Raw genomic sequence first — 57,671 nt, forward strand, 5'->3', positions numbered from 1 at the left:
CTGCAATATCTCCAAGGCGAAGTTCGTCCTCCTCATGTCCTCGTATCAACAAATTCCGAATATCATTAATATCGGTAAAGTTTCCGTTTACTCCTACTCGGATCCGTTTTTCTCCACTATTGTAATAACCGGAATAAACCGTTTGATTCTGGTTATTAAGCGTCAGGATCACCTCGGCAGGATGCACACCCAAATTAGCCATCTTGTCCTCCAATATCCGGATATCTATACAGGACTGACGCTCTCCATAAATATCCACACTACTCACTCCGTCTATATCCAAGACGGTTCGTCTCACCAATTGTGCATAATCGATCATTTCCTGGTAACCGAAGCCCTGGGAAGTCATGGCATAAAACATTCCGTATACATCCCCGAAATCGTCCATAACCAAAGAAGGTTGTGCTCCTTTGGGAAGCTGGGATTGTACATTTGCAACTTTGCGGCGTAGGATATCCCAATTTTGCTGCAATTCATCCAATGGTACAGTACTGCTCAACTCCACTAATATTTCCGAAACGTCATCCATAGAACGGGATTCTACATGATCCAGATCGCCCATAGAACGGATAGACTCTTCCAATACGTTGGTCACTTCCAGTTCCACCTGATAAGCATTTGCTCCGGGATAAGCCGTAACAACCATTGCCTGTTTTACAGTAATGGCAGGGTCTTCCAGCTTACTCATCGTCATAAAAGAATAAATCCCTCCGACAACAAGTACCACAACGAAGAAATATACTAAAGCTTTGTTTTTTAATGCATATTCGGTAAAATTCATATCTGAAAATTGAATAGTTAAGAATCAAACGCGGAATTGTATCACAAAAGTTTACCGACATTGGAAGGCGGGACAGGAGGTAACACTCTGACCACCTGTCCTTCTTTCAGATCATTCACTCCGGCAGAAACGATTGATTCTCCGGGACGCAAATCCGATTCCACAATCACTTCCCCATCCTTCAATACCCGTTTCACTTCTACCGGCATCATCTTCACTTTGCCGTCGTTTTCGTCGAAAAGCCATACATAAGAACGGTAATCTCTCCAGAATAAAGCCGATATCGGAATAATAGCTAAATTTTCAGCAGAAGGAGTATATTGAATCGTCACACTGACACTCATGCCTGCGGCCAGATTCAATTTTTGTCTTTGTTCCCGTTTCAACCGAAACCGGGCTTTAAACAATTGGTTAAAATTGGCTTTACGGGTAATATCCAGAAACTCAAGAGGTAAAATATCCTCTGGATAGACATCGGCTACACAATAAAATTCGGCAAAATCTTCCTGACGGATGTAATCCACAGAAGGGATATCGACGCTTACCTCCAGATAATCGTTGTTAATCATAGATAACACGGGAGTTCCCTGATTCACTATTTCATAAGCATCGAAATACTTTTTCTGAATATAACCGTCAAAAGGAGCCCTCAAACGGGTGTCCTCCAGCGCATTTTTTTGTCCGTTATACAAAGCGGACACCCGTTTCAAAGCTGCCACTGCTTTATCGTATTCATTGACGGGAATACTCTTTTTCTGATACAATTGCATGATTCGTTCCGATTCGCCTTTAACTTGTATATATTCGGCTTGGGCAGCATCGTATTGAAGCTGATAATCACGGGGATCCAAACGGGCTAATAATTTCCCTTTTCTGACGTATTCTCCTTCCTGTACATAAATATCCTTAATCGGACCGGCTACCCGAAAAGCCAACTTCACATCGGAAGCCGCCTGTAATTTACCTGGATAAGTAATTTTAAACAATCCCTGATAAGCTTTCACTTCCGAAGTTTTTACCAATTGAGAGATCGTCAAAGGAGCTGTTTTTTGACGGCATGCTCCCCCTATAAATACAAGCCCTACTACTATTACAAGCCGGATAAATGTCTTTTCCATATATCATTCTATCATTTTTACAAAAGCTAAAAGAATAAAACGTTTATATATACTTATCTGAAGGCACAGTTGTTACATTTTAACGACTAAAAAAGACATTTTCAATTCTATAACATTAGTCCAATTATTAATTAAAACTTTTTCTATATTTGTAGTAGGTTATTTTTTTTAACAAGGTTAAATATGCAGCATCTCATCATTTCTTTTTACTTCATAAAAAAAAAGAAGTAGATCACTTCTTTTCACTTTTTGTACAAAAGCCGTATAGAAATACCGACACTCTGTAACAGGTGTTTACAGACATCGCATTTTTCTATCAATCGGCAACAAATATTGTATTGAATTCGTTATCCGGTGTAGATACGACTTTTAATTACTTATATATTATCAACTTGGGAAAAAAACAAAAAATGGAAAGGAAACAAATTGTAGCTGCTTATCTGCGTGTCAGTACAGATAAACAAACGATTCTGAATCAAAAAAGCGAAGTGCTTAATTTTTGTCGGAAGCAGGATATGCAAGTTACGACTTGGTGTACAGAAACCGTCAGCGGCACCAAAAAAGAAAATGAACGTCAGTTGGGAACGTTATTGAAAAGGTTGCAGCAAGGGGATATTCTGATCATCACTGAAGTGTCTCGTTTAAGTCGTAAAATGCTAAACATCATGAACATTATTCATCAGTCTATTGAAAAAGGAATTACCATCCACAGCATTAAAGAAGGATACAAATTCGACACTTCTATCAATAGCCAGGTACTTGCCTTTGCTTTCGGCCTTTGTGCAGAAATTGAACGTACATTGATTTCTCAACGCACCAGAGAAGCTTTGGCGAGAAGGCGGGCTGCTGGTATAAAATTGGGAAGACCGAAAGGAAGTATCAGTACCAGTAAATTATACGAACACATTGACGAAATTTTTCAATTCCGCGCAGAAGGACTCTCTTTTCAAAAAATTGCACGGAAATACAAAGTATCGCCAGAAACCGTCCGGTTATTTTACTTAAGAAATCTGGTAAAAAAAACCAAGAAAATACTTCCAGCTTCGGAAACCCAGCCTAATGAAGCCTCTTCTTAAAGGCAGCATGAAAAAGAGGCTATCCTAAAAAACTTTTTGTACGAACGAATGGCATTCTAAGCCTGATCAACAACATCTTTCTGTTCTTTGATCAGCCCCGGGTTCTAATAGATAAATATAAATCCGGAATTTTAGTCCAAGCCCATCAGTATTACACTGAACCGCTCCAAAAAAGGAACGCTAATCTTCAAAAAGTTAAAATTTTATCTTTAGGGATAGCCTCTTTGCAAAACTTTTAAAAAGTCGCTACTCCGTTAAACGACCTGTAGCTTTTAAGTAATGAGTTTCACTCAAATGTAATTCAGCTTTAGCATCGATCCAATCGCTCCAGGCTTTCTGCCATTGTGCCTGAGCTTCCATATAATTTGTCAGATTTTCCATACCCACCTCGTAGCGATTTTTACTGACTGTCCGATTTTCCTCCGCCTGAAGTAAAGATTTACGGGTCATTTCCACCCGGCTAACCGCATCTTCTACATTGAAACGAGCCCGGGCTGCTTCCAGTTGCATCAATTGCACCATATCTTCTTTCTTCAATTCACTTATTTCCTGTTCAGAGCGGGCCGCTTTTACTTTATTCCGCCCTTCGTTCCAATGAAACACCGGTACTTTTAAAGAAGCAATAGCCATAAAAGACGATATTCCGTCGGATGTACCATTCACCGTAATTCCATCCGTATATCCATAAGAAGCGGAAATCCCCAATTGAGGTAAGAAATCAGAACGAGTTAAATCTACTTGTTTTCTCTTCAATTCAATCTCCTTCTCCAACAGATTATATTCGGGGCGTCCTATAATACCCGGATTCCCCTCCAATACGCCCGGAGTTAAACCGTCCTGTAAAGAATCCCGGATTTGCAAATCACTGTAAAGGTCTATTCCAATTATCCGGCATAAATTCATGCCTGCCAATGTTTCCCCATGTCTGGCTTTTTGCAACATCAACTCCGCCTCATTGTATTTTACCTGTGCTTTCAATAAATCGTTGCGAAAAGCCATTCCCGTCTGATAGGCATCTGTAAGATTCTTTACTAATTCTCCCACGACCTCCTTATATTTTGAAGCAGACAACACCAATTCTTTTACTTTCAGATATTGCCAGTAAGCTTCATCAACCTCTGTAATCACCTCAGCCCGACTATATTTTATATTCAAACGGGCCATATCGACCCCCAGGGAAGCCATACGAAAAGCGGAACGAATTTTTCCTCCCATATACAAGGGCTGTTCCAGAACACCTCCTACCGTATAAGCATGATCCAATCCCAGCGATAAAGCAATATCCGGCATAAAAGCGTATTGGTTAAATACAGGCATGCCGTCCGCTCCGACAACCGGTTTACCGGTAACGGGATGGATCAGATAATTTGGTTTTAACTGCCCGGAAGCATCCGGTACAAAGGTAGGCAAATAGCCTCCGTCAATTTTAAAAGAATAATCTTTTTGCATATAGGCATACATTCCCATAGCCGAAATTTTCGGAAAGAAATTAGCCCGGTAAACTTTTTTATCATAATTTGCCTTTAGAGCTTGCTGACCGGCTATTGCCATTTTCTTACTGTTTTCCAAAGCCATACTCCTGCACTTCTGCAAATCAAGCGCTGTCTGTGCCTGCAAAAAACAAACTTGCAAAAGCAAAAATACTGTCAACAGTGTTTTCATTTTATTTATCTTAAACACATTTATTTACTATTATTCTTGTCTTTTCCCTTTTATATGGGAAAAAAGAGAAAACAATACCGGAATGAACACTAAAGTAATCACCGATCCGATCAATAATCCCGACATAATCGTAACCGCCAGAGAACCGAAAAGGTCATCTCCCAACAAAGGAATCATTCCCACTATAGTCGTCAAGGAAGCCATCATCACCGGGCGGAAACGAGAAGAAGAGGAATCCAGCAACGCTTGATGAGGTTCCTTTCCCGATTGTATCTGTAAGGTAATCTCATCCAATAGGACTACTCCGTTCTTTATCATCATTCCGATCAATCCCAAAGCTCCGACAATAGCAACAAAACCGAAGTCCTTTCCGCTCAGCAGCATCCCGAATACAATTCCAATAATGGCCAAAGGCAAACAGAGTAAAATAATAGCCGGTTTTTTAAAATCCTTAAACAACATGATCAAAATAGCCACCATCAGAATCACAGCCCACGGCAAACTCCGGAAAAGATATTTGGTAGACTCGCTACTGGCTCTATATTCACCTAACCATTGTTTTGAATAACCTTCCGGTAAAGTAATGGTATCGGTTTTTTCCATTAAAGCGGCCCGAACTTCAGCAGCCGTGTGCCCCGGAGCATTATTGCACTGTGCTTTTATAGCCCGTTGCCCGTTATAGCGCCTTACTACCGGATCTTCCCAACAGATTTGAATCCCCCTTGTCGCCTGATTCAAAGGAATTGAACCGATTGTTTCCGACAAAAGCTCCTCTGATTTAATCGTTCCCATTAACAATCCTTTTAATGTCTCCCCACTTATTGCCGCCATAGAAGGCATCATACTCCAGACAGGAATATTATTCAAGGATTCCAGTTTTTCTCCTTTATTATCTACACTTTTGATATAAATAGGCAAAGAATGTGTCCCTTCGTAAAAAGATCCTACAGGCATACCATCGGTAGCCGCTAACATGGAAACTCCGATATCGGAACGGGATAAGCCGGCAGTCCGGGCTACTGGCTGATGATAATCTACCGTCAGCACTGGCTTCATCGGTTCCCAGTCGTTCCGTACCAACATAGCGGAAGGTTCATCCTTCATAATCCGTTCCGCCTTTGCGGACAATTCTTTCAACACAGCCGGATCGGGCCCGGTAAACATCAACTCTACCGGAAACTTCTCGTACATCAGATTATATCGTTTAATCCGCACATAAGCATCCGGAAAATTCTGTGTTAATTCTTCCTGCAGAACTGGAATAGAAGCTTTCAAAGCATCCGGATCTGTATAATCTACAATTAACTCCCCATAACTCATGGATGGTTCTGCTATCGAACGAACTAAATTATAACGGGAAGGAGTGCCTCCTATACTAGTTGTCACATGCGTAATACCCGGGTAACTCAACAAATACTTTTCCACTTTTTCCAGATCGGCTTTCAATCGCTCCGTCCGTGTGCCCTCTGACATACTGTATTCAATATAAAGCTGGGAATAACTCAAATCCGGGAAAAAGCCCTGCGGTATATAGCGGTATAAGTAAACACTTAATCCCAAAAGTAAAACGGTAACGCCTATCGCCAACTTCTTATGCCACAACATATAGGACAATAAAGTCCGGAATTTCCGGTAAATCGGGCTATCGAACAAATCTTTATCTTTCCGGGCCTTCACTTTTAAAAAGCGATCGGCATGCATGGGGATCTGTGTCAAAGCCAATATCCAACTCAACAACAAGGACACCGCCAACACAATAAACAAATCCCTTACATACTCCCCGGTTGTATCAGGTGAAATAAAAATGGGTAAAAAAGCCAGGATAGCTATCAAAGTAGCTCCCAATAATGGCATAGCGGTTTTTTTCACAATATTGACCAAAGCAGCCGGCTTTGGAACACCCCTTTCCAAATCAACCTGAATGCCATCAATGATAACAATGGCATTATCCACCAACATCCCCATGGCAACAATCAAAGCTGCCAACGACACCCGTTGCATGGTCCCGTCAAAAAGATACAAGACCACAAAAGACCCCAATACAATAATCAACAACCCTGCTCCAATAATAGCTCCGCTCCGGAATCCCATTGTCAGCATCAGAATAAGAATCACTACGAATATGGATTCTACCAGATTAACCATAAAAATACCGATTGCATCTCTTACCTGGTCCGGCTGAAAGAATACTTTTTGAAATTCTATTCCCACCGGAATACGGGATTGTTTTAATTGCTCTAATTCCCGATCGACGATTTTTCCCAAGTCGACTACATTCCCCCCTTTTTCCATAGATACTGATACTCCCAAAGCTCTTGCCCCATCGTAACGCATTTGGTTACGCGAAGGAGTATCATACCCCCGGGTGACAGAAGCAATATCTCCCAAGCGCAGCTGGTCCTGTTCATGCCCCTGAATAATCAGATTTTGAATATCTTCTATCGATTTATAATCGTCGCTTACCGCTACCCTGATCCGTTCATCTCCACTGTCAAAATAACCGGGATAAACCGTTTTATTCTGATTATTAAGGGTTGACAAAACCTCTAAAGGATGTACGCCCAGATTGGCCATCTTATCCCGGATAATTTCGATATTGATACAAGGCTTTCTGTCCCCGTATATTTCAACCTTCCGCACTCCTTCAATATCCTGCAATTCCCGTTTTACTAATTGTGCATAATCGATCAGTTCTTCATCTGCTATGCCATCGGTCGTCATGGCATAAAACATACCGTATACGTCCCCAAAATCATCCATTACCACAGAAGGACGAACTCCATCTGGCAAACTGGCCTGAGCATTTGTCACTTTACGCCTCAGCATATCCCATTGTTGTTCCAACTCTTCCGGATTGACTGTACTTTTCATTTCGACGGTAATCTGGGAAACATCGGCTAAAGAACGGGACTGAATGTTATCAATTTCTCCCATCGAACGAATCGACTTTTCCAATACATCTGTGACCTCTAATTCTACTTTATGGGCAGAAGCTCCCGGATAAACCGTAATCACCATCGCCTGCTTGACCTTGATCTCGGGATCTTCCAGTTTACTCATCGATAGAAAAGCAAAAATTCCGCCTACCACCAAAACGGCGATAAAAAATTTCATCAAAGCTCTATTGTTCAGGGCATATTCCGTTATTGTCATTCTCTTACCTTTTAATTAAAACATTATCCTGCCGAAATCCCTAAATTCTCTTCTACAGTAAATATCTCTTTCTTTTTCTGATTCACAACAAGCCTCCTACATTTGTCTTCGACAGGGGCCTCAACATCTTTACTTTCATACCTTCCTCCAAACTATGCACACCAGCCGACACAATAATTTCTCCGGCATTTAAACCTTTATAGATCACAGCTTCCCCGGTTTTCAAAAACTTTCCTGTTTTTACAGCACGCCGGTGCACTTCTCCTGTACGAGCATCATATATCCAGACGGCGGATTCTCCTTCATACTCGAAAAGAGCACTCACTGGCACAGAGGTTAAGGTCACCTCGTCCGGCGTATATTCGATCGTCACATTAACGCTCATACCTGCAGCGATATCCACTCCTGAAACAGTTCGCAACCTCAGCCGCATCCGATAAAGCTGGTTTAAATTTGCCTTGCGGGTAATCTCGATGAGCTCCAAAGGAAAAACTTTTCCCGGAAAAACATCAAAGGTGCAGGAAAAAGCTTTAAAATACGGTTGACGGACATAATCACTGGAAGGAATATCTATCTCTACTTCGAAATAACTATTATTAATCATCGAAATCACCGGCATACCGGCACTTACCGTTTCATGTGCATCAAAATATTTTTTCTGGATATACCCGTCGAAAGGGGCCAGCATCCGCGTATCCTGAAGAGCATTTTGATGAGCCTTATATTTAGCCGTAATCTGCTGAAGCCCGGAAACAGCTTTGTCGTAATCATTTACCGGTACGCTATTGCGTTTATAAAGCTCTATTACCCGCTCGGCTTCAGCCTTAACCTGTTTGTACTCCGCCTCCGTAGCCGAAAATTGCACTTCGTAATCCCGGGGATCGATTTCTGCAATCAATTCTCCCTTTCTCACGAAAGCTCCTGCTTCCGCCGGTATACGCAAGATAGGTCCGGCTACCCGGAATGATAAATTAACATCCGAAGCCGGTTTTACCTTTCCCGGATAAGTAATATACAACTCGTCCTGATAATTTTTTACCACTTCTGTTTTTACTGTAACAGTCGTGTCTTTTACAGCTTTATCCGAATGACAAGCCACACCCAAAACAGACATACCCAGAAGAAAATAATAAAAATGACATTTCATATGATTATAATTTTATTTCCAGCTGTCATACAAAATTCCCTTTTCCTGATTATTTTTTCAGAGTTAAAACACAAGGGAATTTCCTATACACACCTTTTAAAACCACTACACTTTCCGGATTTTAAATCCCAAAGTCCCGCTTATTTAAAATCACGAGCGAAAAGAAAAATTATCGCTGGGAACATCCTGTTGCACACTTAAAAATTTCCGTTCCTCCTCTACGGCCTACTTAACCTTCAGACGACGCGACTTTAAAATTCTTATTTCCCGATCATACAATAAATATGCCAAAAGAAAATAAAAAGCGGTTAATACCCACAAACTATTAAATTCACGGCTTACCTCTCCGAAGGTAGCTCCCAAACTATTGATTTTCACATAACCTTCGATACCGTAAGTGGAAGGAAAAACTTTCGAAAAAGCGACCCAATAATCCGGTATAGAAGTAACAGGCCAGGAAATACCTGAAATAAACATCAAGGGAACAGAAGTAAAGACAAAAATCAAAAAAGGGGTCTCCCGTTCCTTGCATAAAAAAGAAAGGGTCATGGCAAAGAAAATACAAGCCAACAAAAAAGGTAAAATAAACAAGAAAAAATCCCATTTTTCACCGATACGAGTCAAATTAAACATTCCGGGGACTACGACAAAAATCCATATAGCAACAAAAGCATAAATCGGCAGATAAGCCAAAGCCTTTCCCATTACGACCGGGAAGGGATGCTCATAGTGCACATTGAAGGGCAACATCGCCCGAAAGCGGTTGCGGTCCCGCCCCGTTCCGGCTATAGTTCCTACTCCCAGCAACAAAGATTGCTGTATCACCAATATCAGAATCGCAGGAATAATAAAAGTTGCATATCCGCTTTGGGGATTAAACAATTTAACCTCTGTCATCTGGACAGGAGCAACAGTCTGCTCTTGTCGGACAGGAGAAGCATAAGGTAAACCTTCCAATTGAACAATCCTTCCCATCCCGACAGCCACATTACTGGCAGCCTGCAACAAAGCTTTATAATTCAACAAGCCTCCCATATCACAATAGAGAGAAACGTGAGCCTGTTCTCCGTTTATAGGCCGATGACTAAAATCGGCCGGTATTTCCAATATCCCATAGATTTGTTTTTTCCACAATAAACGGCGGGCTTCTTCCATATCGGCACAACGGGCCACAACATCCACCCCTGAAGAAGCATTCCAGGCCCGGATAAATGCGCGGCTTTCATAAGAATTGTCCCGGTCGACAACGGCTACAGGCACTTTAAATACTCCCTCATTACTATAAATATAAGTATATAGGACCGGATAGAACAGGGGAAGAGCTACAAAAAAAGTAAGTACAGCACTATCTGCGGCAACTGCTTTCAGTTCCTTTTTCCATACATACCAAATATTATAAATTATCTTCTTCATCTTTTCTGTTCCTTCACAAGGATTTCCTTTCCTCAGGATAAATACACATTTCTCACAAATTGCGCCTTCAAGCGGGATAAAACCAAAACCGGCAATAGGATAAATATTCCCAAAGCTACATAAGACGACCACGAATATTCCATCGGAATTCCGTTTAAAGCTTGATCGACATAGAGCAAAAAGTAATGCCGCATGGGAAAAAGATTGGCAAACCATTGCATCGGCTCGGGCATAGAACGTACCGGAAAAGTAAAACCGCTAATCGAAAAAGAAAGTACGGCCCAAAGTGCACAACTACTCAGTGCCAACCGGTTGCGAGGAAAGATCCCCACCATCAACAAAGCAAATCCCTGAGAAGCAGCAATTAATAAAAACATAGCTAAAAACATGGGAAAAAATCCGCTGTTCAAAGGGAAATGTAAAAAACGATATAACAACACCAGACAAAAAGTCCCGGTTATCAAAAATAATAACAACTGTGTTATTCCTTTCCCTGCTATAGCGACTCCTATAGAATGCCGGCTAAGTCTCATCCATTCGCATGCCGTTCCCCTCTTCAATTCTTCTCCTATACTGAATACCAGGGTGAACATAGCAAACATACTGATAAAGGCAGGCATTAAAATATTAGATAAATATATAGCATAACTCAACCAAGGGTTATTCAAAGGGTGTATGTCTACCGCTACCGGGTTCAGGCGGGCAGAAAGCTGAGGCTCTGTCATCCCTTTTGCCTGTAAAAGTGCCCGTTGAACGGCCCCGTTAGCCAATGCCGCCTGTAAACGCATATCCTTATATATCAAAGAACCCGGCAAAATATAAGAATCGTTTGTATAAAAAGAAAGCACTGGCTCCTTTCCGGAAGAAGCATCCCGCTGAAAATGAGCAGGGATAAGAAATATTCCATAGATTTTTCCTTCCTGCATAGCTTTCCGGGCTTCCGTAAAATTCTCTGCTTTCATGACAATTTCCGTTTGCCCGAAAGCATCCAAAGAACGGGTCAAAGAACGAGATACGGAAGTGTTATCCAGGTCCACAACGGCTACCGGTAAATTTACAGGTACTCCTCCTTTGAATAAATCGGCAAAAAAGAGAAAGCACAAAACCGGAGCTATTACAATCATAAAGAGATAAATCCGGCGAAAAGCCAACTGCCTTATTTCCCGTTTCATTATGGTAATCAGTCCCATTTTCAATTTCGGATTAATATCGGATAACAGATTCTCTATTCTTCAAAAGATATCGTCCTCAGTCAGGCATTTTATCTTTTTTTCAATACGCTCATTCCAGGACGGAAACCTTCCACCTTTTCTGTAGGGACGGCTTTCACCTCGAAGGTCTTAGCATCAAACTGTCCGGTTGTTTTGGTCGCCCTCCAGGCAGCATAACTTCCCCTATCCTTCATATAGGTCACCTTTAAAGTCACTTCGCGATTGTCCAAAGCAGGAATAACAGCCGTAAAAGTTTCCCCCATCCGGATATCTCCCAACAAATCTTCGCGAATATTGAACGACACCCACATATCCTCCAGATCCATTACATCCATAATAGGAGCACCTGTTCCCACCAATTCTCCGACTTTAGGGTAACGTTCGGAAATTTCTCCGTCGATAGGAGATACCAGAAAAGTTTCATTGATATAAGACTCCACTTCCGCAACAGCTCCACGGGCCCGGTTTACCTGTGCTTCCGCTGCCAGTTTATCCTCCCGTTGAGCTCCGTTTTTCGCCATCTCATACTGAGCATGAGCAGCCTTTTCGGTAGCTTGCATCGCCCTATAGTTTGCTTCGGCTTCATCCCGTTTTTGCGCAGATACCACCTCATTTTCAAACAAGGATTGCACCCGTTCATACGATTTACGGGCAATCTCAAGAGCTGCTAGCGCCTTTTGCCAATTTTGGTAAGCCATAGATAACTGTTCGGAACGCGATCCTTTGTCCACTTTTTCATTCATCGCCCGGGCTGCTTTTTCTGCAGCCATTGCCTGTTCAAATTTGGCTAACACTTCCGGGCTATCCAAAATGACCAAAGTATCCCCTTTACGTACCGGCTCTCCTTCATTTGCCCTGAATTCTTCAATACGTCCGGGCACCTTCCCGGAAATTCTCACCACCGTTGCTTCTGCTTCTCCTTGAATCACTTCCGGTAAGGGATTCCAAAAAATAAAAGCAAGGATCACGACGAACAATACGAGCCCGATGACCCCCAAAAATACGGCTAACTTATTTTTTTCTTTCTTTTCCATCCTATTTGAATATAATTCATTATGTATTAATTCTCTTGTCCTAAAATACCATAAGCTTTTTGTAAATAAACTTCACATAATTTCATTTCTATACGGGAATCGATAAGCTCGGCATGGGCTGACAACCAAGCAGCCTGAGCTTCCAACACATTGGACACCGGAATAGTACCTTCCTGAAAGCCGAGGTTCGCCAATTTCAGATTTTCATCCGCCCTTTCCAGATTATTCCCAGCCATTTCCAGTTTTTTAGCCACTTCTTTTATTTTAAATTCCGACTGCCTGACCTGCAACTCAATTTGTTCTTTCGCTTCCAACAAACGATATTCCATAATACCTGTCTGAGCGCGGGCATTTCTCAAACTCTTACGGGAAGCTCCCCAATGAAAAATAGGAGCTTTTACGCCAATACCCACACTCCACATGCCGTCGAACTTGGTGCTGATTCCATCGAAAAAAGAAGGAGCCATCGTCAGGTAATTTGCTGTTAAAGCCACTGTGGGTAAATATTGGGAAAGAGCTATTTTCTCTTTTTTCTTATACATCTGGGTAGCCAACTCCAGACCGATCACTTCCGGACGTTTTGCATAAACCTGTTCCAAAGGCAACTGTTCAATATTTGGCAATCCGTTTCCTTCTATATTTTCGTCCCTTAACGGAAAAATCGTATCGGTACTCAAACCACATACCTGATTCAAGCGCATACGGGAGAGGCTTAAACCGTCTTCCACCCGCAACTGCTGCATTTCAGCTTCATTTAACTTTACTCTTACAGAAAGTACATCGGCTTTCGTGGACAATCCGGTTTTATACATTAAATCGATATCGTGTTCAAACTTTTTCAGAGCCTCCACATATTTTTCAGCCAACTTTTTACGATTGATAAGAGAAACGACCTGCCAATAAGCTTCATCGGCCGTTTCGATCACATTTTGAAGTTCCAGTTCCCGCTTACTGTATGCCAATTGCAAGGAAAGTCCCGCCAGATGATTATAAGCCCGTATTTTACCACCCATATATACAGCTTGTGTCAACCCCAACTGTAAGAGAGCCGTATTCCGGTCGTCAACCGTCATCGCCTCTTTCGGTAACAAGGCATAATCTTTCGGCACCGGCTGTCCGTTTACAATCTGTACCTGATCGGGCCTAGGCTTCCAAGTTCCCTCCTGAATAGCCCCCACCGGCAAATAAGCATCCTGTTCCAGTAAATGAATCTTTTTTTGATTCCGCATATAAACCCCTGTCGCATCTACCCCCGGAAGATACTTCGTAAAGGCTTCCTCCTTTTGTGCCAAACCCGCCAAAATTTCTTCATCGGCTATTTTCAATCTCTTATTATTCTCTATAGCCAGATTCCGGCAATCCTGCAAACTGAACCCCGTCTGAGCCTTTATACTCAAACCGGACAATAATAAAACCGTACAGAAAAATACTCTTATCATCTTTTCAGGGTTTAAATCCAAATATTCACTTTTCTTCTTTAAATTCACTTCAATCTACGTAATCATTTATTTAGAGTCCGTTTCCCTTTTTTATCAAAGGTTCTATTTTATACTTTCCGGTATGTAACAGTCCCTAAAAAGAAGGTACGGAAACCAAAGCGTACAATTGCTCATATTGCGACCGCATAGAGGAAAGAGCATAAGATATATCCTGGTGCATGACTAAATAATTTACCATACCAGCACTGATATTGAGTATATTCTTAGCTAAAACCGAAGTATCCGCATCCTTCCGTAATTCCCCTCTCTTTTTAGCCTCCAGAATCAATTGTTCCAATTTCGACAGTCGCTGCATTTTAGAAATAATGGTAACTTTCTTCAGTTCGGGAAATAAAGCAATGACCTCCACCAACAAAGAAAGAGACAATACTTCAGGAATCTCACTATTGAACGACTTGGCCGTATAATTATGAATGCCAGACATCTTTCGGATAGTCAAATCAACATATTCCCTCAAGGTCGTAATGCTATTGAATTCCATCGTCCGTTGCTTATCTATCATATCGTAATAACGAATCAGGCCTTCTTTCAAAACTTCTTCTTTGCTGCTAAAATGGTAATAAAAAGTTCCCTTCGTGATACCGACAGCTTTTTCTATATCACTTAACTTCACGGCTTTAAATCCTTTTTTTAAAAACAGCAAAAAAGCCTTTTCTATAATCAGAATTCGGGTATTTACCATTACTTTTTTATCAACATATAATATTGTTCAAATTGCATACGCATATCTGAAAAAGCATAACTCAAATCAGCACTCATCAATTCAATATTTACCATACTCATAGGAACCGACATCAAATTCCGGGCCAATACAGAAGTATCCAATGAATTGAGAATCTCTTCCTGTTGTTTTGCTTTTATAATCATTTCTTCCCAACGAGCCAAACGATTTTTTAACAAAGCATCTATTCTCTGCCGGTATACCGGAAATAAAAACTCTATTTCCAAAACCAACTGAAAATAAAATTCTTCAATAATAAACGTACCGAATAACTCTCTCAGTTGCTGCGCCCGTCTTTCTTTTTCTTGTAAGACGACTTCTATATATTCTTTTAACGAACGGATCTGATGAAATGCGGCTTCATCAATATCCTCTATCACCATAGCATAACGCTCCAAACCTTCTTTTAATATTTCTTCTTTGTTTTTGAAATAATAGTAAAAAGCCCCCTTTGTCAAACCGGTTATCTGCTCCAGATTTTTAAGCGTACAAGCTTTATAGCCTTTATTTAAAAACTCAAAAAAAGCCTTGTTGACAATTACATTTCTCGGAGTGTTCATATTTATACTTTTCGGTATGCAAATTAAATAAACTTTCTGCATATACTAAAAATAGTTTTGAATAATTTTTTATTTCCTCTTTCCAAAGTAAATAATAAAAGTAAGTGTAAAAAAACAAGACAGAAGGTGTCCATTTTTTTTACACATAACGCTTTTCTCTTTTCATTTACCACCCTGTATCTTAAATAATTACGTACTTTGGCACAAAAATAGCTATGCTTTTGACGAGAAGATGAAAAAAAGATTTAAAAAAGAAATATATGATAAGAATAGAAAATCTGAATAAAGTTTTCCGTACGGAAGAAGTGGAAACTACGGCTTTAAACAATGTCTCTATCCACATTAAGGAGGGAGAATTTGTTGCCATCATGGGACCTTCCGGGTGTGGTAAATCTACTTTATTGAATATCGTTGGTTTATTGGATAATCCGACTTCCGGAAAATACTATTTTGACGGAAAAGAAGTAGGGGCTTTAAAAGAAAGACAACGTACAATGGTTCGTAAAGGAAATATCGGTTTCGTATTCCAAAGTTTCAATCTGATTGACGAATTGAATGTATACGAAAATATCGAACTACCTCTGATTTATCTAAAGATGAAGGCCTCCGAAAGAAAAGAAAAAGTCAACCGGATGCTCGAACGGATGCAGATCAGTCACCGGGCGAAACATTTTCCGCAACAATTATCCGGAGGTCAGCAACAACGTGTAGCGATAGCTCGTGCCGTAGTGGCCGGTCCGAAGCTGATCCTTGCCGACGAACCTACCGGTAACCTGGATTCTAAAAACGGTATACAAGTTATGAATCTCTTGACCGAATTAAATAAAGAAGGAACTACCATTGTGATGGTTACTCACTCTCAACACGATGCCTCTTTTACCCATCGGATCATCAATTTATTCGACGGACAAGTTGTAACTGAAAAACCAAACTTATAAACTTAAATTTTCTCATAAATTCTTACTGAACAGAAGCCGTCCTCATGCAGACGGCTTCTGTTATATCCGATCGGAGGAAAGTAAAACTTAGCTTTCCCTGCCTTTATAAATACGATTTATGATTACTGCTATGGCACCGTCACCCGTTACATTGGTCGCCGTACCGAAACTATCCATTGCAATATAAAGGGCAATCATCAGGCCTTGGGCCGTTTCATCAAAACCCAACATGGACTGCAATAAACCCAAAGCGGCCATAATAGCTCCTCCGGGCACTCCCGGAGCCGCCACCATAGCTATACCTAACATCATGATAAAACCGGCAAATTGTCCAAAATGTACCTCCATTCCGGACATCAGCATAATGGCCATCGCACAGGCAACAATTTTCATCGTACTACCCGACAAATGAATAGTAGCACAAAGGGGTATGACAAAACCTGCTAATTCAGGACGCACTCCGTTCTTTATGGTTTGTTCCAAAGTCACAGGAATTGTAGCTGCCGACGATTGCGTACCCAAAGCCGTCATATAAGCTGGTAACATATTTTTAAATAAATGAAAAGGGTTCGCTTTTCCGACTAAACCGGCAATAAAGAATTGAAGAAAAAGCAGAATTACAGTCATAACAAAAATGACCAAAATAATCTTTACAAAAACACCCATTACACCTGCCACCTGACCGGAATTGGTCATATTTAAAAATATACCGAAAATATACAAAGGCAAAAGTGGGATAATGACAGACATAATCACGACATTAATAATATCTTTGAAATCTTCCATCATACCTTTCAACTTATCTCCGGAAATAACAGACATTCCCAATCCCAGGGTAAAAGCCAAAATCAAAGAGGTCATCACACCCATTAAAGGGGGCATTTCGATCGTAAAATACGGTGTAAGTGCTTTTACTTCCTCTTCTCCTAAAGGGGTAAGGGTCTCTGCAGTATCCAGCAACCAAGGATAAGTGAAATCACAAGTAAAATAAGTAAAGAAACCGGAAAATAAAGTAAAACAATAAGCCAACAAAGCTGTAATCAGCAAAAGCCGTCCCGCTCCTTTGCCCAAATCAGCAATACCCGGAGCGACTAATCCTAAAATAAGCAAAGGAATAATAAAGCCCAAAAAATTCCCAAACAAAGAATTAATGGTTATAAAAATCCGGACCAATCCATCCGGGAAAAACAAACCACAAACGATTCCGGCTACTATTGCAAGAATAATACGCGGTAAAAGACCTAATTTTATTTTTCTCATAAATCGGTTTTATTGTTAAAACGGTTAAGGCGCTGCAATGTTACAATTGTTTTTTTATTTTTACAAGGGAAATGCCCGAATGTAGAAAGTTTAAACATTCTGGAAGAGGTAGAAAAAGGGATTTTCTTTTCCGGGCAATTAGTTGTACTTTTGCAGAAAACGGGAATCCGTTCTAAATGCGACTTTATGACAAAAGAAAAGTGGGAAGGGCATATTGCCATTCTTTTTACCAATCTTATTTTCGGGCTCAACACCCCTATTGCAAAAACAGTCGTTCCGGTATGGATTTCTCCCACCGCTCTCACGGCTTTGCGCATGTCTTTTGCGACCTTGATATTCTGGATAATCGCTTCTTTTTTTCCCAAAGAAAAAGTCAGTAGAAAAGATTTAGTAATCCTTTTATTCGGAGCCTTATTCGGACTTGTAGGGGCTCAGCTTTCCTTTGCGACAGCTTTAAAATACACATCGCCGGTAAATATTTCTTTGATAGCGGCCATGACCCCCGTTGTCGTTATGCTGATGGCAGCAATTTGGTTAAAAGAACCGATAACTTTTAAAAAAGCGGCTGGTGTAGCGGCTGGTGTAGCCGGAGCACTGCTTCTTATTTTTCATTCTTCCGGCGCCGCCAAAGGCCCTAACGAAATGCTAGGGAACTTGTTGAGTGTGATAAACATCATTACGTACGGTATTTACCTGATCATTACCCGCTCAGTCTCTTTGCGTTACAGTCCTATTACCTTAATGAAATGGATGTTTCTTTTCTCAGCCCTTTTTTCTCTCCCTCTCGGATGGCAGGATTTAGGCACAGCCAAAGCATTCTCCGAAATGGTCCCCTTGAGCGTATTAGGTCGAATCAGTTATATTGTCTTCATCGCTACCGGATTAGCTTATTTCCTTGTCCCCATGGCTTTAAAACGGATACGCCCGACAACGGTCAGTATGTACAATAACGCTCAACCTTTAATTGCCTCGACTATTGCAATTACGATCGGGCAAGACATATTCAGTTGGGATAAACCCCTTGCAGCTGTTTTGGTATTTTCCGGAGTGTACCTGGTTACCCAAAGTAAATCCAAAGAAGAGTTGAAGGGATAAAGGGACAGTAGTAACGTCACCCCTCTTTTTCAAAGATCAGAACAAAAACTTACCATAAAAAGGGTGACAAAAGGACAGTCCTTTTGTCACCCTTTTTTACCATTAACCATCTGTATTTATTCCCTTATGCATCGTACGGGCATACCGTTCGAACGGGCTACCGCCGAAGCCGGATTCCACGATGTCTGAGACACCGAAATAGCGGTTGCCTGATGTTTTTTGGAATCGGCTGCTTCCGCCGGGTCAGCAGCAGGCGAAGAACCCCACATAAATCCCGTGGTGCTTACACCGTAAAGTTTTCCGGGACTGATTGAAATATTCTGACGGCGTCCTGCCAGCGGATACCAATCTTTTGCACCGTCAGCCGCTGTATAAACATACCCATAATAGCTCGCATTAGGAGTCATCAACGGAGATTGGAAAGCCTTTTGGTAAACGACTGCTGCTTCACTCCAATAATTTCCGGGAGCCACCTTGTAACCGACAGGACAGGGATCATAAATTGTTTTCACCCCTTTCCCTGTACTTATCTCCGTAGTTTTATAAGTATCAAAAACATATATTTTTCCGTTAGCATAAGGGTTTCCCCACAAATTATCATCAGGCGTTTCAAGCCAGTCGGTCAGCGTATAACTAACCTGATAATAAAACTGCATCGGATTCCGTACAGCATCTTCTATCTGCTTTCCTCCGATCTCAAAAGACCATTTCATATTTTCGGCCGAATTGATAATCGTACCGACAGAATCATATGTATAAGCCGTATAACCGGGTTGGGTGTAATCGTCCGGTCCGCTACATCCGAAGGCCAAATCGCCATCTTTACGACTATTGCCATCGCCATTACCAGCAGCTGCCGGGAACGGATCCTTGCGTCCCCATTGGTAATAAAATCCCAAAGCATAATCGCTGCCTACCTCATTCGAAATAGCACCCAGATTCCGGTCAAGTACCTGAAATGCTTCCGTGCCCGTCTCATAGGAATTATAGGGGTGAGCTTGTAAATCGGCCACACACCAGATATGCCAGCTCCAAAGTATTTCGCCATTAGCATCTTTAGCAGCAATGACAGCATTTCCGGGATGGAAAGTTTCTCCGGTCGTAAAATAAATATAGCCATTCTTATAACTAATGTCGTTGGCAATACCTGTACCATCGCTATAATAATCCTGCCAGAGCAACTCGGCTGAAACCGGGGCAAGAGTGGTAGGCGTAATGCCGGGAGTTGTAGCATTATTTCCCTTCACACAAGCATTAAACATATACGTTCCGGCCTTAGAAACGACGTAACAATTCGATGTACCTCCGGCACTCAAATCGGAAGCGATCACTTCAGGACGTCCTTCCTGCGTCACATCTATTTTCTTCGTCACAGCATTCGGTGCCACCCCAGCTGTGATGGTTACCGTAGCAGGAGGCATAGCCTCAAAAGTTTTGTTTTCTTCCGCCGATATCACTAAGGTATGTTCATCTTTTTTTGTAACGACACACCAGGTTTGGTCGGATTCTGCTTTCCAGACTTTATTACTGCTGATATAAAAGTCTGCATCAATACCGTTGTACAGAATCCGCAATGATTCTACCTCTGGTTCAATTGTCATCACAGCCGGAGCAGATCCCTCCTGCGACACGGTAAACGAAACTTCATCTGTATCGTCACCAGAAGAAGCTACTACTGTTACAACAGCCTGAGGCATCGCCTCGGTACCGGTATTTTCTTCCGCTATCAAACGGAACGATTGAGCCGAGGATTCAATTTTCACCCAGTCCTGAGAAACCTCTACATTCCAGTTTTTCCCATTAGTTTCTACCTGAATATCCAGAATACCGCCAGCCTCACCGAAAACCACGTCTTCATCTGGGAGTAAACGCAGTGTCGTCACCTCTGCCATTACGATTTCATCTTTGGTCGAGCAAGCCATCATACAGCAAAACCCCACCATTATTATTCCTATAGCTAGTATTTTTTTCATAACATTTTCCATTTTTTGTTTGACGAATTGCTACTCCTTGGCACAACGAACATTGAATCCATAAGTAATCATAATATTCGTACGAGCATACCCTCCTTCTTCGAAGCCGATAGCATAATTAAAACCAGTCATCAAATCGTAGGGATTCGTTTCACTGGTCCACACCCAGCCACTACGACCTATCAACGTCAGACGTCCATTCTGGAAATTACGGTATCCCTGAGCCGGAATCCAATCTTTGCCGCGTATGACCCCTTTATAATCTTCCCAGGAAATCGTACTGTTAGAACCCGAAAAATAATTACCCAATTCCGTTCTCGTCGGTAGTCGCCAGCCCGGCGGACAAGGATCACTTTCTCCCGTCCATTCTGTCCCGTAATTAGGCAATGCCTTGATTGCAGTAAAAAAGGTTGTAGCGGCGGCCGAAGCAGTCGAATGGGTATGAGCATCACTCTCTTTTGAAACATTCCAATCGGAAACAAGATTTGTATTTACTATATTAGCGGCAGTATAACTTACTCCATCTTCCTCACCTTGAGCAAACGCAATTTCTTCATTAGATGAAATGACCTGATCCGGATAATGCCCTACACCAGAAGAAGCAACAAACGGATCTTTACGCCCCCATTGGTAGAAAAGCCCAAATTGCGATACCTCACCCGGTAAATCAGAAACAGCACCCAAATTTACACACATCATATTGCGTTCGCGGGCTTCCAGCACCTGGTCGGTAAACCAAATGTGCCAGCTCCAAACAACTTTACCCCCTTCCACTAACGCAACAACAGCATTTCCCGGTTTAAAATCGCTACACACAAATGAAATATAACCATTTTCAACCTTTGGTTCTAAAACCAAAAGTCCTTCCTGGGTAGCCCAAATCCAATCGGCTGAACAAGAGGAAAAATCGGAAGCTGTCGGCAACCCGCTCTTTCCCTGCACCCGCGCATCGAATTTATAATAACCCGCTTCTGAAACGACATAACAATTGGCACATCCTTCAGCACTTAAATCAATAAGATTAAATCCGGTCTGATTGACTTTCAAACTCATCGTGGCAAAATTATCCTCCAACTGATCAGCCGAAGTTTTCACCGTAATCGTCGCCTCCGGTAACGATTGAATAGTAGAATTAGGGAGGGCACTCACCACAAAGCCATCTCCATCCGAGGTGGGGACCACTTTACACCAATCCTGATCGGAGTATACAGTCCACTCTTTTTGATTCGTACGTACCGCAATCGTACGTTCTCCTCCTTCATTTGTAAAAACAATGTCGGTCGAAGGTGTCAGACCGACCTTAGCTTTGGACACGTACACATAGTTCGTGTCCTCACAAGCAATAAATCCGACAGTAGCCAAAAGACATACCATAGATCTTACCACTGAAGTCAATTTTTTTTTCATAAGTCAAGTTTGGTTTAAAAGCTGAATTCAACTTGCAAATGCAACAGAATTCTGATTAATAATTTGTTTAAATATTTCGTTTGGCGTGAGGTATCCAAGTCTTTTACGAGGTCGATTATTGAGTTTATTTTCAATCCACTTAATCTGTTTGTTGGTTACTTCACTAAAGTCCTTACCCTTTGGGATATACTGCCTGATAAGCCCGTTGGTGTTTTCATTGGCACCACGTTCCCATGAGTGGTATGGTTTGCAAAAATAGAATTTTATTTCCAATTTTTGCGCAATTTCCTCGTGCTTTGCAAACTCCTTTCCATTGTCAGCCGTAATTGTGTGTATTAAGTTTTTCACTTTCCGCAGTGCCCATACTGCAATCTTAGCTACCGGGATGGCTTCTTTTCCCGACAACTTGCGTATCCAGACCCTGCTTGTTGCTCTGTCGTTAATGGTAAGAATGGCACCTTTGTGGTTCTTACCAATAATTGTATCTATCTCTAAATCACCAAATCTCTCCTTCAGTTCCACTATCTCGGGACGCTCATCAATATCCACCCTGCCTGGGATAAATCCTCGCCCTGCATTTTTAGAACCACGTTTGGCATACCTGCGACCTTGTCTGCGAAGATATTTGTGCAGTTTGCCACCCCGCCGCTTATCCTCCCAAATCCAGCGATATATCGTTTCGTGAGATACCATCGCAATTCCCTCCAAGCGGCTCCTGCCGACAATCTGCTCCGGGCTGAATCCTTTCTTCAACAGCTTTATTATCCGTTTTCTCATTGCCGGTGTAAGCACTTCCTTGCGATGTTTTTGCTGCTTGCGCCTGTCTGCTTTTCGCTGGGCAAGCTCCATGCTATAGCTACCACTTCGGGCGTCGCAATTGCGCTTTATCTCCCTGTAAACAGTGCTTTTATCTACTCCGATAGCTTCCGCTATTGCTTTTTTGCTCATCGGTATTTGCAACATCATAGAAATTGCATACCTTTGTTCCTCGGTTATATGTTTGCTCATCTGCAACTTTTTTTTCTTTGGACGGACAATTAAAGCAAAGATAGCAAACTTTATCCATTCAGAGTGAGAGAAAGGGGGACATTGTCTCTCTTTCCTCTCTGAAAAATAAATGTTTTTATTGCTTATTATCCGCACCCAAAAAGTTGCATTTATAAGTTGAACTCAAGAAATATAAAAATTTACAAAGCCAGATCATTCAAATGAATATCAAACCTTGTAATAAAAACATCCTTAAAGATAGCCTCGGTATAAAAATAAAATCGAATAATTTATTTGTATATTGGATATTTTCTCCTTCCTAATAAAATTTTAAACTATTCTTATTTTATCTATACCACCCCTTCAAAACCCATCTTGAATTACTTAATGAACGGATTTAAATATATTTTTTTTAAAATCAAACAAATATATAAAAATAACTATACAACATTGGAAAAATTTCAAATAAGTTTGTCTTTAGGAAAGAATAAAATTCGAGAAAATGAAGACTTTATTATGAAAATAAAAATCGATGAGTAGTAAAAAAAAAGACCGAAAATTAAAAAACCGGCGAAAATTTTACATTTCAGCCGGTTTTACACATTTTACCCTTATTTTCTTATTTATTCAGATAAGCACATAACATCCATACTAATTTTTCCTGCTCTGAAATATACGGGGTCAACAAATCCTGCGTTCCGTCATCCCCATTATCAGCTGCTACTGCCAAGATCTCCCGTTCCTGATTGATCAATACGGAAAGATTTTCCAAAACAATCCGTAAACATTCGTCTCCGTCCGATACGTTTTCTGTAGCTTTCAATGAAGCCGCCTGAGCATAGGCTGCATAAGAATGCAAAGGAACTCCCCCCAATGTCAAAATACGCTCTGCCAATTCATCTACCTTTTCGATCGCATCATTGTACAACTCTTCAAATTTTGCATGAAGTACGAAAAAACGATTACCCTTAACATTCCAATGAAACCCTCGTAAATTCTGATAGTAAATCTGAAAATTCGCTAATAAACTATTTAAAAGTTCGATTTCTTTTTTTGATTGTTCGGCATTCAAACCGATGAAGTCTGTTGTTTTCATAATTAATTGTATTTATTGATTTATACTATTTTCTTTCTTTGATACAAAGATAAAACAACTAAACATATAAATCAAATCGATTGTTTTTACTTGTTAATAAATTATAACTATAACAACTGTCTATAAACACATTATACGTAAAAACAAAATCACAAGATACAGGAACTTATTTTTATAAACCCGATTTATCTCCTCTTCCAGAGATTTTCCAAACTTTTTCTATTCTAAACGAAGTAAATGGTCAGCACTTTGGAGTATCTTATTCCGGAGCAAAGGCGGATAAGAAGGATGAGCTTCTAAAAAATCCCTTACACTATTCGCTGCCGCAGGAGAACGATGACCTCTTAAAGTAGCAGCCACCCAATTTTTCGGGAAAAAAATATCCCCTGTACGTTGAATATCTTCCAGAGCTTCCAGAGCAGGCCGGATATATTTCAAGGCTTCTTTTTGCCGTAAAGGATGGTTTAAATAAGAAATTACAGCAAGGGTCCAGGGTTCTATTTGCCGGTTTTCGGCTTTTAAAAGAGAAAAAAACAGGGAATCTCTGACTTCTGCACAAGGACTCAAAGCGCGGGCCACATAATTAAACTCCCGGCGGCGGTCGGGATTTGTTATCCTCGACTGCTGTATTTCCAGCATCTCTTCACTCTTTTCCGGCAAACGTATACATAACTCATAGGTCATATTCATATAATCCCGTTCACTGAGATACAAGCCTTCCGGCAATTGTTGTAAACGCCAGATCGTATATATTTTCTGGGAACAAGAAGGGGAACGAAAAATACGGAGTAGCGTTCGGAAAGCCCCTAACCGGTATTCTTTTCCCAAGGAACTATATATCAAGGTCAGGCATTTTTCTTCCGCTTTTTGTATACTTTCTTTATCTGTACAGAGATCTGCACAACAACTTTCCAGATATCCTAATAAAGCAGAATAAATCAAGGGATTTTCTTCTCTCTGTATAGATGTCAATATGGATGTCAGAAAATCAGCAGACTTTAATTTCCCTTGTCTTTTATTTTCATAAAGGGCCATGAGAATACTCATCCGATGGAGAGGATCCTGAAAATCTTTCCAGTGCTTCAGTCCATAAGAAAGAGAAGCCGTGTCCAAAGCAAAATATCCGTATCCTTTTCCTCCGCCACCCGGCACTACAATATCCGTTTCCGCTGCTAAAGAAATCCGGGTCTTCTCTTTTTCCAACAACATCTCCTTTATTTTTATCGAATCGCCCTTCACGAACATTACGCTTACCGGTTGCGCCCATTGGATACCTCTATTCCAGGTATCTCGCTGAACCAACCACCACCAGCCCTTTTCTTTCCGGGCAGAAATTTCCGGTAATCCTTTTTCATGAACCCAAATATGGCTCCATTTTTTCAGATCGACCGGCGTATACCGGTCCAGGATATCCATTAATCCCTCCCAATCAGCATTGGAATAAGCATAAGTGTCCAAATACTCCTGTATCCCTTTCCGAAAAGCCTCTTCTCCCAATTGCTTTTCCAACATTTGCATGACAATAGGAGCTTTATTATAAATAATCTGTCCGTATACCAATCCCGCATCTTTCAAATTCCCCAAGTCTTGTTTAATGGCGTTGCTTCCCGCTGTCCGGTCCTCCGAATAAGAAGCAGCATAAAAATTTTTCAAATCATTCAAAGTATGATTTACGGCAGGAAAAAGAGGTTTTATCATCTTAGCTGCAAAAAAATTGGCGAAAACTTCTTTTGTCCACACATCGTCAAACCATTTCATCGTAACATAATCACCGAACCACATATGTGCCGTTTCATGAGCAATCAGCTCAGCTCGTCCCAGCTCTTCATTTACGGTAGGATGGCTTGTTAAAAACATTCTATTGTCATTATACAAAGTCGCTCCGGTATGCTCCATTCCGCCGAATTGGAAACCGGGTAAAATAATTAAATCGTATTTGGCAAACGGATAGGGTATCCCCGTATATTCTTCCATCCAGTTCAAAGCTCCGAACACCTGACCGGCAATAAGGGGCAATTGAACTACCCGCTGCGGGTCTGTCTCCCGGTGATAAATGGAAATATCTCTTCCCTCCTGTGTATAGAAAGCCCGTTCAAAACGTCCTGCTACAAAAGAAAATAAATAAGTACTCAAAGGTTCCGTCTCTGCAAAACAGACCCAACGATTTTTATCTGCCTCATAAGCGTCTTTTTCCGGAGCATTACTCACAGCTTGCCATTCTTGTGGAAGGCGCAGACTCAAAGTAAAACGGGCTTTCAAGTCCGGCTGGTCAAAACAAGGAAATAAAGTACGGGCTCTATCCGGTACCAGTAAAGTATACATATAATCTTCATTCCGGTTTAGAGACCGATCTCCGGCAATAAATACGATCTCCATCCGGTTGAATCCAACAACACTTTCCGAAACGGGAATAATGATATGCTCCTTCTCAAACCGATAGGCTGAAAGCTGACCGTTAACCGTGATCTGTTTTATCTTCTCCCGGTCCTCCCTGAAGTCCAGGATAATCTGTTCCGGCTTTGACAGATGAAAAGAAATCTCCACCTTTCCTTTTACCGCCTCTTTTTGCTGTGCGGGAAGATGAAACTCCAATTTATATTTCAAATCAGAAACGGAAGCTTTCCGGTAAACAGCCAATTCTTTACTTACTCCGGGAACTGCCAAATTTATTTGCCTTTGTGTACATCCCCCGATAAAAAACAAACTACAGATTCCCCACCACAAATATACATTCTTCATACCACCTATCTTTATATTTTTAAAATGCTCTCCCTTTGAAAGCAAAATGGACTCCAAATTTCAGATTTACAAATTTAAAGATATTGTCCATTTATCGAAACAACAAATAAAAAGAAAACTGTCCTATAAGTTTTTTCGGACAGTCCCTTCTTAAAGCTGAAAACATATAAAACCTTCCGGAAGTATCTCACTCCAGAATTTCATCCAAAAGATAGCGTAATTCTGTTTCTTGATCAAAGGCATACCTGACATAATCGTCATAAGATAAGGGATAAGAAGGGTAAAAAACTTTTCCTCCAAATGCCGTATAGGGATCCGGATGAGTTTCTTCCAGATCTTTTATAAATTCCCGGAAATCAGCCTTTAAAGAATCTTTGGGGAATAAGGATTGAGCAGACACGATTCCACTTAAGCAGAGAAATCCGATAATAAAATTAAGTTTCATCGTTTACGTTTTCTTCTTACACTTTTTTCCTGTGTTTCCTTATTCATTTTTCAACACCTCCACCGGATTAGTATTCGCAGCTTTCCAACTTTGATAACTTACCGTCAGTACTGTAATAAGCAAAGTTGTCACTCCTGCCAATAAAAATACCCACCAATATACAGGAATCCGGTAAGGAAAACCCGACAGCCATTCCCGAACCACATACCAAGCAAGAGGTATCGCCAAAACAAAAGCAAATACAATCAACTTCAAAAAACCTTTGTTTAACAAAGCTATCATCTCTACTTCCGTCGCACCGTTTACCTTGCGGATACCAATCTCCTTGATGCGGAATCGGGCATTGAATAAAATCAGTCCGTAGATCCCCATCAATGAAATCAATATGGTCACCACTCCGAAAACAGAAATCAAACGGGCAAAATGTTCCTCCTGTTGATACAACCGGGCCGCAAATTGATCCAGAAAACCGACATAAAAATCTTCCACAGCGTATTGCTTTCCCAGATTTTGAATATAACCGACAGTTTCAGGTAAGCGGTTACCGCTCACTTTCAGCAATATAAAATTATTTATCTGATCGTCACCGCACACAAAAGCCATCGGCCCGATTTTTTCCCGGACGGTATTAAAATTAACATCCGCTGCAATACCGACGATCTGTCCCTTATTGTCATAACATTTCACTTCCTTTCCCAAGATATCATCCAAATCATATTTCTTCAAAAACTGACGGTTAAAGATTAATTTGTTCATCCCCTTGGTAGAGTGTTCAAAAAAATCCATCCCCTCCTCTATTTTGATATGGAAAAAACGCAAGAAATTATGCCCTACAGGCCATATAGCGAAATTTACTTCTTTTCCGGCTACCTCCCGTCCCCACCAATTTCCAACTTGCCCGGGCAGATAACCGGTAAGCGTGTGTTCCCTTATTTCCGGACAAGCTTCCAAATCGCGAGTGAAAGCATCTAACTGACGACGGATATTGTCCTTCAAAGGCACATACAACACATTTTCCCGCTCGAAACCTGTATCCATATTCCGCATATAATTGTGCTGAAGTTTGATAAAGCAAGCTACTGTAATCAAGACAACAGTACAAATAAACTGAAAGACTACCAATGAATTTCTCAACCGTACTCCTTTGGGAGTCAAAGCAAATGTTCCTTTCAACACCAAAGCAGGCTGGAAAGAAGTCATATAAAAAGCCGGGTAAATTCCTGCCGATAAACCCAGTGCGAAGGCACTACTTCCAATTATCGCCAATAGTCCCAAATGACTTGACCACTGCAGGTCAGCGTTAAAAAAACCGATTAAAGGCGAGGAAATAAAAAGGTTTGTCCACACAAATGATAAGCCGAAAGCCAGCAATGAAACAAAGGCCGACTCAGCAATAATAGTTCTTTTCAATCGTCCGGAAGTGCATCCCAGGATTTGCTGTGTATTCATCCGCCGGATGCGGACAGGAGCCAATGCCGTTGAAAAATTTATAAAATTTACATAAGCCACCAGGAGAATCAAAACAGCAATAGCGGATAACGAAAGCGTTGTGTTTAAATTTCCCTTTTCTACATTTCCTTTGCCCTGCCCTTTAAAATAGAGATCTTTTATCGACTGTATTTCATAACGGATTGAAGCAAGCTGCTCTTTTTTCTCTCCTTGGAACTCTATAGCTGCAATCTTGCGTACTACTTCTTCCGGCTGTATTCCAGCCGGTAATTTCATATAAAAAACATAAGGCCAATTCCACCAAACCTTCTCTTCTACAGGCCGTAAAACAGCATTTCTCATGGTACTATTTTTCGGGAAATCCTCATAGATCAAGGTTACTGTTGCTTCTTTTCCATCAGCCATAAATGTTTTTCCCAAAGGCGTCTTCTCACCAAACAATCGTAAAGCCATACTTACAGGTATAGCGGCGGACTGTTTATTTTCCAGACAACTTTCCGGATCTCCCGCTTTAATGTGAGGGGAAAACACTTCAAAAAAGTCAGGACTAACGATACAATAATCTTCCTCAAAAGTCTGCCGATCCCCTTTTTCATTTGTCACCACCATTTTCTTCGGACCATCGTATGCAACTATTGCCCCCGCTTCAATATCCGGCACTGATTCCAGTATCTGTTCGGCCAAAGGAGCACATATACCGAAATAAGTGCCGTATTCTTTCATACAAATATTCAAACGATAAAGCCGATCGGCATCTTTATAGGAACGATCATAACCCAATTCATAACTCACCTGAAAACCGATGATTGTCAAAACACTAAAAGCAACAGATAAACCGACAATATTTAATATAAATGCCAGCTTATTCCGTTTTAATGTCAATAAAAATTCCCGAAACATATTTATACAACTTATCACATTTATAAAATGAGTCTCTCCTTGTGTTCCCTTCCTGAAAGACAATCTATATTTTTATTTCTATCTTTACTCACTTCTCAACACTTCCACCGGATTAGCATTCGCAGCCTTCCAACTTTGCCAGCTAATCGTCAGTAAAGTGATCACCAGAACAATCAAACCGGCTAACAGGAATATCCCGGCAGAAAGCGTCGTTCTATAAGCAAAACTATTCAACCAGAACGACAGGGCATATCCAGTCAACGGACATGCAATCACAAAAGAAAGAAAAACTAAACGCAAAAAAGTACCGTTGAGCAAAACGACCATCTGCCAATTCGTAGCCCCATTCACTTTTCTTAACCCAATTTCTTTGGCTTTGAACTTAGCGTTAAACAATACCAGTCCGTATACGCCCATCAAGGCGATTAAAATAGTAGCCAAACCGAAAACATTGACCAACTTTCCCAAACGCTCTTCATTCCCGTACAAACTATTGAGATGATCGTCCAAAAATTTCACGTCGTAACCATAAGTAGGAGAAAAATTATGAAGAGTATTCCGGATATGGGTCAAAGCTTCGTTCCGAGCTGCAGCATTGATTTTAATATAAAAATAATGAGCCCATTCTTCCTTTATACCCAGTAATAAAGGACGGATATTCTCCTGAAGAGGGAGGAGATTAAAATCCTTTACTATTCTTCCCACTTTCATTCCGGCCATTTCTTTTCCCATCGGATCGAAACCGTATTTCTCTTTAAATGTCTCGTTCACCATTATCGTACTATCACGTGGCGATATACAAGAATCCCCTTCCAACACTTTCAATCCAAAAAAATCCAGGTAATTGGGTGCAACCATACAGACATCACAGTCGATCATCCGGTCTTCACCATTGACAGAAGCATTAAAAAGCCAATGTTGCATATCCACATCCCCTATTAATTCCGAAGCGGAAGTAATATTGACGATGGCCGAATTATGTAATAACTCATTGCGAAAGGCATTTCGTTGAGTAAATATATCCCCGTTCGCTTTCAAAAAAACGACATGTTCTTTGTCGATTCCCCAAGGTCGGTTTTTCATCCATTCCAATTGGCGGCTGATAAGCAATATGCCGATAATCAATGCGACGGAAACAACATACTGAAAAACAACCAATGTATTACGCAAATAAACTCCGCACGGAGACAGAGCCGGCGAACCTTTCAACACCAGAGCCAGCGGAAAAGAAGTCATATAAAAAGCCGGATAGCATCCTGCCACCCACCCGACAACAAGACTTATTCCGATTATGAAGAACGACAGCTCCGTATGATGCAAAGGATTTAAAGAAGCATACAATGCTTCCTGTAAAGAAGTTGTACCCAGTAAATAACACCACAAAAATCCCAAGAAACAAGAAATAAGCGCAAACATCATGGCTTCGGAAACAATGCAAAAATGCAAAAAACGATTTGTCGCCCCAAACGTCTTCTGGGTATTCAAGCTTTTAATCCGCGAGGGAGCCAATGCTGTCGAAAAATTCACAAAGTTCACAAGGGCTACAATCAAAATCAAACATCCGATCAACAGTAAAACATTTGTCATAGCTTTATTTCCACTAGCTTCCCGGACATGTCGTACATCAGCAAAATAAAGCTCTTTTAACGGATAAAACTCTATTTCGTAATCTCCTAATCTATCGGTTATTTCATTATTTACCCCATGCAATTTATATTCTAAGGCCTGAAAATCTGTTCCCTCCGGAATGACATAATACGTTTCATAATTCCACTGATTCCAACTTTCCCATTGATTAAAACTCCCGGAATAAGGCATGTTCTGAAAAATAGAGTTAGAAGGTACATCCCGGTAAACGGCAGCAATTGTCATTTCCCGGTTTCCACCAAATAACACTGTTTTTCCAACAGCATCAGTCCCCCCGAAATATTTCCGTGCTAAACTCAAAGGTAAAAACAGCTTATTTTTCTCTGTCAAAGCTTGGCGATAATCGCCTGCTACTACTTCCAAGTCAAAAACGCGAACGACGCAGGTATCCGTATATCCATAACTATCTTCAAAAAAATCCATATCTCCACTCTGCCTGACAACAGTAAAGGCCGCCGAGCCAAAAGACTTTCCAATAATACAAGAGAAAGACAATTCAGGTATTTCAGACTTTATCAGCTTATAAAACGGTTTAGGAACCAAAGAGGAATATTGATTTCCAGACTCCTTTTTCATTTCCAATCGGTAAATCTGATCGGCTTTCGGAAATGAATCGTTATAGCTATATTCGTAATCCACCTGAATCAAAATAGCTGTAAATACGGCAAAGGCCACAGACAAACCAGCAATATTTAAAATACTGGCTCCCAATGAACGTTTTAAAACATGGAAAAAATTACGAAAAATCTGTACCATAAAATATAATGAAAGCGTTTCATAGTAAACAAAATCAAAATCTATTATATTTAGATAACAAAATTCATACCACACACAATAACACAATGTAAATCAGTAATTTAAAATTATAAAATTCTATTTATGATGTCAAATTATTAGACAAGACTTGCCCATTTTTTAGACATAGAAAAATTCTTTTTCTGCTGAGGGATAAGCTTTTATCTTTTTATTATTCCCGATTCATTTTCAAAGTTTCTGCCGGATTTATTCTAATTCCCCGCCAGCTTTTCAACAATAGAGTCATACAGATCACAAATATTGTTATCAAAAGTCCGGAAACAAAGATTTTCCAAGTCAAAGAAATTTGTACAGCAAATTGCCTCAACCATAAACTTCCGGCATAATAAGCACTTGCTATTACAAAAGGCAGAGACAATAAAAATAAGCTTCCTAAGTGATGAAACAACAGCAAGAAAATTCTATTCATAGAAGCCCCGTTTACTTTCCGAATTGCAATTTCTTTCATACGGTTATTCAATTCATTTCCGACAAAACCCATTAATCCTAAAATCACCAGGGATAAAGCCAAACTGAAAACCAGCGCTACCCTATTCCGCATCATGCGGACCTCCTGATACATTCTGTAAAAAGTATCTTGAAAACGACACAGGGTCACACGGGGTTGTTCTAATAATCTTTGAATTGTACTCTCTACAATACGAACCTCTTCATGAACAGGAGAAGAGATTCGAAGCAGCAAATAAAGATATTTCTCTGCTATTGAATGCACTAACGGGCATAAGAGTAAAGGTTACTGTTCGTTATAAAAAGATCCGATTTGAAAATCCGTACAAACTTCTCCTATCTGCTTAATTTCTCCTCCCATTAAAAAAAAATTTTTATCATAATCTTGTTTTTTCAATAATTGAACAAAACGTTCATTGACGACCACCTCTCTTCGTTTTTGGACAACATTCGGTTCTGCTTGTCTATCTGTCGAAGGGACTTGGAGTACTTTCAGAAAATCCTCATCCACAGCACAATAACGGGAACACACTAATTCTCTTTCGTTTTCTGCATGATATGCACATGTTCCATTCAGAAAATGAAGCGGAATATCTGTAGCGACAGACACTCGCATTACAAACGGCAAACGTTCCAGTTCTCCTTTTAGACTCTGCGCTTTTACAAGCCCTCCTTCATTTTTAAACCGGGCATAATATAATCCTTCTAGAGAATATCCTTGTTCTGTATGAACCAAAGTATCGTATTGTCCTACAAAAATGAGAAGCAAAATCGTAATAAACCCGGTCACTGTGAACTGTACCCACAATAATCCTCTTTTCCACCAATAGCGGTTGCAAATCAAAGGACGGAACGCTTGCAGGACAGATATAGAAGAAAAAATTTTAGCCGGAATGAAGCCGGCAAAAAAGATAAAACCTCCGATAAGGCTTAAAAGGGCAAGGAATACCGGTACCGTACACAAACTATGCAAGAAAGAAACAAACATTATTTCTTTTAAATAAGGCTTTACACTCCAAATAATTCCTACTGTAAATGCCAAAGCGATTCCTATAAACACCACTGCTTCTGTTAAGAACAGAGCAAATATATCGTTCATCGTAGCCCCATTCACCTTACGAATACTGATTTCCCTAGCCTTTACGCTCCAGGAAGAAAAAGAAAGCAAAATGTAATTTAATATAGATATAAGTAATACTACAAATGCCAGAGCATACAAGAGAGCTATTTCCTCTGATCGGTTTTCCAGCTCGATTTTTTTACCGGCTGTAAAGAGTAAGTTTCCCCTGCATATTCATTTTTCTCATATTCTTTGACAACCGTTCCCATCTTCACTTCTACTGTCGCAGGTTTCACCCCTTTTTTCAAACGTAGATATCCTCGGAAACTCTCCTCTCCGTTCCAATCCATACTGCTGCTTTCCCGCAATGTTTCCAGCTACCGAACCACATCAAAATACAGATGTGTATTTTCCGGTACAGTTTCAAATATTCCCGTCACTATCCAGCTTCCCTCTTCAGTTACCAATTCCTGTCCGACAGCTTGCCGGTCTCCAAACATTTTTTGAGCAAACTTTGCCGAAACAAACACTTGTCCGGGTAAAACCAAGTCTTCTGCCGGATTTCCGGCATATAACGGACGAGGAAATACATTGAAAAAAGATGTATCGGCATATATGGTCCACGCCTGTATATAATCTTCTCCTTTCTGATATTCGAGGGATTCCTGTCCAAAAACGACAGTAGCGGATTCTATCTCCGGAATATGATCTGCCATTGCAGGGGCAAGAGGGGCCCGGATAATCCAATTATAATCTTCCCATTGTCCATTGACAATTTCCCACTCCTGAATTCTGTATATTTCGTCCGCCCCTTCATAAAAACGATCGTAGGAATAAACAGATAAATTATAAGCCAATACTACAATTCCGACGACCATACCAATTGTCAGAGACAAAATTTTTGTCACAGTATCTCCTTTTCCCTTTTTGATCTCTCTTATGACAGAAAAGAAAGCTTTCATTCTACTTTTTCAAAATACTTTCCCGGCTTTATTCACTTTTCAGCGTTTCCACAGGATTGCGTACAGCGGCCCGCCAGGTTTGCCAAACGACCGTTAACATTCCAACTAAAAAAACAAAAACTCCGACACCGATATAAGTCCACACCGTCATGTGTTGCTGGTATACGAACTGTTTTATCCATTGTAAAGTAAAATATCCTCCTACAGGTAAAGCGATCAGAAAGGCTATTAAAATCCATTTCACAAAACGACTGCAAAGCACTTCCATAACCTGCATTTCAGTCGCCCCGCTTACTTTCCGGAGCGCGATCTCTTTCATCCGATTTTCTACGGAATACCAAGCCAGACCGAACAGTCCCAAACAAGTTAAAATCAAACTTATCCAAGAAAATACCAACACCAGACGGAACATCTTTTGTTGATCCCGGTGTAAATTCCGGAAAGCATCGGCTAAAGTTTCCCATTCAAACGGTTGTTCATCAGGTGCAATTTCTTTCCACAAAGCCATCATTTTGGCAATTGCTGCCGAACAGTTCTTCTCTGAAACCTTTACCACTGTTGTATAAGGATATTCCGAAGAAATCATTAAAGGCTCAATTGCCCTCGTTAAATCATCGAAAATATAATTGTGAACGACCCCGCATATGATATATTCTTGTCCACTAAATTCAAAACGACTTCCTACAGGATTTTTTATCTCCCACCTTTCGATCACTGCCTCATTGACCACGATATGATTTTTGGGAGAAGAGGCTGTATAGGGTGCTCCCTCTACAAATTGCAAATTAAATAAACGAAAATAATTCTCATCGGCATATACCAAGTTCATATTTTTCCCGTTAACATATATCATTCCATCTGTCATTGCCGATCCCCAGGCAATCTCTTCAATTTCGGGAATAGAAGAAAGCCGTTCGTGGAATACAGCTCCTAAATCTTCGTCCATCATTACGTCTGGATCAATTAGAATAATGTTTTCAGCTCCCAAACGATTATGGGCAATAAAATCCATCTGGCGCTGGACATTTACCGTAAAAATCAATAAAACAATGGAGATGGCAAATTGAGCCACCACCATTCCCGTTATCAAACGGGAACGTTTTCCATATTCTTGTTTTAAAATACGACTTAATTGTGATTCGCCTAATCGGGAAAAAATGTAGAGCGTAGGCAGAACAATTACTAAGGCTAACAAGCCCAGCAAAACCCAAGGAGTCGCTCCGGTAAAAAAATCAGAAAAAAGCAAACGGGCTTCAAACAACCCATTGAATTGAGGCAAAAACTGATAAATTAATATAAAAGCGACGCCCACGGCAAAGAGTACCTGCAAAGTTGTCTCAATCATCAGTTGTGTCTTCATCTGTCCCCTGGAAGCCCCAAATACCATTTGTTGTCCTGTATTTCTCAACCGCTGTAACGTACGGGTCATACTGATATTGATATAATTAAAACAAGCAATCAGCAAAACAGCTAAGGCGATACTCATTCCGATGTATAAAAATAAAGGGTTTCTATTCAAAATTAATCCCTCCAATTCCGCATCGGAAGCAAAATAAACATCATCCAACGGAACAAATATCATTTTACCGTCCGTATTGAAAGTAGAATCAGCCGCAATTTTATTTTCGATATCTTCGGCCTTTACCCCTTCGCTTAAGCCGATAAAAGTATAATACGACCCAACCCAGCCTTTTAAATTCGTAGCAATCTCAGCTTCCGGCAAGCCGGTTAATAAACTGTAATTGAAAAAATTTCTTTGGGAATCATCCAAGATGGCCGTTATAGTATAGACTTTTTCCCCCATCTTACTATAAGTCGTTCCATTGGATAAGCGTACCGTTTGACTGACATTTAAAACTAAAGATTCTCCTATAGCATTTTCTTTCCCAAACTGTTTTAAAGCAAAAGAACGGGTCACCGCTATTTCTCCGGGTCGTTTAAGTGTTTGCTCTAAATCGCCTTGTATCACTTTCGGTTGAAAAATACGGACAAAATCCGGCAGTACTTCATAATACCCCTTTATCTCCCGAGAATTACCCTTATCAACCACCTGAACGTTACAGTAATGAAAAACACAGTAATCTTCTATTTCCGGATACCGGTCTTTTAACTGTAAAGCCAAACTCCCTTCACTGCCTCCAAAAAGCTCCAATTCCGTATTTCCGTAGAAAACATTGGTCTCTTTTAACCCATACCAACGATCACTATTGGGTAAAGCATGCGCAATCCGGTATTCATTTCCAACAAAACCAGACATTAAAATGCTACATGTCAAACCCACAATCAAACTAAATACAGAAATGACAGTATAGACTTTATTTCGTGCCCAACTACGAAAAATCATTTTAAATTGGATCAGTTTCATAAGATAATCATTTATATTTTATTGCATTGTATTTCGTCTCTTCCCTTGGCTCTACAAACGTTTTTACCTAAAAAGTATTCGGTACCCCTTTTTCTATTGGGCTTTACAAACGTTTTATATTTCAAAATATATTATATAATACACAAAAAATATACCAAACAAAATAAACTATTAATAATCAAATATATACACCCAAATTATTTCAAATAAATGTCCAAAAAATAGACATTTTCTGTCTAAAAAATTAACAAGAAAAAAGCGTATTGCGTTCCTTTTTCGAAAAGAGGATACATTTGACTGAACACATTTAAGGCTATTGTATTACTTTTGCCCGAGGAAATTTTCTATATATGAAATTATTATTTTTATTGACAATCTTTTTTTGTAGCTACGGGCAATCTTTGGGAAAGGAAGATATCCTTCCGGAAAAATCATCCTCTTTTTCCACCCTACAGCATCTGACAGATCGCTTTGACCGAAAGACAGTGGCCCGAAGGATCTTACAAGAAGCCGACCGATACTACCCGGACTTAGCCCATCTTTCAGATTCTCTCCTCCTTATCGCTATTAAATATTATAAAAATCAAGAAAACTCCCCGGACCTGTCCCGGTTATATTATTACCTGGGAATTTGTTACGAAACAGAAAACAGATCCCCAGAAGCATTGAAAGCTTATCTCCAATCCGTGAATACACTATCGGCAGAAAGCGACGTATTTTTTAAACAAGATCTCGACAAACGCCTGCATATTTTACAGAACCAATTCGGCAAACAAGAGGTAGAAGATCTGCAATGGAAATATCGGTACCTTACCGCTCAAACTCAGGTTGACAGCCTTTCCCGCCAATTAAAAATATGGAAGACCAGCAGTATTTTACTTTTACTCGCTTTATGCATTATTTTCTTTTTATCCCGTTACCGGGCAAGTTGCCGAAAACGGGAATTATTCGAAAGCCAATTGTTTATAGAACGCCTGCAACGGGCTGAGGATGAATTAAAAGAAAAACTCGTCCAGAAATTAGATGAGAAAGACAATAAATTAAAGGATTTCTTTCAACACCGGGTAGAGATGATTAAAGAATTTGTAGCACTTTCCAGGAAATACAGTAATAATGTGGAAAAGCTGAAAGATAATTTCAAACGGATGGTTTCTACTGATTCCTTTTCTCCAACCGATTGGAATTTATTAAAAGAAGGGGTGAATATTATGGGATACGGAATCCTCGATTATTTGAAAACAACATTTCCCGATTTAACAGAAGAAAATCTGCGTTACTGTGCCCTTATATGCGCCGGGTTTGAAACAGATGAACTGGCTATACTGTGGGACATCAACAACGATTCTATCTACAAACGCCGTACCCGACTCCGGCAAAAATTAGGACTGGAAAAAAATCAGGATCTGAAACGATTTTTCGAAAACCAAATAGAACGCCTTCATCAAAATCGCTCCGAAAAATGATCCTTTTCCAACATCTGGAAGGGATGTCCGGTTCTTTATTTTTTAACTATCATATTTACAGACAACTAGCTAAAGGATGTCCCGATTGATTATGGAATGTCCTATAGGATCTGTACGCCTTTCTGCTTATTTTTATTTCGATTCAAACAGAACTTTTTTATAAGAAACCGGAAGTCGATAACAATGGACTTTCCTGATAAGCGCCAATTTAATCTATATGCTATTATAAATACGATGAAAAAATTACTTTACATTCTCCGGGAGATTTTCAAATTCAGAAATACCACTTTTACAAAAGTTATTTCTCTTACCATTGGTTTATTTGTAGGGGTAATGGCATTCAGTTATTGTACTTTTGAAATGAATTACGATAACTTTCACAAAGATGCGGAACATATTTTTCGTATAGGTACCCCGGAAGGTGATAATGGAAGCCGAGCACCTTTAATATCTGAACTCAAACAGGAAATGCCGGAAATAAAAGAAGTAACCTGTTTTAGTCGTCGACAAGTTTACACTTATCAAACCCCCAAACATACTTTTTATGTAAATACTATTTTTGCAGATACCTCCTTCTTCCGTATATTTTCATTTCAGGTCTTATCCGGTAATCCCCATACAGATCTGAATGATCCTCATAAAATATTCATTTCTCAAAAATGGGCCCGTATCTTGTTTGGAGAGGCCGAACCAAGGGGGCAGGAAATTTTATGCAAAGGAAAATTACTTACAGTAGCGGGTGTATTTCAAGACATCCCCCGGAATTCTCATCTGATGAATCTGACGATTATCCGGTCTATGGAAAGTTTGGGTAATAAAAGCTGGGAAGGTCCCCGTAGTTTTCAAAGCTACCTCCAATTAAAACCCCATACCGACCTAAAATCGGTAGAACAAAAAGTACAAGCGATCGCCAACCGTCATGAGAAAAACCCTACTTCTATTAACTATATTTTACAGCCTCTTCAAGAGCTTCATCTAAAATACGGATGGGGTTATTCTTATGTCATTATTGTAGGGGGATTGGGCTTTATCATTGTATTGGTCTCGGCTTTAAACTATATTTTAATTGCCATTTCCGATTTAGTACACAAAGCCAAGGAAATTGGAATCCATAAAGTTAATGGAGCCAGTACGACAGATGTATTTTATATGTTTCTGACAGAAACGATCTTACTTCTCCTCTTAGCCGGTTTGCTGAGTATAGGTTTTATCTGGGGCAACCGTTCCTTTTTCGAAAATATCATGTATATCAATTATGCAGACATATTTAATACGGAAGCAATCTTCACTATCTGTATTTTTATTTTGTTCCTCATTTTAGTTACGGGAGTAATCCCTGCACGTATATTCGCCATTGTACCTATATTACAGATTTTTCGCCAAGCTCATTCCAGGCATCACTACTGGAAATATGCCCTATTATGGTGTCAGTTCGCTTCTGCTTGTTTATTAATTACGCTGGTAATTATCTTTACCAGCCAATTTCGTACCTTGATGAACCGAGACCTCGGCTATAGTATGGAACGACTCTATTGTGCTGAAATATACTGCGGTGACCCTTACCCTACCATGGCTTCTGTAAAAGCGGAAATAAGCCGTCTTCCTTTTGTTTCCGGCATCACTTTTGTCGATATTCTTCCTTTATGGGTAGGGACAACGACCCTTTACGATGCCAATCAACAAGGCATTACTGAAAGCTGTGTCCTTTACACAGATAAAGATTTCTTTCCCGTTATGGGGATTCCTATCCTGGAAGGAGAAAATCCGGAAAACGCCTTATCTAAAGCAAACGGAGCTATTGTGAATGAGAAATTTATTGCTCATTTGAAAAATATCGGAAAAGGAAACGAAAACCTCTTTCTTTACAAAAAACCTTTACAAATCGAAAGTATATGTCGGGATTTCCAGGTACAATCCCTCTATGCCTCCCAACAACCCTTGGTCATCCAGAAATTAACAGAACCGGATACGGCTTCTCTAACTTCTGTTTTAATACGGCTTCAACAAAACAAACCAGAGGATATTACCCTTTTACAACATAAATTAAAAGAAACCTCTAAAAGACTTATTTCTTTTGAATTTTATAAATACAAACATCAAGCTTCCTACGAGGAAGAAGAGGATATGTGTCTTACCGTACAAATTTTTGCCTGTCTGGCTATCGTTATTGCGATATTAGGCTTAACCGGTTTTACAGGCGACGAAGTTGCCCGCAGGACCAAAGAGATAGCTATTCGCAAAGTAAACGGAGCCTCCTCCCTATCTATTACACTTCTCCTTTTACAAAATATTTGTTATCTGGCCCTTTTCTCTATTCCTTTTGCCCTTGCCGGAGCTTACTATTTCGGTAGTTTCTGGCTGGAAGATTTTGCCTATCGTATCCCCTTAAATTTATGGATTCTGGCAGGCGGTGCCTTTTTTACACTACTTATTATTTTAATTACCGTATTACTTAAAAGTCAGAAAGGCATCCGGGCCCGGCCAGCAAAAGCTTTAAAAAGTGAGTAATAATTGTTTACAAAATGATTATCCACCTACTCATTTTGTCTTAAAAACAATTTAAAAGCTTTTCTCAGTATGTTATATTATTTAATTACATTTGTCCAAAGAGATTCTTTGCTTTATCCAGAACAATAATTATATAGATTTCCCGAATTTTTGAACGAACGATACAAGATGAGTCATAAATTTTTCGATACTTCTTTTCTAAACACGGTAAAAAATTGGAATATCAAAGACTATTTCCGACAATTATCTATTGTCATCGTCGGTATTGTAATTACCTTCCTTGCCAGTGACGTCATCAGCTATCAAAGCAAACAAAAAGAAGTAGAAAAAATCACAGGCATGATAAAAGAAGAACTAAAAGATAATTTGAAGTCATTATATTTTCTCCAAAGTCGTTTGGAACTTGAGTTTAATCTCTATAATCTGATCCGCAAAAACCTGAATGATTTCAGTAATTTACCACAAGATTCCCTTCAAAAATACCAGTCTTTACCGGGAAACGATTACCGCCACCTGTTCAAAACTCAATCTTTTGATGTCTTTAAAAATTCAGGCTTAATTCCGCATATTAAAAATAAAGTTTTTCTGAATAAACTCTTTTCCTGCTACAATTCTTTACAGTTTTCTCAAGAATGGATAAATACGTATTACAATGATAAGACAAAAGCCACCCAGAAATGGCTATCTACACTCAGTATAAAAGAGGCACAACACTTATATAAAGAAGAAGCAGATTCAAGCATTGATCCTTCCCAATACTGGAAATTGATTTTAGCAAACGACAATACCCGTAATTTTTATATCAATGCTCTCGGTTATCTGGAAACTATCATAAACGAATGCCAAAAGACGGAAAAATTGCTACAAGAAACACTTCAAAATTTTGAATAATTACTCTCTTTCTTCCCTATAATAAGAGGAACATAGCTGTTCAGATACTCCTTCGTTCAAAGAGAAATAAGAAATCCTGAATTATTTATAAAGGGGAAGAAACCAATAATTTTTGTAAAATAGCTGTAAATAAACCAAATACTACTCTCTCTTTTCTGAAAAATAAAAAACTATTTTGCATCTTCACGCAGGAATTTTCCTTTTAATCGGTCTAATAAAGGAAGGGGGATTAAAACTTGTTTCTCCTGTTGGATCCTTTTTCCGGAAATAAATAAAATGTTTTACCCATTCAAAGGACAAGTGTGCCGGATAAATTGAATGAAAGGGGTGTGAATCACCCAGCCAACAGACCAACTATAAGGACGATTTGTGCCATTATATCCATGTGAATTAAATGTGTGAACCTTAGTATATTATTAATTATTTAAATCAAAAAAAGATGAAAGCTTTATTCATTGCTTTAGTGCTTGTATTTACAGTAAGCGTTGCTTCTGCTCAAAGTAACAAAACCACAAAAGACGGGAAAAAAGAATGTAAAAAAGAATGTGTGGTAAAAAAAGAATGCTGTAAAGAGAAGAAAGACGCCAAATGCTGCAAAGAAGGAAAGAAGGACGCTAAATGCTGTAAAGAGGGGCAAAAAGAAGGAAAGTGTTGCAAAGAAGGAAAAAAGGGAACCTGTGAAAACAGCGAAAAAAAATGCTGTAAAGACAAAAAATAAGCTCCAAATGCAGCGCTGTTTAAATTAAGTTATCCAAAAGTTTTGGAGAAGAGCGGAACGGCCTTCCAGTCTGATTTCCAAGATCGGACAGACTTTTGGTCAGCGACTTTATGGTTTTGATAAACGGGAATTTTCCTCTTATCAATCGGCATAACGCTAATTCGGTATATTCCCGGAATAATGAAGTTTAACCGAACGAGCTCCTTGTGAGTTCGTTCGGTTTTACATTTTTAAGGATTATCCCTGAAAATAAGATTTAACGACTGAAATAGAAGAAATCCCACAAATAAAAATCTAGATTTAATATATATACTCCTTCTCCGGTCGTTTGTGTTTTTCAGTCGTGCTTCACTCGCTTTTCTGTAAGCTCAAGCTCCGTTAAAACACCAAAACTTCCTCCTTTTAGACAGGCAAAGCCTGCCTAACGTCGGCGGACAAATGGTGTTTTTTTACACTCCGCTTTCGCACAGAAAGACGCTCCTTCCCGCAATGACTGAAAAACACAAACAACCTCCGATACCCGCCAAATCCTCCCCTCGTCGCTTCTTTAAATGTTTTCTCAAAATTCCTGTGTTTGAAGCCGGAGCCTTGTTTCGGGAAAGAGATATGACGGGAGAGAGCGTAATTTTGTCAGGAAGTCGTACCGTTAAAAAACGCAGGGTTGTCCGCCGACGTTAGGCACACGAAGTGTGACTAAAAGGAGGAAGCATCTGCGTTTTAGGGGAGACTGACTATACAAAATAGCGAACGGAGTCTCCAGCTCTTTCCCGAAACAAGGCGGAGGAATACCTAAGAAAAAATAAAGAAGCAAATCAAATCTACCTTTAATTTTTGAATCTTAAAGTCATTTGAGTAAGGAATGATGTATGAAAAAAATTTCAAACTTGATAACCCCTACCGTTTTTATACAAAACTCAGCTCTTAAGAAAAGTATTTTTTTATTTCAGTCAAAAAGTATTCAGGAAGAATCGGTTTTGTAATAAAGCCGTTACATCCGGCTTTTTTAGCTTCTTCTCTATCGGCATCAAAAGCATAAGCAGTTTGCATAATCACCGGAACTTGCGGATATCTTTTCCGAATTTCTTTTAAGGCTTCTATTCCGTTCATTTTCGGCATTTTAATATCCATCAAAATTAAATTCACCCTTTGCTCATTCATCGCTTCTACTGCTTCTTTCCCGTTTTTTACGTGAATCACTTCATAATCCTTATGCAAGAGCGTATAAATAAGCATATAATTACTTTCATTATCTTCTGCCACCAAAATAACCGGCCGGGTTGTAGCCGATAAGGAAACCTTCGGAGAAGAAATCGCAGATTCAGTATCGGTTTGCTTCTCTATTGATTTATCTTCTGGCTGTAAAGACAATACGACAGAAAAACGACTCCCTTTCCCCTCTTTAGATTCCAAACAAATCTGTCCCCCCAATTTTTCGACAATCCCTCTACAAATGGCTAGCCCTAAGCCTGTTCCCTGAGCAAACTCATCTTGTTTATAAAACCGTTCAAAAATCATTTTTTGCTCATGAGCCGGAATACCTTTCCCGGTATCTTCCACATAAATAGACACTTGTCTACTAGCCTCCTCCAACTTATAACCGATTAAAATATACCCCTTCTCTGTAAATTTCACAGCATTATTAATGAAATTTGAAATCACCTGACTTAACCGAAACCGATCGGTATACAGGGAAAAAGATTGCAAAGGAACCTCTTTTAATAGCTGTACTTTATCGTGTATCAGCATTTGGTGGGTATTATACCACTCTTCTACCAATTCTGTAAGATTACATTTCTCAAAAGTAAAAGCCATACTTCCCGACTCAATTCGGGAAATTTCCAGAATATCTTCTATTAATTTCAGCAATAATTCACAATTCCGATTAATTATTTTAATAAACTCCTGTCTTTCTTCGGAAGAATGAATATTATTATCTATCAACAAGTTTGAAAAACCGACAATTGCATTCAAAGGTGTACGTATCTCATGGCTCATGTTGGCCAAAAAGGATTGCTTAAGCTCAGCTTTTGCAGCCAAATCCCGCGCTTGAGTGAGTTCCTGTTCCCTGCTTTTATAATCTTGTATATTCAATAGCAAACCGATAATGGAAAAATTATGCCGTAAGGAATCGTTAACTCGGATATAACGAAACTCATACCAGATATAACCTGCTCCATTAAAATTACAACGACAATCAATAATAGCCTTTTCCATTAAACCCGCAAAGAGCTGTTTAAACTGGGCTACTGCCTGGGAACAATCGTCGGGGTGAGTAACCTCACAGAGTTGATCCAAAGTGAATAACCGAAAAGGGATATTCAGATTTTCAAAGAATTCTTTATCAAAAAAGAAAGATCCTACTGTCGGTTCATATTTCCAGGCATATATTTCATTTCCCTCTAATGCCAAAGACAAGAATTCCTTTTCTTTACGGAGATGTTCCCGGGCTTCTTTCTTCTGCCGGGCTTCTCTCAAATAAAGATAAGAAAGATAGGTTATGAGAGACACTATTAAAATAGTACCCAGTATACAACCAATCAGAATAAAAATACAATGCCGCTGATAAAAAGGCATATTTACAATTTCATAACGAGCCGGAACAATATCCGGAGAAAGAGACCAACGCTTTAATTCCTCCCAATCGACTACATACTTTTTCTTACTTTGAGAGATGGGAAGTTCCCTGACAGTTTTTCCCTTTAAAATCTGTGCTGCATACTTAACCGCTTCTTCTACTTGTATATCCAAGGTCGTAATATATCCCCCCAATACCCCCTGATGATAACCAAAGCACTCATTAATCACTGTAAAAGTAGGTATAGAAGCCATTTGGCCTATACGAATAGAAGTAAAATCATACTTTGTTTGAACAAAAGCCGAATATTTCGACATTCCACTAATCGCCCACAATACTCCGCTTCCTTTATTATCCCGTAAATTGGTAAAGAAAAACTGGGTAGAATCGGGGCGCACTATACTTTGTCCCGGTTTTTTAGGAATTACATCAGAAAGTATAGGCCGGTTGACAGTTGTCGAATCAATCAAATAACCGTATAATAACTCCGACAAACTCATATCTTTTTTTTCCAACTGTCTTGCCAGTTCCAATGTCACCTGTCTCCCCAAAAAAGTGTTATCGTAAAAAAAACGGATACGGGTTTTTCCTAACAATTCTTCCACCATATTTACGGTCTTCAAATAATCCGGCCGATCCCAATATCCAGTAACATTATTAAATTTTTTCAACAAATTCCAATTTGGGAAATTAACTCCGGAAAAGACAACAGGCGTATAAGTTACCAAAGGATGTCCACAAGCCAAAGTGGAATAAGTTGCCTGATCTTCATTCACCAAAATTAAATCAGGCTGCCAGGCACTCACAGCATCTAAATAATTGTATATCCTTTGCTTCTCCGGTTCTTCTAAATATTGTTCACAATCCAAATAAAAAATCCGGAGATCCACTTTTACACCTTCTTTCCGGAAATTTTCCAGGATCAGCCGGTTATAGTCCGGATAAACCACATAATCCGAATCGTAAGAATGAACGACTAAAACACGGAATTTTTTTTCTCCATTTGCCTGACCACTAAATGGAAATAAAAAGATAAACCCTAACAGGCTAATAAAACGAACTAAGAACAGAAAATATTTCATCTGTCGGCACTGGGATTGTCAATTTCCTCTGACTGTATAAATATTTACAAATGTAATAATTCCCAGGAAAAAAACAGGAAAAAGCTATTTATTCTTCCTTCTAACTTACAATTAAAAAGCAACACGTTGCTTTTTATCAGTCTGAGTATTTATTCTGTTTTTAAAGTGTCCACCGGATTTGCTGTAGCAGCTTTCCAACTTTGCCAACAAATCATCAATCCTGCGATAAGAAAAGCAATCATCCCCGACGTCGCAAAAATCCACCAATCCAAAGAAGTTCGGTAAATAAAATCGGACAACCAGCGATTCATCACATAATACCCCACAGGACAAGCGATAAAAAAGGCCAGCACAATCCACTTTATAAAATTGTTCATTAGCATCTGCAATATTTCCTGTACGGTAGCTCCATTTACCCGGCGAATTCCGATCTCTTTTATTCGCTGCTGAATAAAATAAGTCGCCATAGCCAATATCCCCATGGCTGAAAGAAGGATAGCCAACAGACACAAATTCCCAATCATACTGGAAATCCGATCGACCCGATCGTACCAATGTGCAATGGTATCATTCAAAAATCCCGCTTCAAAAGGCACACCTTCACTTAATTTTTTATATACAGTTTCAATCTCATGAAAAGTAACATATTGATCATTTCCCTGTAGTTGTACCAGCATACTCCAAGGGGTTTCCTGCGCTTGCATCGGATAAATCATAAGCGGTTCCAATTGTTGGGTCAGATCCCGGATATGGAAATCCCCCACAATCCCGCATACCGATTGCAAGCGGTCGTTTATTTTAAATTCTAAAGGTAATTTTCCTAACCCCAACTGCCTGACAGCCTCTTCATTCAACCAAGCACTCTGATATTTTAAAACCGTCCGGGAAGATTTACCGTTACTATAGGTAAACTCCGTGTATTCTCCTCCTTCCTGATTCGTATTTCCGGTCGGTACCGTCTTTAATCCAAATACACGGAAAAAAGAAGTATCTACTTTAAAAGTCTGAAAACTCAACCTCCTCCCTTCGCAGTCAAAGGTATAATTATTTCCTCCGTCTATGGGATCTCCGCATGCAAAAACGACCTCTTTTACCCCTGCCAATTTCATCACCTCATTCCGCAAAGTTTCTTTTTTACCAGCATCCAATACATAAGAAAAACGGGCAATATGGTCGCGATTAAACCCCATATCGAAATGTTGTAGAAAATGCGTTTGTTTCACTAAAACAATTGTACAAATCGTCAACACAATAGCCACTGTAAACTGAAAAGAAATCAAAACTTTACTGTATATTCCTTTTGTCCTTTTCCGAAAAACCCCTTTCATTACGGCCATGGCATTGAAGCGAGTAATCACCCAAGCCGGCACTACTCCGGAAATAAAACCGACCATACCAATCAACAGCAAGGCATAAAAAAGCATCCAAGGCGAAAAAGCAGAAGCTACTTCGATATGAGTATCCATTAACTGATTGAATACCGGTTCCAATAATACACTAAAACCACAGGCTATCAAAAAAGCAATACAACTCAATAAAAGGGATTCATTTATAAACTGGGAAAAAAGCATTCTTCTAGAACTTCCCAACAGCTTCTTGACAGAAATCTCTTTCGCCCGCATCCCTCCCTGCGCAATTGATAAATTGATATAGTTGATAATCGCCAACAAAAGAACAACCGTCACGATAGCAGCCATCACAAGCACTAACGATTTACTATTGTGTTTACCCCATCCTCCTCCGTAAGCACTGAAATAGATCTGTTCCAAAGGTTCTATTACGACTTTTTGAGGAGCATCTTCCCGTTGATACTGAGAAACATTTTTCTGAAAACTTTCCAGCATATCCTTTTCCCGGACTTTTAAATCTGTTCCCGGCTTCGCCATCAGATAAAGACTGAAAGTGGCGATGCCCATCTGCTCCAGAATATCTCCATTTTTCCATCCCCAATAATCCGATAAACCGGCAATATTGACGGCTGCATCAAAATGCTGAAAATGTGTGTTTTCCGGTATATCTTTCATCACCCCTGTAACCGGAACAGCGATGCCTGCAATTTTTATCTCTTTTCCCAAGGGCGACTCATTCCCAAATAGCTTCCTAGCCAGGGATTGTGTAATAACCATACTGTACTTCTCCTGCATTACCTCCTCAGGACTTCCTTCGATTAAAGGAAAAGTAAACATTTTGAAAAAAGTAGGATGCACATAAGCATAAGTATAACGGACTTTTTCCGTAGGAGAAACCGGAGTAATTCCTTCTTTATTCAACATAAACAGAGAATAACATTCGATTTCCGGAAATTGCTGCTGCAATATACTGGCCATGGGTCCCGAATACCCGTAATCTTTTTCATTTATCACCCGATAAATACGGTCCTTATTCTCCTGAAAAGAGTCCACAGCTAATTCCTGACGGACATATACACTCAGCAATATAACAAAAGTTAAAGCTGTTGCAAATCCTAGAACAACAACCAAAGAATATAATTTATTCCGGGAAAAATTACGGATAAAAAGTTTTAAACCTGTCCCTCGCATAACTTTTTTATTCAAATGGAATGTTTAGATTTTACAATTTATTTCTGAATGACAATCCTTAAAATCTCTTTTCATTCAAGCTGTAAAATCGTTTAAAATACCTATTATTCATTTTGCAAAGCTTTTACAGGATTCTCAGAAGCAGCTTTCACACTTTGCCACCCCACGATCAGAGCGGCTATAAAAAAAGCCATACATCCTGCACCTAAGAACAACCATAAACCCAAATTCGTTCGGTAAGCAAAATCTTGCAGCCAGCGATTCATAATATAACAAGATAAGGGACAGGCCAATACAAAAGCCAGTAAAATCCATTTCATAAAGCTACCCACCAGCATATAAAGAATCTCATTTATCGTAGCTCCATTTACCCGACGTACTCCGATTTCCTTAATACGTTGTTGTATAAAATAAGTGGCCATTGCCAAAATCCCCATCATGCACAACACAATAGCCAGCAATGAAAAATAACCGACTAAACGAGCTGTATGGGCTTCCGATTCATACCATTCATTGAGCGTCTGGTCCATAAATCCGGAATCAAACGGTTTCTGATCGATAAAATGGCTGTAAGTTTTCTTGATATTTTCAAAAGTCCCGGCCGGATTTTCTGAAGAAATTTTTACTAAAATAGTCCAAAATCCCTGATCCGGTTGGATAGGAGCAATGATCAACGGTTCTATTTCGTTTGTCAGATCATCGATATGAAAATCTTTTACAATTCCCAAGACGGGACATTTCTGATCATAATACATAAATTCCTGGGGCATCCCTTGGGCTTCGATTGCTTTGACTGCCGTTTCGTTCAACCATACGCCGTCTTTATCATAAGCAGCACCGCTAGAGATAACTTGCAAATCCAACATATTAAAAAAATTGGAATCAACTTCAAATCGCTGAAAACTAATCTGTTTTCCAGTACCTGCATAATCGGTCATCGTCTGATTATTCCCACCATCAATAGGAGTTCCCCGTACAAAAGATACAAACTGCACGCCCGGAATTTGTTCAAATTCGCTTTGTAAAGCTTCTTTTTGCCCAATACTTATTTTATTATCCAGCCATATAATATTTTCTTTGTTGTATCCTACTTTGTAATTCCGCATAAAATCCGTCTGTTTCCAGATGACCAGCGTACAAATAATCAGTGTAATCGCCACACAATACTGAAAAGAAATCAACACTTTACTGTAAACTCCTTTCGTCTTTTTCCGGAAAGCCCCTTTGACGACGGCTACCGGATTAAAATTACTAATAATAAAAGCCGGAATTATTCCCGCTATCACACCGATAATTCCCACTCCCAACAAAGTAAAAAGTACCGTCGTAAATGTAATATGCTGACTTAATTCGATATGAGTCTTCAACAAATTGTTAAACCAAGGAGTTACAGAAACGACCCAAATACAAGCTAAAATAAAAGCTACATAACAAAGGCTCACCGATTCCGTGACAAATTGCCGAAATAAAGCTCTGTTATTACTGCCCAGTAATTTTTTTATGGCCGATTCTTTGGCTCTGAAACCAACCCGGGCTACCGAAAGATTATTGTAATTGATCAAGGCCAAAATTAAGATGACACCGACAATAGCCATCATCATAGAAACAAACATACGACTATTGCGTTGTATTCCATAGGTCGCTTTCGAACTCCAATATACTTCTTTCAGAGGTTCTAAAAAAAGCTGTTTCCGGTAATTGTCCCCGTACATCCAGAAATCTTTTTTCAGGAATTCCACAATAAGGGGTATTTTAGAAGTAAGTTCCGCGCCTGGCTTTGTCATCAGGTAAGTAGCAAAGGCAGCACTATTATTGTTTCCAATCCAGTTATCGTTCAGGCAATTAAAATTGAACAAAGCATCACAAGCCTTAAACTGCGTATTTTTTGGGAAATCGTCAACTACCCCGACAATTAACCAGTCCGCATTTTCATTATAATTCAAGTTTTTCCCTAAAGCCGACTCCTCTCCAAACATTTTCCGCGCAAAAGAACGACTGATCACAACCTCATATTTGGCTTGAAAATTCCGCCCTTCTATGATTGGAAAAGAAAACATATCCAAAAAAGCTGTATCCACGAATAAAGTAAACATAAGCTGCTTATTTCCATCCGCCGTAGTGACATAGCCGGAGCGACTTTCATATATCCTGGTATAAGCTTCTATTTCCGGAAAAGCATCTTGCATATGTTGAGCTACTAATGCCCCCCAGTTCGCTCCATCCTCCCCTTCCATCCGGACAATGCGGTCTTTGTTCACGTGGAAATCATCTACGGACAATTCCTGGCGAATGTAAATACTCAATAAAATTACAAACGTCAGGGAGACAGCAAAACCGATGATCGTTATTATGGAATACAACTTATTCCGGATCAAACTTCTGACAAATACTTTCAAGTCCAAAAAATTCATAACTCAACTGATTAAATTTATTCTCCAGCATAAAATTTCTGCTCTTACTAACAGGTAACAGGATTATTTACCAATTTGTAAACAGAGGAACAACTTTCATACCAAAAAGACAAAACAGTAGTAAACAGCAATTTAAATAGTAAGAAACCATTTTTATCTGTACAAATATTTTACATTTGTGTCTAATTTTTTTACCTATAAAAAATCCTCCGGTGAAAGATTCTTTTACTCTGTTTTTAAGGCTTTCACTGGATTTACGGTAGCTGCTTTCCAAGTTTGATAGCTTACCGTCAACAGGGCAACCAAACTGACAATCAAACCAACAATTGCGAATATCCACCAACTGATCTCTGTACGAACCCTGAAATTTTCCAACCAACGGGAAATAAAAATATAAGCGATCGGGCAAGCTACCGCAAAAGCGATCAACACCCAAATCAAAAAATCGCGGTTCAGAACCAATAAAATTTCTCCCACCGTCGCTCCATTCACTTTGCGAACTCCAATTTCTTTGACACGTCTTTGTGTCGAATAAAAAGCCATAGCAAACAAACCGACAATACTGATTAATAAGATCACAAACATCGCTGATGATAGTATTTTACCGGCATTAGTTTCAGCTTTATATAAATTTTCATAGGCCTGATCTAAGAAACCATATTGGAAAGGTACATGGGGTACCAATTCTTTCCATTTCGCTTCTATCGTACGAATCGCTATTTGGGGGTCTCCTTTTATTTTAACCAGATAAGGCACTCCATTATCTCCCCATCTTTTATCCAATTTTAAATAAACCTGAGGATCCACACCCTGATGAAAAGATTTGGTCTGAGCATTTTTTACGACTCCTTTTATGGGATAATAATATCCGTAAATCAATAAATTTTCTCCTACCGGATGTTCCATACCCAATAATTGGGCTGCCCGCTCGTTTATCAGGCAATAATGAAGAGAATCGTGCACTTCCCGGAAGGGATTTTCTCCTTTCACCACCTTCATCCCCATGAGATCGAAATAATTGTAATCGACCCGGCACACTTCCATCAGATATTTATCTTCCACATCCTCTTTGCCAACCGTCCAACCTTGTCGCCAGTCCGTAGGTAAACTATTTTTCCGTGCCACATCTGCTATAGCCGGACATTGTAATAAATCATGACGTACCGCTTCATATCGCTTTGCAAATTCATCTCGTCCCTCTATATATAATACATTTTCTTTATCAAATCCCAAATCCGTCTTAATCATAAAATGTACCTGTTTATTAATAAAGAAAATAGAGATCAGAAAGACAACTGAAGCTGTAAACTGAGCCACAATTAGTCCTTTTTGTAAAAAAGAGAGATTCTTCCCTTTAAATTGACCTCGCATGGTTTCTACAATTCCAAATTTTGTCATATAAACCGCCGGGAAAAAACCGGCTACAAACACAGTAAACAGAGTTAGTCCGACAATAAATATATACAATAAAGGAGATTGGAAATCAATAGAAATATTGCTATTAGCCATTTCGTTAAAAAACGGTATTCCTATATAGGCTAAAACAAGTCCCACGACAACAGCTATCAAAACATAATAAAAAGTCTCCGTAAAAAATTCCCCCATCAATGAACTTTTCTCCGCTCCATGCGTTTTTTTCACCCCTATCGCCTTGGCTCTTAGAAAAGAAGTGGAGATAAACAGATTAATAAAATTGATACAAGCAATTAATAATACAACCAAAGCTGTAAGTAAAAAAATCGTTACCAGAGATTTACTTCCCTTGACAATACTTCCTGCATCACTTTCTGAAGAAAAATGAATTTCTTTTAAAGGTTCCAGATAAACCGAGCTTTTGCGATCCCGAAAAGAAATCATACGGTCGGTCAACAATTGGGTTAACCCACTTTGTAAATCCGAAAAATTCGTAGTCGGTTCTATTTGGAAATAGGTAATATAAATATCGGAACCTCCCCAGATGTCCCCTGCATACCAGCCAAATAAAGGAGCGATAATATCTCCCTGCAAATGAGAATTAGCAGGCATATCATACATAATCCCTGTGACTTTAAAATTCTGTCCCCCATAACGAAGCGTTTTTCCTATCGGATCTTCTCCCGGAAAATATTTAGAAGCAGCCGATTCAGAAAGGACAATATTATCCGGTGCTTCAAAAACAGTAGCAGCATCTCCTACTTTCAAAGGGAAAGTGAAAAAAGTAAAAAAATTTGGATCTGTCACTAATAATTTATTTTCATTGTATAAAATATTATCGATCCAGATCTCACCATCTGTCCAGGCAACAACCCGGCACATCTTTTTGATTTCAGGGAATTTGTCCTGTGCTTCTTCTCCAAAAGGCTTAAAAGTGGAACCGAAACAAGTGGCTTCATTATTTTTAAATGTATGGATCGTCAGACGATAAATCCGATCCCCCTCCTGATGGAAATTATCAAAGTTCAATTCATTCATCCCCCACAATCCAATCAGTAAAGCGACAGCTATACTAATCCCCAAACAACCAATACTCAATATACCAACGGTTTTTTGTTGCTTTAGATTCCGTATAAAAAATTTTAAACTATTCCGTTTCATAAGACTTTATTTTATTCCTTCTAAACTTCCCTTTTCTTATTCACTTTTCAACACTTTTACCGGATTCACATTAGCCGCTTTCCATGTCTGGAAACTAACAGTCAACAACGTCACTAAAAACGTAATGACGCCCACTACAGCAAATATCCACCAGCTCAAAGAGGTCCTTTCTACAAAACCTTCCAGCCAACTCGAGACAAATATATAAGCCAGCGGACAGGCTATTAAAAAAGAAATTCCTACCCAAACAAAGAAATCGCAGTTTAGAATGAATAATAACTCCCATACCGAAGCTCCGTTTACCTTTCTCACACCCACTTCTTTCAACCGGCGTTGGGTGGTATAATAAGCGATTGCAAACAGCCCTGCCACACTAATGATCAGTGTAATGACCATAGCTACCCCCAATATCTGCCCGGCATTGGTTTCCGCCTTATACAAACGGGCATATCTATTATCCAAAAAGTAATAATCAAAAGGAGTACCCGGATTCAAGTCGTTCCACTCATTCTGAATCAGACGGATGGCTTCCTGCGGATCGCCCTGTATCTTAAAAAGGACTGTCGGAGTTCCTATCCTACTCTGAAAGGTAAAATAAATTTGGGGATCAACTCCTTGATGAAGGGACTTCGTCTGAGCATCCTTTACGACTCCTCTGACAATGAAATACTGATCGTCGGTATAGAGTTTTTCTCCAACAGGTTCGGTAAAACCTAACATTCGGGCAGCCGTTTCATTTATAATACAATAATGCAGAGAATCTCCCGTCTCTTCTTTGAATTCCTGCCCGGCAGCCATTTTCATACCCATCATATCAAAATAATTAGGTTTGATCTGACAGAATTCCATCAAGTATTCCTGATCATCACCCGGTTTTTTGACTGAATTTCCCCGGCACCAACCGGCTGGATCAATATCTTTCAAAGTCACCTCCCGAATCGCCGGCGAATTCTTCATCTCATTCCGGAAAGCTTCATAGTTTTTCATAAATCCACCCCTATCGTATACATATAAAACATTCTCTTTATCAAATCCCAGGTCTTTATGAATCATATAATTCACCTGTTTATTAATAAAAAAAACGGAAATTAAAATGACAATAGAAGCCGTAAACTGTAAAACGACCAGACTTTTCTGTAAAAAAGAAAGATTTCTTCCTTTAAACTGGCCTTTCAAAGTCGCTACAGCATTGAATTTGGTCATATACAAGGCTGGAAAGGTAGCTGCTGTCAACATGACAAACAGTGCGACCCCTATCAGGAAAACATACAACCAAGGATTCGTAAAATCAATAGACAAATGATAATCTGCCAAACGATTGAACAAAGGTAACCCCAAACGAGCCAAAATCACTCCTATCCCCAATGCCACCAACACATAATAAAACGTTTCTTTGTAAAATTCACGGATCAGCATTCCCTTATCCGCTCCGTGTGTTTTTTTCACTCCGATGGATTTAGCTCTTAAAAAAGAAGTAGAGATGAAAAGATTGATAAAATTGATACAAGCGATTAATAAAATGACAAAAGCCGTCAATAAAAAAACCATAACCAAACTTTTATTCCCATGTACTATATTATCAAACTTAAAGGAATTATTGAAATGAATGTCGGATAAAGGCTGTAATTTATAAGAAAAACCCAGTTGATCCCATTGAGAATGAGACTGGCGGATCAATTCCGTCATTCCCTCTTCAAGTCCCGGGACGAACGCAGGATTTCCGATTTTGAAATAAGTCAGGAAACAATCGGACGAACCGTAACCTAAATATTCATCTTTTGCCCAATATCCTAAAAAAGGACAAACAATATGTGCCTTTAAATGGGAGTTTTCAGGCATATTTTTCATCACTGCTGTAACAGTATAGATTTTATCTTCATTATAATTCTCATCTTTGATTTTTATCGTCTTTCCGATAGGGTTTTCCCCGGGGAAATAACGATTTGCCGAATATTCATCAATCACTACTCCATCGGGAGCCGAAAGACAAGTACGCGGATCCCCCGTCCGTAAAGCAAAAGTGAAAAAAGTAAAGAAATTGGAATCTACTAGAAAAATATCGTTGCCGGGATATAATATATCATCAATTTTTATTTCTAGTTGTTGTGGAGTAATCCGGCACATTTCTATAATCTCCGGGAATTTCGCCGCTGCATCTGCCCCTAAAATCTTATAGGTCGATCCGACAGAAGTAGGCGTATTATTCAGCATCAATGACCCATAAACCCGATAAATTTTATCCCCGTCCTTTTGAAATTTGTCAAAACTATATTCATTCGCCGCCCACAAACCGATGAGTATGACAACTGCAATAGCGACAGCTAAACTCCCAATACTCAAAATACCCACGGTCTTCTGCTTCATAAAATTTCGCCAGAAAACTTTTAAACTATTTATATTCATATTCTTTTATTTATAAAATTTCCGAATTTTCCCTATTATTTTCAAATAATATGCCAAAAACATAAAATACTTATAATTAGACATATATACATGATTCCTTTTGACAGAGTGTCTAAAAAATGGACAAAGCTGTTAAATAATTATACACCCGGAACGGGTAGGGGTAAGGCGCGTAATCTATTGCTTCAGGTAAGGGTACTTTATATCCGCCCAATAGGACATAAGGACAGGGGTAAAATCCCTGATCCTTATCTATTTATCAAACGACAGTTCTGCTAATCAAAAGCCTGAAAGCGCTTAGCGATCAGGCTTGAAATACCGTCAATCTCCCCAAAATCCTTTCAGCACAGTTTTGTTTAAAACTCTGGACGTAGACATTTTATTCACTCTTTAATGCTTTTACCGGATTTTCCGTAGCAGCTTTCCAACTTTGCCAACTTACGGTAAACAAAGCAATGAGTAAGGTAATCACTCCCGCCAACAAGAATATCCACCAATGAAGAGGAGTTTTATAACTAAACCCTTCCAACCAACGACTCATAATATACCAAGCTACAGGGCAGGCAATACTAAAGGAAAGGAGTAACAAACGGAAAAAATTCCGGTTCAGCAATAACATAATCTGACTTTCAGTAGCTCCGTTCACTTTGCGGACACCGATTTCTTTTCGTTTATACTGAGCATTGAATATGACTAAGCCGTATACTCCCACCAAGGCCAGCACAATAGCAATTCCCCCCATTAAAGAAATGACCTGCATCAGGCGTTTTTCTCCCTCATAGCTTTGTTGTAAAGATTGATCCAGAAATTCAAATTCAAACATACCGGAAGGGGATAAACGTTCGTAAACCGCCTTTATTTTATCCATTGTAACCGGCAAATTCCCTCCGGCCACTTTCAGAAACATATAATCATACCGTAAACTATCCCGGCAAATAATAGCCAAGGGACCCACAGCTTTTCTCAACGACATATAATGAACATCATGAGCCACCCCGATAAAACGGCCTTCAAATATCATGTCGGGAAGATTCCGGCCAAAATAACGTTCCAAAACCGGTTGCTTTTTCACTGCCGTCTCATTTAGGATGATTTGTTCTTCCGCTAAATCAGACTGCGAAAAATGATCTCCCCTTATCAAATTTATTCCGAAAAAATTCATGAAATTTTTATAGACATACCACTTGTCTAATTGTACGGCCTCCCCATCAATTTCTGTTCCTGCACTCGACATCAGATCCTCGCCGGGCACATAATCGGAAAAAGTATAATCCATCACGCCGGGCACGGATGTCATCTCAGAAATCAAAGCTTCCTGATTGGTTTTCAAATCTTTATCCAGTTTTAACCACCCTATATTCTCCGTCCGAAATCCCAGAGAATAATTCTGCATATAACGATATTGGGCGCCCATTAATAAAGTACAGGTAATCAAAACAATGGAGATGATAAATTGAAAAGCCATCAAACTATTTCTCAAACGAATCCCTTTGGGGGTCATTACAAAACTTCCTCTCAGGACCATGGCCGGTTCGAAAGAAGTAA

General features: G+C 39.6%; 38 protein-coding genes and 1 pseudogene (2 of these 39 cut by a window edge). 7 read left to right on the forward strand and 32 right to left on the reverse strand.

Annotation, left to right across the window (positions count from 1 at the left end; all coding sequences use genetic code 11):
- Together HMPREF9449_RS11530 and HMPREF9449_RS11535 are read right to left on the reverse strand one after the other, a co-directional pair.
- Window positions 1–781: the beginning of an efflux RND transporter permease subunit gene (locus tag HMPREF9449_RS11530; protein ID WP_009137443.1), read on the reverse strand. 2,369 nt of this gene lie to the left of the window's left edge; only the first 781 of its 3,150 coding nucleotides appear in the window; it begins with the start codon at window positions 779–781; its stop codon lies off the left edge, out of view.
- A 41-nt stretch (window positions 782–822) separates the two neighbouring features.
- Entirely contained in the window at window positions 823–1,899 is a 1,077-nt protein-coding gene (locus HMPREF9449_RS11535) for an efflux RND transporter periplasmic adaptor subunit (RefSeq protein WP_009137444.1), read from the reverse strand.
- Between the two features lie 410 nt (window positions 1,900–2,309).
- On the opposite strand from HMPREF9449_RS11535, the gene HMPREF9449_RS11540 reads away from it, so the two are divergent.
- Window positions 2,310–2,975, forward strand: a complete 666-nt coding sequence (locus HMPREF9449_RS11540) for a recombinase family protein (protein ID WP_009137445.1) — start codon at window positions 2,310–2,312, stop codon at window positions 2,973–2,975.
- Between the two features lie 246 nt (window positions 2,976–3,221).
- On the opposite strand, the gene HMPREF9449_RS11545 is transcribed toward HMPREF9449_RS11540, so the two are convergent.
- The 9 genes from HMPREF9449_RS11545 to HMPREF9449_RS11590 all read right to left on the reverse strand — a co-directional run bounded on the left by HMPREF9449_RS11545 (window position 3,222) and on the right by HMPREF9449_RS11590 (window position 15,375).
- A complete protein-coding gene (locus HMPREF9449_RS11545) occupies window positions 3,222–4,637 on the reverse strand; it encodes a TolC family protein (RefSeq protein WP_009137446.1) in 1,416 nt (471 codons plus the stop codon).
- 30 nt (window positions 4,638–4,667) lie between these two features.
- On the reverse strand, window positions 4,668–7,790 hold the full coding sequence (locus tag HMPREF9449_RS11550; protein ID WP_009137447.1) for an efflux RND transporter permease subunit: 3,123 nt from the start codon (window positions 7,788–7,790) through the stop codon (window positions 4,668–4,670).
- An 82-nt stretch (window positions 7,791–7,872) separates the two neighbouring features.
- A complete protein-coding gene (locus HMPREF9449_RS11555; RefSeq protein ID WP_009137448.1) occupies window positions 7,873–8,937 on the reverse strand; it encodes an efflux RND transporter periplasmic adaptor subunit in 1,065 nt (354 codons plus the stop codon).
- A gap of 225 nt (window positions 8,938–9,162) precedes the next feature.
- Entirely contained in the window at window positions 9,163–10,350 is a 1,188-nt protein-coding gene (locus HMPREF9449_RS11565; RefSeq protein WP_009137449.1) for an ABC transporter permease, read from the reverse strand.
- A 32-nt stretch (window positions 10,351–10,382) separates the two neighbouring features.
- The gene (locus HMPREF9449_RS11570; protein WP_009137450.1) at window positions 10,383–11,540 is read right to left on the reverse strand and encodes an ABC transporter permease; all 1,158 of its coding nucleotides are present in this window, start codon (window positions 11,538–11,540) and stop codon (window positions 10,383–10,385) included.
- Between the two features lie 71 nt (window positions 11,541–11,611).
- The gene (locus tag HMPREF9449_RS11575; RefSeq protein WP_009137451.1) at window positions 11,612–12,595 is read right to left on the reverse strand and encodes an HlyD family secretion protein; all 984 of its coding nucleotides are present in this window, start codon (window positions 12,593–12,595) and stop codon (window positions 11,612–11,614) included.
- Window positions 12,596–12,621: 26 nt separating this feature from the next.
- Entirely contained in the window at window positions 12,622–14,034 is a 1,413-nt protein-coding gene (locus HMPREF9449_RS11580) for a TolC family protein (RefSeq protein ID WP_009137452.1), read from the reverse strand.
- Window positions 14,035–14,167: 133 nt separating this feature from the next.
- Window positions 14,168–14,776 (reverse strand): TetR/AcrR family transcriptional regulator, encoded by a 609-nt coding sequence (locus HMPREF9449_RS11585; RefSeq protein ID WP_009137453.1) that lies wholly within the window; start codon window positions 14,774–14,776, stop codon window positions 14,168–14,170.
- Complete coding sequence (locus HMPREF9449_RS11590; protein ID WP_009137454.1) at window positions 14,776–15,375, reverse strand: TetR/AcrR family transcriptional regulator; 600 nt, start codon at window positions 15,373–15,375, stop codon at window positions 14,776–14,778. Before HMPREF9449_RS11590 ends, HMPREF9449_RS11585 begins: the two co-directional genes overlap by 1 nt.
- Before the next feature lie 260 nt (window positions 15,376–15,635).
- Here HMPREF9449_RS11590 and HMPREF9449_RS11595 point away from each other — a divergent pair, with 260 nt between their 5' ends.
- On the forward strand, window positions 15,636–16,313 hold the full coding sequence (locus HMPREF9449_RS11595; protein WP_009137455.1) for an ABC transporter ATP-binding protein: 678 nt from the start codon (window positions 15,636–15,638) through the stop codon (window positions 16,311–16,313).
- Between the two features lie 87 nt (window positions 16,314–16,400).
- Here the strand turns inward: HMPREF9449_RS11595 and HMPREF9449_RS11600 are convergent, their stop codons facing one another.
- Window positions 16,401–17,573, reverse strand: a complete 1,173-nt coding sequence (locus HMPREF9449_RS11600; RefSeq protein WP_009137456.1) for a dicarboxylate/amino acid:cation symporter — start codon at window positions 17,571–17,573, stop codon at window positions 16,401–16,403.
- 186 nt (window positions 17,574–17,759) lie between these two features.
- Here HMPREF9449_RS11600 and HMPREF9449_RS11605 point away from each other — a divergent pair, with 186 nt between their 5' ends.
- Entirely contained in the window at window positions 17,760–18,668 is a 909-nt protein-coding gene (locus HMPREF9449_RS11605; RefSeq protein WP_040611856.1) for a DMT family transporter, read from the forward strand.
- Between the two features lie 116 nt (window positions 18,669–18,784).
- On the opposite strand, the gene HMPREF9449_RS11610 is transcribed toward HMPREF9449_RS11605, so the two are convergent.
- The 14 genes and pseudogenes from HMPREF9449_RS11610 to HMPREF9449_RS11675 all read right to left on the reverse strand — a co-directional run bounded on the left by HMPREF9449_RS11610 (window position 18,785) and on the right by HMPREF9449_RS11675 (window position 36,961).
- On the reverse strand, window positions 18,785–20,641 hold the full coding sequence (locus tag HMPREF9449_RS11610; RefSeq protein ID WP_009137458.1) for a BACON domain-containing protein: 1,857 nt from the start codon (window positions 20,639–20,641) through the stop codon (window positions 18,785–18,787).
- 30 nt (window positions 20,642–20,671) lie between these two features.
- Window positions 20,672–22,048 (reverse strand): BACON domain-containing protein, encoded by a 1,377-nt coding sequence (locus HMPREF9449_RS11615; RefSeq protein ID WP_009137459.1) that lies wholly within the window; start codon window positions 22,046–22,048, stop codon window positions 20,672–20,674.
- 27 nt (window positions 22,049–22,075) lie between these two features.
- Window positions 22,076–23,056: an IS30-like element IS4351 family transposase gene (locus HMPREF9449_RS11620; protein ID WP_009136301.1), complete on the reverse strand. Its 981-nt coding sequence runs from the start codon at window positions 23,054–23,056 to the stop codon at window positions 22,076–22,078.
- A 598-nt stretch (window positions 23,057–23,654) separates the two neighbouring features.
- On the reverse strand, window positions 23,655–24,131 hold the full coding sequence (locus tag HMPREF9449_RS11630) for a Dps family protein (protein WP_009137461.1): 477 nt from the start codon (window positions 24,129–24,131) through the stop codon (window positions 23,655–23,657).
- A 219-nt stretch (window positions 24,132–24,350) separates the two neighbouring features.
- Complete coding sequence (locus tag HMPREF9449_RS11635) at window positions 24,351–26,870, reverse strand: M1 family metallopeptidase (protein WP_009137462.1); 2,520 nt, start codon at window positions 26,868–26,870, stop codon at window positions 24,351–24,353.
- Between the two features lie 187 nt (window positions 26,871–27,057).
- A complete protein-coding gene (locus tag HMPREF9449_RS11640; protein WP_009137463.1) occupies window positions 27,058–27,315 on the reverse strand; it encodes a hypothetical protein in 258 nt (85 codons plus the stop codon).
- A gap of 39 nt (window positions 27,316–27,354) precedes the next feature.
- Window positions 27,355–28,764: an ABC transporter permease gene (locus HMPREF9449_RS17035; RefSeq protein WP_390621394.1), complete on the reverse strand. Its 1,410-nt coding sequence runs from the start codon at window positions 28,762–28,764 to the stop codon at window positions 27,355–27,357.
- Between the two features lie 234 nt (window positions 28,765–28,998).
- A pseudogene (locus tag HMPREF9449_RS17040) lies at window positions 28,999–29,664 on the reverse strand (ABC transporter permease); the annotation flags it as partial.
- A gap of 84 nt (window positions 29,665–29,748) precedes the next feature.
- Entirely contained in the window at window positions 29,749–32,067 is a 2,319-nt protein-coding gene (locus tag HMPREF9449_RS11650; RefSeq protein ID WP_040611398.1) for an ABC transporter permease, read from the reverse strand.
- Between the two features lie 211 nt (window positions 32,068–32,278).
- Window positions 32,279–32,809 carry an ABC transporter permease gene (locus tag HMPREF9449_RS11655; RefSeq protein WP_040611400.1) on the reverse strand — a complete coding sequence of 177 codons (531 nt, stop codon included), beginning with the start codon at window positions 32,807–32,809 and terminating at the stop codon, window positions 32,279–32,281.
- A 51-nt stretch (window positions 32,810–32,860) separates the two neighbouring features.
- Window positions 32,861–33,793 carry an ABC transporter permease gene (locus tag HMPREF9449_RS11660; protein WP_040611402.1) on the reverse strand — a complete coding sequence of 311 codons (933 nt, stop codon included), beginning with the start codon at window positions 33,791–33,793 and terminating at the stop codon, window positions 32,861–32,863.
- A 5-nt stretch (window positions 33,794–33,798) separates the two neighbouring features.
- Window positions 33,799–33,984: a hypothetical protein gene (locus HMPREF9449_RS11665; protein ID WP_009137468.1), complete on the reverse strand. Its 186-nt coding sequence runs from the start codon at window positions 33,982–33,984 to the stop codon at window positions 33,799–33,801.
- A 27-nt stretch (window positions 33,985–34,011) separates the two neighbouring features.
- The gene (locus HMPREF9449_RS11670; RefSeq protein WP_147640069.1) at window positions 34,012–34,542 is read right to left on the reverse strand and encodes an ABC transporter permease; all 531 of its coding nucleotides are present in this window, start codon (window positions 34,540–34,542) and stop codon (window positions 34,012–34,014) included.
- An 82-nt stretch (window positions 34,543–34,624) separates the two neighbouring features.
- Window positions 34,625–36,961: an ABC transporter permease gene (locus HMPREF9449_RS11675; RefSeq protein WP_009137470.1), complete on the reverse strand. Its 2,337-nt coding sequence runs from the start codon at window positions 36,959–36,961 to the stop codon at window positions 34,625–34,627.
- Window positions 36,962–37,311: 350 nt separating this feature from the next.
- On the opposite strand from HMPREF9449_RS11675, the gene HMPREF9449_RS11680 reads away from it, so the two are divergent.
- From HMPREF9449_RS11680 to HMPREF9449_RS11695, 4 genes are all read left to right on the forward strand, one after another.
- Complete coding sequence (locus HMPREF9449_RS11680; protein WP_009137471.1) at window positions 37,312–38,424, forward strand: hypothetical protein; 1,113 nt, start codon at window positions 37,312–37,314, stop codon at window positions 38,422–38,424.
- A gap of 234 nt (window positions 38,425–38,658) precedes the next feature.
- Complete coding sequence (locus tag HMPREF9449_RS11685) at window positions 38,659–40,932, forward strand: ABC transporter permease (RefSeq protein ID WP_009137472.1); 2,274 nt, start codon at window positions 38,659–38,661, stop codon at window positions 40,930–40,932.
- A 168-nt stretch (window positions 40,933–41,100) separates the two neighbouring features.
- Entirely contained in the window at window positions 41,101–41,823 is a 723-nt protein-coding gene (locus HMPREF9449_RS11690; protein ID WP_009137473.1) for a hypothetical protein, read from the forward strand.
- 439 nt (window positions 41,824–42,262) lie between these two features.
- Window positions 42,263–42,541, forward strand: a complete 279-nt coding sequence (locus HMPREF9449_RS11695) for a hypothetical protein (RefSeq protein WP_009137474.1) — start codon at window positions 42,263–42,265, stop codon at window positions 42,539–42,541.
- 921 nt (window positions 42,542–43,462) lie between these two features.
- On the opposite strand, the gene HMPREF9449_RS11705 is transcribed toward HMPREF9449_RS11695, so the two are convergent.
- The 6 genes from HMPREF9449_RS11705 to HMPREF9449_RS11735 form a co-directional block, all read right to left on the reverse strand.
- Window positions 43,463–46,198, reverse strand: a complete 2,736-nt coding sequence (locus HMPREF9449_RS11705; protein ID WP_009137475.1) for a hybrid sensor histidine kinase/response regulator — start codon at window positions 46,196–46,198, stop codon at window positions 43,463–43,465.
- A 149-nt stretch (window positions 46,199–46,347) separates the two neighbouring features.
- Window positions 46,348–48,738, reverse strand: coding sequence for an ABC transporter permease (locus tag HMPREF9449_RS11710; protein ID WP_009137476.1), 2,391 nt, complete (start codon window positions 48,736–48,738; stop codon window positions 46,348–46,350).
- A gap of 104 nt (window positions 48,739–48,842) precedes the next feature.
- Complete coding sequence (locus tag HMPREF9449_RS11715; protein WP_009137477.1) at window positions 48,843–51,149, reverse strand: ABC transporter permease; 2,307 nt, start codon at window positions 51,147–51,149, stop codon at window positions 48,843–48,845.
- Window positions 51,150–51,374: 225 nt separating this feature from the next.
- On the reverse strand, window positions 51,375–53,723 hold the full coding sequence (locus tag HMPREF9449_RS11720; protein ID WP_009137478.1) for an ABC transporter permease: 2,349 nt from the start codon (window positions 53,721–53,723) through the stop codon (window positions 51,375–51,377).
- A 36-nt stretch (window positions 53,724–53,759) separates the two neighbouring features.
- Window positions 53,760–56,126, reverse strand: coding sequence for an ABC transporter permease (locus HMPREF9449_RS11725; protein WP_009137479.1), 2,367 nt, complete (start codon window positions 56,124–56,126; stop codon window positions 53,760–53,762).
- Between the two features lie 379 nt (window positions 56,127–56,505).
- Window positions 56,506–57,671, reverse strand: partial view of an ABC transporter permease gene (locus tag HMPREF9449_RS11735; RefSeq protein ID WP_009137481.1) — the 3' portion only. 1,201 nt of this gene lie beyond the right edge of the window; 1,166 of the gene's 2,367 nt are visible here — the last part of the coding sequence; the start codon falls outside the window, past its right edge — the gene reads right to left on this strand; the stop codon is at window positions 56,506–56,508.

The sequence above is a fragment of the Odoribacter laneus YIT 12061 genome, from assembly GCF_000243215.1.
Lineage (GTDB): Bacteria > Bacteroidota > Bacteroidia > Bacteroidales > Marinifilaceae > Culturomica > Culturomica lanea.

Bases quoted from the DNA above. Each gene is read 5' to 3' on its own strand.
- HMPREF9449_RS11535 (WP_009137444.1), bottom strand. From the start codon at position 1,899: ATGGAAAAGACATTTATCCGGCTTGTAATAGTAGTAGGGCTTGTATTT.
- HMPREF9449_RS11540 (WP_009137445.1), top strand. From the start codon at position 2,310: ATGGAAAGGAAACAAATTGTAGCTGCTTATCTGCGTGTCAGTACAGAT.
- HMPREF9449_RS11545 (WP_009137446.1), bottom strand. From the start codon at position 4,637: ATGAAAACACTGTTGACAGTATTTTTGCTTTTGCAAGTTTGTTTTTTG.
- HMPREF9449_RS11550 (WP_009137447.1), bottom strand. From the start codon at position 7,790: ATGACAATAACGGAATATGCCCTGAACAATAGAGCTTTGATGAAATTT.
- HMPREF9449_RS11555 (WP_009137448.1), bottom strand. From the start codon at position 8,937: ATGAAATGTCATTTTTATTATTTTCTTCTGGGTATGTCTGTTTTGGGT.
- HMPREF9449_RS11565 (WP_009137449.1), bottom strand. From the start codon at position 10,350: ATGAAGAAGATAATTTATAATATTTGGTATGTATGGAAAAAGGAACTG.
- HMPREF9449_RS11570 (WP_009137450.1), bottom strand. From the start codon at position 11,540: ATGGGACTGATTACCATAATGAAACGGGAAATAAGGCAGTTGGCTTTT.
- HMPREF9449_RS11575 (WP_009137451.1), bottom strand. From the start codon at position 12,595: ATGGAAAAGAAAGAAAAAAATAAGTTAGCCGTATTTTTGGGGGTCATC.
- HMPREF9449_RS11580 (WP_009137452.1), bottom strand. From the start codon at position 14,034: ATGATAAGAGTATTTTTCTGTACGGTTTTATTATTGTCCGGTTTGAGT.
- HMPREF9449_RS11585 (WP_009137453.1), bottom strand. From the start codon at position 14,776: ATGGTAAATACCCGAATTCTGATTATAGAAAAGGCTTTTTTGCTGTTT.
- HMPREF9449_RS11590 (WP_009137454.1), bottom strand. From the start codon at position 15,375: ATGAACACTCCGAGAAATGTAATTGTCAACAAGGCTTTTTTTGAGTTT.
- HMPREF9449_RS11595 (WP_009137455.1), top strand. From the start codon at position 15,636: ATGATAAGAATAGAAAATCTGAATAAAGTTTTCCGTACGGAAGAAGTG.
- HMPREF9449_RS11600 (WP_009137456.1), bottom strand. From the start codon at position 17,573: ATGAGAAAAATAAAATTAGGTCTTTTACCGCGTATTATTCTTGCAATA.
- HMPREF9449_RS11605 (WP_040611856.1), top strand. From the start codon at position 17,760: ATGACAAAAGAAAAGTGGGAAGGGCATATTGCCATTCTTTTTACCAAT.
- HMPREF9449_RS11610 (WP_009137458.1), bottom strand. From the start codon at position 20,641: ATGAAAAAAATACTAGCTATAGGAATAATAATGGTGGGGTTTTGCTGT.
- HMPREF9449_RS11615 (WP_009137459.1), bottom strand. From the start codon at position 22,048: ATGAAAAAAAAATTGACTTCAGTGGTAAGATCTATGGTATGTCTTTTG.
- HMPREF9449_RS11620 (WP_009136301.1), bottom strand. From the start codon at position 23,056: ATGAGCAAACATATAACCGAGGAACAAAGGTATGCAATTTCTATGATG.
- HMPREF9449_RS11630 (WP_009137461.1), bottom strand. From the start codon at position 24,131: ATGAAAACAACAGACTTCATCGGTTTGAATGCCGAACAATCAAAAAAA.
- HMPREF9449_RS11635 (WP_009137462.1), bottom strand. From the start codon at position 26,870: ATGAAGAATGTATATTTGTGGTGGGGAATCTGTAGTTTGTTTTTTATC.
- HMPREF9449_RS11640 (WP_009137463.1), bottom strand. From the start codon at position 27,315: ATGAAACTTAATTTTATTATCGGATTTCTCTGCTTAAGTGGAATCGTG.
- HMPREF9449_RS17035 (WP_390621394.1), bottom strand. From the start codon at position 28,764: ATGAATACACAGCAAATCCTGGGATGCACTTCCGGACGATTGAAAAGA.
- HMPREF9449_RS11650 (WP_040611398.1), bottom strand. From the start codon at position 32,067: ATGGTACAGATTTTTCGTAATTTTTTCCATGTTTTAAAACGTTCATTG.
- HMPREF9449_RS11665 (WP_009137468.1), bottom strand. From the start codon at position 33,984: ATGGATTGGAACGGAGAGGAGAGTTTCCGAGGATATCTACGTTTGAAA.
- HMPREF9449_RS11675 (WP_009137470.1), bottom strand. From the start codon at position 36,961: ATGAAACTGATCCAATTTAAAATGATTTTTCGTAGTTGGGCACGAAAT.
- HMPREF9449_RS11680 (WP_009137471.1), top strand. From the start codon at position 37,312: ATGAAATTATTATTTTTATTGACAATCTTTTTTTGTAGCTACGGGCAA.
- HMPREF9449_RS11685 (WP_009137472.1), top strand. From the start codon at position 38,659: ATGAAAAAATTACTTTACATTCTCCGGGAGATTTTCAAATTCAGAAAT.
- HMPREF9449_RS11690 (WP_009137473.1), top strand. From the start codon at position 41,101: ATGAGTCATAAATTTTTCGATACTTCTTTTCTAAACACGGTAAAAAAT.
- HMPREF9449_RS11695 (WP_009137474.1), top strand. From the start codon at position 42,263: ATGAAAGCTTTATTCATTGCTTTAGTGCTTGTATTTACAGTAAGCGTT.
- HMPREF9449_RS11705 (WP_009137475.1), bottom strand. From the start codon at position 46,198: ATGAAATATTTTCTGTTCTTAGTTCGTTTTATTAGCCTGTTAGGGTTT.
- HMPREF9449_RS11710 (WP_009137476.1), bottom strand. From the start codon at position 48,738: ATGCGAGGGACAGGTTTAAAACTTTTTATCCGTAATTTTTCCCGGAAT.
- HMPREF9449_RS11715 (WP_009137477.1), bottom strand. From the start codon at position 51,149: ATGAATTTTTTGGACTTGAAAGTATTTGTCAGAAGTTTGATCCGGAAT.
- HMPREF9449_RS11720 (WP_009137478.1), bottom strand. From the start codon at position 53,723: ATGAAACGGAATAGTTTAAAATTTTTTATACGGAATCTAAAGCAACAA.
- HMPREF9449_RS11725 (WP_009137479.1), bottom strand. From the start codon at position 56,126: ATGAATATAAATAGTTTAAAAGTTTTCTGGCGAAATTTTATGAAGCAG.